52 protein-coding genes and 4 pseudogenes (2 of these 56 cut by a window edge) are annotated in these 55,116 nt (G+C 62.0%); 25 read left to right on the forward strand and 31 right to left on the reverse strand.

What is annotated here, in order from left to right:
• The 3 genes from benD to pcaD form a co-directional block, all read left to right on the forward strand.
• Positions 1-623: the 3' portion of a benzoate diol dehydrogenase BenD gene (benD, locus tag BHMPCIPO_RS25230; RefSeq protein WP_173519478.1), read on the forward strand. Its footprint begins 166 nt before the window's first position; 623 of the gene's 789 nt are visible here — the last part of the coding sequence; its start codon lies beyond the left edge, outside the window; it ends in the stop codon at positions 621-623.
• A gap of 41 nt (positions 624-664) precedes the next feature.
• Positions 665-1,996: an MFS transporter gene (locus BHMPCIPO_RS25235; protein ID WP_173519479.1), complete on the forward strand. Its 1,332-nt coding sequence runs from the start codon at positions 665-667 to the stop codon at positions 1,994-1,996.
• 164 nt (positions 1,997-2,160) lie between these two features.
• Positions 2,161-2,946 carry a 3-oxoadipate enol-lactonase gene (gene pcaD, locus BHMPCIPO_RS25240; protein ID WP_173519480.1) on the forward strand — a complete coding sequence of 262 codons (786 nt, stop codon included), beginning with the start codon at positions 2,161-2,163 and terminating at the stop codon, positions 2,944-2,946.
• Positions 2,947-2,985: 39 nt separating this feature from the next.
• Here the strand turns inward: pcaD and BHMPCIPO_RS25245 are convergent, their stop codons facing one another.
• The 4 genes and pseudogenes from BHMPCIPO_RS25245 to BHMPCIPO_RS25260 form a co-directional block, all read right to left on the reverse strand.
• Complete coding sequence (locus tag BHMPCIPO_RS25245) at positions 2,986-3,390, reverse strand: cupin domain-containing protein (protein ID WP_173519481.1); 405 nt, start codon at positions 3,388-3,390, stop codon at positions 2,986-2,988.
• A 261-nt stretch (positions 3,391-3,651) separates the two neighbouring features.
• A pseudogene (locus BHMPCIPO_RS25250) lies at positions 3,652-4,809 on the reverse strand (Do family serine endopeptidase); the annotation flags it as partial.
• Between the two features lie 192 nt (positions 4,810-5,001).
• Positions 5,002-5,448: a hypothetical protein gene (locus BHMPCIPO_RS25255; protein WP_173519483.1), complete on the reverse strand. Its 447-nt coding sequence runs from the start codon at positions 5,446-5,448 to the stop codon at positions 5,002-5,004.
• A 284-nt stretch (positions 5,449-5,732) separates the two neighbouring features.
• Positions 5,733-6,884 carry a citrate synthase gene (locus BHMPCIPO_RS25260; RefSeq protein ID WP_246304557.1) on the reverse strand — a complete coding sequence of 384 codons (1,152 nt, stop codon included), beginning with the start codon at positions 6,882-6,884 and terminating at the stop codon, positions 5,733-5,735.
• Between the two features lie 59 nt (positions 6,885-6,943).
• On the opposite strand from BHMPCIPO_RS25260, the gene BHMPCIPO_RS25265 reads away from it, so the two are divergent.
• On the forward strand, positions 6,944-8,035 hold the full coding sequence (locus tag BHMPCIPO_RS25265; RefSeq protein WP_173520184.1) for a citrate synthase/methylcitrate synthase: 1,092 nt from the start codon (positions 6,944-6,946) through the stop codon (positions 8,033-8,035).
• A 97-nt stretch (positions 8,036-8,132) separates the two neighbouring features.
• On the opposite strand, the gene minE is transcribed toward BHMPCIPO_RS25265, so the two are convergent.
• From minE to minC, 3 genes are all read right to left on the reverse strand, one after another.
• A complete protein-coding gene (minE, locus tag BHMPCIPO_RS25270; protein WP_173519484.1) occupies positions 8,133-8,393 on the reverse strand; it encodes a cell division topological specificity factor MinE in 261 nt (86 codons plus the stop codon).
• Positions 8,390-9,205, reverse strand: a complete 816-nt coding sequence (gene minD / locus BHMPCIPO_RS25275) for a septum site-determining protein MinD (protein ID WP_173519485.1) — start codon at positions 9,203-9,205, stop codon at positions 8,390-8,392. The genes minE and minD overlap by 4 nt, the downstream gene beginning before the upstream one ends.
• Positions 9,206-9,323: 118 nt before the next feature.
• Complete coding sequence (gene minC, locus BHMPCIPO_RS25280) at positions 9,324-10,073, reverse strand: septum site-determining protein MinC (RefSeq protein ID WP_173519486.1); 750 nt, start codon at positions 10,071-10,073, stop codon at positions 9,324-9,326.
• Between the two features lie 330 nt (positions 10,074-10,403).
• Here minC and BHMPCIPO_RS25285 point away from each other — a divergent pair, with 330 nt between their 5' ends.
• Positions 10,404-10,589, forward strand: coding sequence for a hypothetical protein (locus tag BHMPCIPO_RS25285; protein WP_057252114.1), 186 nt, complete (start codon positions 10,404-10,406; stop codon positions 10,587-10,589).
• A gap of 332 nt (positions 10,590-10,921) precedes the next feature.
• Here BHMPCIPO_RS25285 and BHMPCIPO_RS25290 read toward each other — a convergent pair whose 3' ends face one another.
• Complete coding sequence (locus tag BHMPCIPO_RS25290) at positions 10,922-11,137, reverse strand: hypothetical protein (RefSeq protein WP_173519487.1); 216 nt, start codon at positions 11,135-11,137, stop codon at positions 10,922-10,924.
• A 102-nt stretch (positions 11,138-11,239) separates the two neighbouring features.
• Positions 11,240-12,622 carry a lactonase family protein gene (locus BHMPCIPO_RS25295; RefSeq protein ID WP_173519488.1) on the reverse strand — a complete coding sequence of 461 codons (1,383 nt, stop codon included), beginning with the start codon at positions 12,620-12,622 and terminating at the stop codon, positions 11,240-11,242.
• Positions 12,623-12,670: 48 nt separating this feature from the next.
• Between BHMPCIPO_RS25295 and BHMPCIPO_RS25300 the strand changes: the two genes are divergently transcribed.
• Complete coding sequence (locus tag BHMPCIPO_RS25300; RefSeq protein WP_173519489.1) at positions 12,671-13,588, forward strand: LysR family transcriptional regulator; 918 nt, start codon at positions 12,671-12,673, stop codon at positions 13,586-13,588.
• An 18-nt stretch (positions 13,589-13,606) separates the two neighbouring features.
• On the opposite strand, the gene BHMPCIPO_RS25305 is transcribed toward BHMPCIPO_RS25300, so the two are convergent.
• A complete protein-coding gene (locus BHMPCIPO_RS25305) occupies positions 13,607-14,710 on the reverse strand; it encodes a LysR family transcriptional regulator (RefSeq protein ID WP_246304558.1) in 1,104 nt (367 codons plus the stop codon).
• A 43-nt stretch (positions 14,711-14,753) separates the two neighbouring features.
• On the opposite strand from BHMPCIPO_RS25305, the gene BHMPCIPO_RS25310 reads away from it, so the two are divergent.
• The 3 genes from BHMPCIPO_RS25310 to BHMPCIPO_RS25320 are packed head-to-tail and all read left to right on the forward strand — an operon-like array spanning position 14,754 to position 17,176.
• Positions 14,754-15,845, forward strand: coding sequence for an SMP-30/gluconolactonase/LRE family protein (locus tag BHMPCIPO_RS25310; RefSeq protein ID WP_173519490.1), 1,092 nt, complete (start codon positions 14,754-14,756; stop codon positions 15,843-15,845).
• 16 nt (positions 15,846-15,861) lie between these two features.
• On the forward strand, positions 15,862-16,515 hold the full coding sequence (locus BHMPCIPO_RS25315; protein ID WP_173519491.1) for a DedA family protein: 654 nt from the start codon (positions 15,862-15,864) through the stop codon (positions 16,513-16,515).
• A complete protein-coding gene (locus BHMPCIPO_RS25320) occupies positions 16,505-17,176 on the forward strand; it encodes a class I SAM-dependent methyltransferase (protein WP_173519492.1) in 672 nt (223 codons plus the stop codon). The genes BHMPCIPO_RS25315 and BHMPCIPO_RS25320 overlap by 11 nt, the downstream gene beginning before the upstream one ends.
• Before the next feature lie 60 nt (positions 17,177-17,236).
• Here BHMPCIPO_RS25320 and BHMPCIPO_RS25325 read toward each other — a convergent pair whose 3' ends face one another.
• The gene (locus tag BHMPCIPO_RS25325) at positions 17,237-18,145 is read right to left on the reverse strand and encodes a LysR substrate-binding domain-containing protein (RefSeq protein ID WP_173519493.1); all 909 of its coding nucleotides are present in this window, start codon (positions 18,143-18,145) and stop codon (positions 17,237-17,239) included.
• Between the two features lie 121 nt (positions 18,146-18,266).
• On the opposite strand from BHMPCIPO_RS25325, the gene BHMPCIPO_RS25330 reads away from it, so the two are divergent.
• Positions 18,267-19,619 carry a lactonase family protein gene (locus tag BHMPCIPO_RS25330; protein ID WP_173519494.1) on the forward strand — a complete coding sequence of 451 codons (1,353 nt, stop codon included), beginning with the start codon at positions 18,267-18,269 and terminating at the stop codon, positions 19,617-19,619.
• Between the two features lie 124 nt (positions 19,620-19,743).
• Here the strand turns inward: BHMPCIPO_RS25330 and BHMPCIPO_RS25335 are convergent, their stop codons facing one another.
• On the reverse strand, positions 19,744-20,268 hold the full coding sequence (locus BHMPCIPO_RS25335; RefSeq protein WP_173520187.1) for a nuclear transport factor 2 family protein: 525 nt from the start codon (positions 20,266-20,268) through the stop codon (positions 19,744-19,746).
• On the opposite strand from BHMPCIPO_RS25335, the pseudogene BHMPCIPO_RS25340 reads away from it, so the two are divergent.
• A pseudogene (locus BHMPCIPO_RS25340) lies at positions 20,190-20,587 on the forward strand (IS6 family transposase); the annotation flags it as partial. The gene BHMPCIPO_RS25335 and the pseudogene BHMPCIPO_RS25340 overlap by 79 nt on opposite strands.
• A 91-nt stretch (positions 20,588-20,678) precedes the next feature.
• Here BHMPCIPO_RS25340 and BHMPCIPO_RS25345 read toward each other — a convergent pair.
• Positions 20,679-21,866 (reverse strand): BCCT family transporter, encoded by a 1,188-nt coding sequence (locus BHMPCIPO_RS25345; RefSeq protein ID WP_173519495.1) that lies wholly within the window; start codon positions 21,864-21,866, stop codon positions 20,679-20,681.
• Positions 21,867-22,500: 634 nt separating this feature from the next.
• Here BHMPCIPO_RS25345 and BHMPCIPO_RS33140 point away from each other — a divergent pair.
• The gene (locus tag BHMPCIPO_RS33140; protein ID WP_376741698.1) at positions 22,501-22,791 is read left to right on the forward strand and encodes a homocysteine S-methyltransferase family protein; all 291 of its coding nucleotides are present in this window, start codon (positions 22,501-22,503) and stop codon (positions 22,789-22,791) included.
• A gap of 183 nt (positions 22,792-22,974) precedes the next feature.
• Here the strand turns inward: BHMPCIPO_RS33140 and BHMPCIPO_RS25355 are convergent, their stop codons facing one another.
• Genes BHMPCIPO_RS25355 through argH form a run of 6 tightly spaced genes read right to left on the reverse strand, consistent with a single transcriptional unit; the run spans position 22,975 to position 29,284 of the window.
• On the reverse strand, positions 22,975-23,844 hold the full coding sequence (locus BHMPCIPO_RS25355; protein WP_173519497.1) for a polysaccharide deacetylase family protein: 870 nt from the start codon (positions 23,842-23,844) through the stop codon (positions 22,975-22,977).
• 12 nt (positions 23,845-23,856) lie between these two features.
• On the reverse strand, positions 23,857-25,266 hold the full coding sequence (locus tag BHMPCIPO_RS25360) for an MmgE/PrpD family protein (protein WP_173519498.1): 1,410 nt from the start codon (positions 25,264-25,266) through the stop codon (positions 23,857-23,859).
• A gap of 60 nt (positions 25,267-25,326) precedes the next feature.
• Positions 25,327-26,154 (reverse strand): ABC transporter substrate-binding protein, encoded by an 828-nt coding sequence (locus tag BHMPCIPO_RS25365; protein WP_173519499.1) that lies wholly within the window; start codon positions 26,152-26,154, stop codon positions 25,327-25,329.
• A gap of 30 nt (positions 26,155-26,184) precedes the next feature.
• Entirely contained in the window at positions 26,185-26,955 is a 771-nt protein-coding gene (locus BHMPCIPO_RS25370) for an amino acid ABC transporter ATP-binding protein (protein ID WP_173519500.1), read from the reverse strand.
• Positions 26,956-26,966: 11 nt separating this feature from the next.
• Entirely contained in the window at positions 26,967-27,833 is an 867-nt protein-coding gene (locus tag BHMPCIPO_RS25375) for an amino acid ABC transporter permease (RefSeq protein ID WP_173519501.1), read from the reverse strand.
• The gene (gene argH / locus BHMPCIPO_RS25380) at positions 27,830-29,284 is read right to left on the reverse strand and encodes an argininosuccinate lyase (protein WP_173519502.1); all 1,455 of its coding nucleotides are present in this window, start codon (positions 29,282-29,284) and stop codon (positions 27,830-27,832) included. Before argH ends, BHMPCIPO_RS25375 begins: the two co-directional genes overlap by 4 nt.
• Positions 29,285-29,399: 115 nt before the next feature.
• Between argH and BHMPCIPO_RS25385 the strand changes: the two genes are divergently transcribed.
• Together BHMPCIPO_RS25385 and BHMPCIPO_RS25390 are read left to right on the forward strand one after the other, a co-directional pair.
• A complete protein-coding gene (locus BHMPCIPO_RS25385) occupies positions 29,400-30,296 on the forward strand; it encodes a LysR substrate-binding domain-containing protein (protein ID WP_173519503.1) in 897 nt (298 codons plus the stop codon).
• A gap of 11 nt (positions 30,297-30,307) precedes the next feature.
• Positions 30,308-30,832, forward strand: coding sequence for a GNAT family N-acetyltransferase (locus BHMPCIPO_RS25390; protein ID WP_173519504.1), 525 nt, complete (start codon positions 30,308-30,310; stop codon positions 30,830-30,832).
• A gap of 283 nt (positions 30,833-31,115) precedes the next feature.
• On the opposite strand, the gene BHMPCIPO_RS25395 is transcribed toward BHMPCIPO_RS25390, so the two are convergent.
• The 6 genes and pseudogenes from BHMPCIPO_RS25395 to BHMPCIPO_RS25420 all read right to left on the reverse strand — a co-directional run.
• Positions 31,116-31,472, reverse strand: a complete 357-nt coding sequence (locus tag BHMPCIPO_RS25395; RefSeq protein WP_173519505.1) for a hypothetical protein — start codon at positions 31,470-31,472, stop codon at positions 31,116-31,118.
• Positions 31,473-31,820: 348 nt separating this feature from the next.
• Positions 31,821-32,087 (reverse strand): hypothetical protein, encoded by a 267-nt coding sequence (locus BHMPCIPO_RS25400; RefSeq protein WP_173519506.1) that lies wholly within the window; start codon positions 32,085-32,087, stop codon positions 31,821-31,823.
• Positions 32,088-32,134: 47 nt separating this feature from the next.
• Positions 32,135-32,536 (reverse strand): hypothetical protein, encoded by a 402-nt coding sequence (locus BHMPCIPO_RS25405; RefSeq protein ID WP_173519507.1) that lies wholly within the window; start codon positions 32,534-32,536, stop codon positions 32,135-32,137.
• A gap of 334 nt (positions 32,537-32,870) precedes the next feature.
• Entirely contained in the window at positions 32,871-33,191 is a 321-nt protein-coding gene (locus BHMPCIPO_RS25410; protein ID WP_173519508.1) for a DUF1476 domain-containing protein, read from the reverse strand.
• A gap of 374 nt (positions 33,192-33,565) precedes the next feature.
• On the reverse strand, positions 33,566-35,416 hold the full coding sequence (locus BHMPCIPO_RS25415) for an ABC transporter ATP-binding protein/permease (protein ID WP_246304560.1): 1,851 nt from the start codon (positions 35,414-35,416) through the stop codon (positions 33,566-33,568).
• A gap of 673 nt (positions 35,417-36,089) precedes the next feature.
• Positions 36,090-36,655 (reverse strand): annotated as a pseudogene (locus BHMPCIPO_RS25420) (transposase); the annotation flags it as partial.
• A gap of 235 nt (positions 36,656-36,890) precedes the next feature.
• Between BHMPCIPO_RS25420 and BHMPCIPO_RS25425 the strand changes: the two are divergent.
• From BHMPCIPO_RS25425 to BHMPCIPO_RS25435, 3 genes are all read left to right on the forward strand, one after another.
• Positions 36,891-37,289, forward strand: coding sequence for a hypothetical protein (locus BHMPCIPO_RS25425; RefSeq protein ID WP_173519510.1), 399 nt, complete (start codon positions 36,891-36,893; stop codon positions 37,287-37,289).
• Between the two features lie 225 nt (positions 37,290-37,514).
• A complete protein-coding gene (locus BHMPCIPO_RS25430; RefSeq protein ID WP_173519511.1) occupies positions 37,515-37,919 on the forward strand; it encodes a DUF1236 domain-containing protein in 405 nt (134 codons plus the stop codon).
• Positions 37,920-38,183: 264 nt separating this feature from the next.
• On the forward strand, positions 38,184-40,238 hold the full coding sequence (locus BHMPCIPO_RS25435) for a calcium-binding protein (protein WP_173519512.1): 2,055 nt from the start codon (positions 38,184-38,186) through the stop codon (positions 40,236-40,238).
• 13 nt (positions 40,239-40,251) lie between these two features.
• Here the strand turns inward: BHMPCIPO_RS25435 and BHMPCIPO_RS25440 are convergent, their stop codons facing one another.
• Genes BHMPCIPO_RS25440 through BHMPCIPO_RS25450 form a run of 3 tightly spaced genes read right to left on the reverse strand, consistent with a single transcriptional unit; the run spans position 40,252 to position 43,224 of the window.
• Positions 40,252-40,974 (reverse strand): ABC transporter ATP-binding protein, encoded by a 723-nt coding sequence (locus BHMPCIPO_RS25440; RefSeq protein WP_173519513.1) that lies wholly within the window; start codon positions 40,972-40,974, stop codon positions 40,252-40,254.
• Positions 40,971-42,212 carry an ABC transporter permease gene (locus tag BHMPCIPO_RS25445; protein ID WP_173519514.1) on the reverse strand — a complete coding sequence of 414 codons (1,242 nt, stop codon included), beginning with the start codon at positions 42,210-42,212 and terminating at the stop codon, positions 40,971-40,973. Before BHMPCIPO_RS25445 ends, BHMPCIPO_RS25440 begins: the two co-directional genes overlap by 4 nt.
• 7 nt (positions 42,213-42,219) lie before the next feature.
• Positions 42,220-43,224, reverse strand: coding sequence for an efflux RND transporter periplasmic adaptor subunit (locus tag BHMPCIPO_RS25450; protein WP_173519515.1), 1,005 nt, complete (start codon positions 43,222-43,224; stop codon positions 42,220-42,222).
• A gap of 151 nt (positions 43,225-43,375) precedes the next feature.
• Here BHMPCIPO_RS25450 and BHMPCIPO_RS25455 point away from each other — a divergent pair, with 151 nt between their 5' ends.
• On the forward strand, positions 43,376-44,062 hold the full coding sequence (locus BHMPCIPO_RS25455) for a TetR/AcrR family transcriptional regulator (protein WP_173519516.1): 687 nt from the start codon (positions 43,376-43,378) through the stop codon (positions 44,060-44,062).
• A 96-nt stretch (positions 44,063-44,158) separates the two neighbouring features.
• Here BHMPCIPO_RS25455 and BHMPCIPO_RS25460 read toward each other — a convergent pair whose 3' ends face one another.
• Positions 44,159-44,983: an IclR family transcriptional regulator gene (locus tag BHMPCIPO_RS25460; protein ID WP_173519517.1), complete on the reverse strand. Its 825-nt coding sequence runs from the start codon at positions 44,981-44,983 to the stop codon at positions 44,159-44,161.
• 312 nt (positions 44,984-45,295) lie between these two features.
• On the opposite strand from BHMPCIPO_RS25460, the gene BHMPCIPO_RS25465 reads away from it, so the two are divergent.
• Genes BHMPCIPO_RS25465 through BHMPCIPO_RS25495 form a run of 7 tightly spaced genes read left to right on the forward strand, consistent with a single transcriptional unit; the run spans position 45,296 to position 51,957 of the window.
• On the forward strand, positions 45,296-46,354 hold the full coding sequence (locus BHMPCIPO_RS25465; RefSeq protein WP_173519518.1) for an ABC transporter ATP-binding protein: 1,059 nt from the start codon (positions 45,296-45,298) through the stop codon (positions 46,352-46,354).
• The gene (locus BHMPCIPO_RS25470; RefSeq protein ID WP_173519519.1) at positions 46,351-47,226 is read left to right on the forward strand and encodes an ABC transporter permease; all 876 of its coding nucleotides are present in this window, start codon (positions 46,351-46,353) and stop codon (positions 47,224-47,226) included. Before BHMPCIPO_RS25465 ends, BHMPCIPO_RS25470 begins: the two co-directional genes overlap by 4 nt.
• A 4-nt stretch (positions 47,227-47,230) precedes the next feature.
• Positions 47,231-48,025, forward strand: coding sequence for an ABC transporter permease (locus BHMPCIPO_RS25475; protein ID WP_173519520.1), 795 nt, complete (start codon positions 47,231-47,233; stop codon positions 48,023-48,025).
• Between the two features lie 6 nt (positions 48,026-48,031).
• The gene (locus BHMPCIPO_RS25480; RefSeq protein ID WP_210266648.1) at positions 48,032-48,346 is read left to right on the forward strand and encodes a (2Fe-2S)-binding protein; all 315 of its coding nucleotides are present in this window, start codon (positions 48,032-48,034) and stop codon (positions 48,344-48,346) included.
• A complete protein-coding gene (locus tag BHMPCIPO_RS25485; RefSeq protein WP_173519521.1) occupies positions 48,339-49,745 on the forward strand; it encodes an FAD/NAD(P)-dependent oxidoreductase in 1,407 nt (468 codons plus the stop codon). Before BHMPCIPO_RS25480 ends, BHMPCIPO_RS25485 begins: the two co-directional genes overlap by 8 nt.
• Complete coding sequence (locus tag BHMPCIPO_RS25490) at positions 49,742-50,884, forward strand: NAD(P)/FAD-dependent oxidoreductase (protein WP_173519522.1); 1,143 nt, start codon at positions 49,742-49,744, stop codon at positions 50,882-50,884. The genes BHMPCIPO_RS25485 and BHMPCIPO_RS25490 overlap by 4 nt, the downstream gene beginning before the upstream one ends.
• 17 nt (positions 50,885-50,901) lie before the next feature.
• Positions 50,902-51,957, forward strand: coding sequence for an ABC transporter substrate-binding protein (locus tag BHMPCIPO_RS25495; protein WP_173519523.1), 1,056 nt, complete (start codon positions 50,902-50,904; stop codon positions 51,955-51,957).
• 368 nt (positions 51,958-52,325) lie between these two features.
• Here BHMPCIPO_RS25495 and BHMPCIPO_RS25500 read toward each other — a convergent pair.
• Positions 52,326-53,774, reverse strand: a pseudogene (locus tag BHMPCIPO_RS25500) (peptidoglycan D,D-transpeptidase FtsI family protein); the annotation flags it as partial.
• Position 53,775: 1 nt separating this feature from the next.
• Positions 53,776-55,116 carry the 3' portion of a penicillin-binding protein 1A gene (locus tag BHMPCIPO_RS25505; RefSeq protein ID WP_173519524.1) on the reverse strand. 1,113 nt of this gene lie beyond the right edge of the window, so 1,341 of the gene's 2,454 nt are visible here — the last part of the coding sequence; its start codon lies beyond the right edge, outside the window; the stop codon is at positions 53,776-53,778.

A 55,116-nucleotide genomic window follows, 5' to 3' on the forward strand; every position in this document is an offset into this window, starting at 1 on the left:
ACAGTGAGCGGGCGACCGCCTTCGAAGCCGATCTCGAAACCCATGAGGGGGCGGCAGCGGCGATGCGCTTTGCTGCCGAAAGGTTCGGCGGCATCGACATCCTGATCAACAATGTCGGCGGTGCGATCCGTATGCGTCCCTTCGAGGAATTCGAGCCGGCGCAGATCGACGCGGAGATTCGCCGTTCGCTGATGCCCACGCTTTATTGCTGCCATGCCGTGCTGCCGCATCTCTTCGCTCGTGGCGGCGGCACCATTGTCAATGTGTCCTCAAACGCCACGCGCGGCATTCATCGTGTGCCCTATTCGGCGGCGAAGGGCGGCGTCAATGCCATCACCCAGTCGCTGGCGATGGAGCTTGCGGAGCGCAACATCCGGGTCGTCGCAACAGCGCCGGGTGGGACAGAGGCGCCGCCGCGCCGCATCCCGCGCAATGCGGAGGGTGACAGCGAAGCCGAGAAGTCCTGGATGGGGGACGTCTTTGCCCAGGTAAAGCAGTCGAGCTTCATGAAGCGCTACGGCAGCATCGAGGAGCAAGCGGCGCCCATTCTGTTCCTGGCCTCGGACGAGGCCTCCTACATCACCGGCAATGTGCTGCCGGTCGCCGGCGGCGATCTCGGCTGACGGTTCCTTGTTTAAACGCGCAAACACCTGGGGAGGAGACGATGCGCACGATCGATGTGAATGAGGCAATAGACGGGAGCCCTCTCGGGGGCTTCCAGTGGATGGTGGTGGCGCTCTCGGCGCTGCTCTTGATCGTCGACGGTTACGACGTCTTCGTCGCCGGCACCGTGCTGCCGACGCTGATTGCGGAATGGGACTTAAGCAAGCCACAGGCCGGCGCGCTGCAGGCCTGGGCGCTCTTCGGCATGATGTTCGGCGCCCTGATCTTCGGCCCACTTGCCGACCGGATTGGCCGCAGGAAGGGGATCGCCATCAGCTTCCTGCTGTTTACGGTCTCGACGCTTCTGACCGGCTTTGCCAATTCGCCGGAGCAATTCAAGATCTTCCGCTTTTTTGCCGGTCTCGGCTGCGGCGGGTTGATGCCCAACGCGGTGGCGCTGATGAACGAATATGCGCCGAAGCGCCTTCGCGGCACCCTGGTGGCGCTGATGTTCTCCGGCTATTCGGTCGGCGGCATGGTGGCAGCCAGCCTTGGTATCGGTCTCATCCCGTCCTATGGCTGGAAGCCGATGTTCTTCATCGCGGCGGTGCCGCTGCTGCTCTTGCCCGTCATTCTCTGGAGGCTGCCGGAATCACTCGGCTTCCTCATCCGGCAGGGCAAGCAGGAGGAGGCGAAGCGTATCTATGCCAAGATCGACCCGAACGCGCGTCTTGGTGCCGCCGACAGGCTGGTCTTCTCGGAAACGAAGGGTGCTTCGGCATCGGTTCTGGAACTCTTTCGCCACCAGCGGACACTGCGCACCCTCATGCTCTGGATCGCGTTCTTCTGCTGCCTGCTGCTCGTCTACCTGCTCTCCTCCTGGCTGCCGAAGGTGCTGCAGGAAGCCGGCTATGCCGAGAAGGCGAGCTTGCTCAGTCTGTTCTCGCTCAATTTCGGCGGCATGATAGGAGCCATTGCCGGCGGCTGGCTCGGCGACCGCTTCGGCCTGCCGAAGGTGGTGGTCGGCTTCTTCGTCGCGGCAGCGCTGTCGATCGCGCTAATCGGCTTCAACCCGCCGGTGGTGTTCCTGTTCCTGATGGTGTTCGTCGCCGGCGCCACCACGATCGGCACGCAGATCCTGCTCTATGCCAGCGTGGCGCAACTCTACAATCTCTCGATACGCTCGACGGGGCTGGGCTGGGCGTCCGGTGTCGGTCGTATCGGCGCGATCGTTGGGCCGACGCTCGGCGGCGTACTGTTGGCGCAGGAGTTTCCGCTGCAGCAGAACTTCCTGATCTTTGCCGTCCCGGCGGCGATCTCGGCGCTCGCCATGCTGGTGTTTGCGATCAGCAATGCCCGCCGCGTCGAGGTCGGCCAACTGGCGACCGCATAGCCGGCAGCAATGGTAGCCGGATCACGAAGGGTCCGGCCGCCACCCCATGAGTGCGTTATGTCGCTATCTACGTGTGCAGCGCGCATAAGGCACCCGAGCCGTGGTGTCGCCAGCAACATCGAGCCGCCATCGCTGGCGGCTTTCCCGATCGGAGTTCCTGTCTCATGGCCTATCTCGAGTTACCCAGCCATCGCCTTCATTACCGCATCGACGGTGATCAGAAGAGCAGCGCCCCATGGCTGCTCTTCTGCAACTCGCTCGGCACCGACCTTTCGATGTGGGACGCCCAGATCGAGGCGCTTTCACCGCATTTCCGTGTGCTGCGTTACGATCGCCGGGGCCATGGTCGTTCCTCGGCGCCGCCGCCACCCTATGGGCTCGCCGATCTCGGCCATGACGTGCTGGCCCTTCTGGACGCCTTGGAGATCGAAAAGGCGCATTTCTGCGGCCTGTCGATCGGCGGGATGACAGGACAATGGCTCGGCGCGCACGCGGGTAAGCGGCTGAACAAGATCGTACTCTGTGCGACGGCGGCCCGCATCGGCACGCCCGAGGGCTGGGCCGCGCGCATCGACGCCGTCAGGGCGAGCGGCCTTGAGGGCTTGACCGCCGCCACGGCCGAGCGCTGGTTCAGTCCGACATACGCAGCCAGCCATGGTGATGTCGTCGATCGCATCATCGAGAGCTTCGACGCCACCTCGACGGAAGGTTACATCGGCGGCTGCACCGCGCTGGCGGCTGCGGATTTGCAGGAAGAAATCGCAAATATCGCCAATCCCTTGCTGGCGATTTCCGGCGAGGGGGATCCGGTATGCCCCCCGGCGGACCTCGAAGATATCGCCACGCGCGTGCAGCGGGGCCGGCACCTGTCGCTGCCGGGCCGCCATATCGTCAACATCGAGTCCGCGTCCATGTTCAACGCGGCGCTGCTCGAATTCCTTCACGCCTGAAGGCGCATTCGCACGGCGCCACGCCGATCAACGCATCGTCTACTTGACGGGAACAAGAAGCGGCGCGTCCTTGGTGACGATGTAGGTCGCGAGTTCAGACGCCTTGGTGGTGCCGACGTTCTTCGCCACATGGGCAACGCCAGCTGGAATGAACAACGCCTGGCCCGCCTGAAGCGTCACCGGTGCCCGGCCCTCGAGCTGGTATTCCAGCGAACCTTCGAGCACATAGGCGATTTCTTCGCCTGGATGCGAATGCTTGATCGAGGTTGTGCCCGGCTCGATGTCGACGCGGACCTGCACGGCTTCATGTCCGGGCACGCTGATCTCGTTCTTGATCAGATCCGTGCGCTGAATGCCCTGCATCTGCTGGGCCTGTGCCAGGCGAAGCGTCGTCACGCTACAGGCGATCAGTAATGCGGCGGCGAAGATGCGGGTGGTTTTCATGAATTCCTCCATCAGAGCGTTGGTTGCGTCGGGGCGCTGGAAACATGCTTATTTCTATGGAGGCGTGTATTCGCGGTGTGTCGCGCAGATGGGACTTTTGTAAGCGCTTGTAGCGGCAAGAAGGGGGTAATCTGGCTTGTCGTCAGCCGTTCACAATCTCCAGCGATAGGCCCGGCCGCGGGTGCGGCCGAGCGAACAAGGCGACGGAGCTTGCGTTGACGTGTGCCAGAGATCTGCAGGCGGTTACTGCCGGTCTCCAGCGTTGCGGCCGACGGTGATCGAGAGATCCTTGGTCTTGCCGGCACGCCAGACGCTCATGCTCTTCGACGTGCCGGGCGTGAGGTCGGCAACCATGCGCGAGAGATCGCGCGGTGACTTGACAGGGCTGCCGCCGAAGGCGGTGATGATGTCACCGGCCCTGAGGCCCGCCTTGGCGGCAGGCGTTCCGCCGTTGACACCGGCGACCAGCGCGCCTTCTGCCCGGTGGAGGCCGATCGCATCGGCGATGTCAGTGGTCACCGGTTGAATTTCGACGCCGATGAAGCCGTGCTGGATCCAGCCGTCCTTCATCAGTTCGGCGACGACCTTCTGGGCCTGATCGGAGGGGATGGCAAAGCCGACGCCGACGCTGCCGCCGTTAGGCGAATAGATGGCGGTGTTGATGCCGACCACGCGGCCTTCGGCGTCGACCAGCGGTCCGCCGGAATTGCCGCGGTTGATCGGCGCGTCGATCTGGATGAAGTCGTCATAGGGGCCGCTGTTGAGATCGCGGCCACGCGCCGAAACGATGCCGGCCGTCACGGTCGTGCCGATACCGAACGGATTGCCGATCGCCAGCACCTGGTCGCCGACCCGTAAGGCGTCGGAATCGCCCCAGGCGACGGTGGCGAGCGGTTTCGTCGGTTTGATCTTCAACACAGCGAGATCGTTTTTTGGATCGGCGCCGACAAGCTTGGCAGGCACCTGCGTGCCGTCGTCGAGGGTCACCGTGATGCTCGACGCCTTGTCGATGACGTGGTTGTTGGTGACGATGTAGCCATCGGACGTTACGATAAAACCAGAGCCGAGCGCTTCGGCCCGTTGAGTCGGGCGCCGCTCAGGCGCCTGGTCCGGCAGCGGAATGCCCTGGTCGCGGAAGAATTGGCGAAACTGATCGTCGAAGGGCAAGTCTCCGCCGAGTTGTGACGTTTCGTCGTTGTCGGCCCTGATCACGGTCGTGATGGTGACGACCGCCGGCTTGTCCGCCGAAACGATCGGGGCGAAGGAGCCACCGGATGTCACCGGTACGGCAACCGCGGAGCCGGGCGCGGTGGCCGCAGCCACGTCACGGCCCGCGAAGGTTGCCACGGACAAGGGCGCGATGATGACGGCTGCGCCGAGGAGGGCGGCAGCACGATATCTTCTCACAATGTTTGACATGATCTTGTTCCTTTCGCTGCCAAAGCCGAGCGATCCCCACCGGGTGCCTATAATGGACCTGAACACGGCTCATTGCTTCGATCGGCTTCGTTCAAGACTTGTGTTGATTGCTGAGGGACCGGGCTCGAGGAGCGAACCCGGCGCCGTACATGCGCTCACCCGCAAGCCGGGTGAGCCGGGTCTGCCGGCCGATCAGGCCATTCGGGCAATGTCGCGGTCGAGGTGCCGAACTTCGTTCTGTAGCCGCGCATAGGATTGCGTCGGCAGCATGCCGTGATGGGCGGCGGCGGTCCTGATCGCCTGGGCGCGAACTGTACCGTCTTCGCGCTCGAGCTTCCTGTAATTTGCCGCGGTCAGCTTGCCCTGTTCGCGATCGGCATGGATCCGATGATTGTCGACCTTGAGTTCGTGCAGGACGCGGTCGAGCCGCGACGACGCCATGTGAGCGGGTACGCGGTGGGCCGGCATGGCCGGGGCCGTCATGTCGTCCTGGCCGAAAATGCCCTGATAATAATCACCGGTATAGGCGCCCTTGTCGTTGTCGCGACCGAAGTCGTGGTGATCGGCCGCAAAGGCTCCACCGGCGAAAACGACGAGGGAAAGGGTTGCAATGGCGGTAGTCTTGAGAGGCGAGCGCATATCTGCTTCTCCTTCAACTCGGGAAGCGGGAGGAGCTTCCCTGCGAGGCCGTCTCCTATTGTCGCGTCACGGCCGAAGCGGCCGCCGGCAATATTCAGCCTCGGCTCGAAGGTAATGCTGCCGTGGGGCGTCGTCACGTTAATATCGTGTAATATTACCTCGAAGTTTATCCGGGGTTGGCGTCCATTAACTTTATGTAATGAAAGTCGATCTGCGCCTGTATTACGAATTCCTTTATGCGAATGGCGTGCGACTTACTCCATGCCGGACTTGTATGCTTGCTTTCAGCGATCCTGGCCGGCGTAGTGCGCGCGCGGGCGGATCAATTCACCGCTCTCCACTTGTTCCATCGCGTGGGCGAGCCAGCCGACGGTGCGCGCAAGCGCGAAAATAACGAGGGGCGCGTCTAGCGGAAGGTCGTATGTCGCCGCCAGCGCCGCCAGCGAAAAGTCGAGATTGGCGGGCTCTCCGAGCAGTTCTTCACCGGCTTCGGCTAACGCGCTGTAGAGCGCCGGCACCTCGAAGCTCGCCATGATCGCCTTGGCGCGCGGATCGCCATCGGGATAGAGCCGATGGCCGAAGGCTCTGACCACGCCCTCCGTGGAGAGCATTCCCCGGATCGCCTCGCGGACGCCGCTCGCCGCCGCCTGTTCGGCCAGGCGCGTGACGCTGAGCCAGGCGCCGCCATGTCTCGGCCCGGTCAGCGTGGCAAGCCCCGATAGAGTGGCGGCGGAAAGCGCAGCACCCGAGGAGGCCGTGACCCGGGCCGCGAAGGCCGAAACATTGAGCTCGTGCTCCGCGGTCAGCACCAGGCATTTGCGGATCGGCTCCGCCACCTCCGGCCGCCCCCAGCCCAGTGCCAGCCGCTGGTGCAGCGGCACTGGTTCTCGTGACGGCGCCAGCCCAGCCGCGGCGGTCGCAAGCACCTCGGCGGCTTCGGCCTTCAGTATCGCCGGCCGTCTCCCGAGTGCCGGCAGGTCGCTCTCGATCCGTGCAGCCAGGCGTCCGAATGTTGCGGCCAGGCGCGATTGGCTGCCACCATGGCCACCGGCGGGAACGGTCACTGTCTCGGATGATTGCCAAAGCAGCGTGGCAATTTCCTCCAATGTAGCGTCGCCGGAGAGTTCGACCGCATCGCGGCCGCGATAGAATAACCGTCCGCCAGCGATGCTGGAGATTGTTGTCTGCAGAACCGGTTCGCCCCAGCGGATCGCTTCGGCGGCGACGACCGCCGCCTGCCGCCGCCCGGCATGGCGTTCGGCCAACCGGTGCACGTCGTCTGCCTGGTAGAGGCTGCGGCGCGGATCAGTCGGGTCGGGCTTGGCGCGAATGCGCCCGCGACTGACATTGGCATAAAGCGTCTGCCGCTTGCTGCCGAGCCGGGCGAGCGCCTCTTCGGCGGTGAACCAGAGTGTCTTCATATTGATCAATTGCATCAAGATTGACGTCAATAGGTCTAGGTCGGATCATCCTTCGCGTAAAGGAGAAACTGATGATGAAGAACGGACTTGAAGACGTCGTCGCCGCCGAGACGCAGCTTTCCCATGTCGACGGTGAGGCCGGCGAATTGATCATCCGCGGCGTATCGCTCGATCACCTGGTCGGTTACGCAAGCTATGAAGATGTCGTGGCCCTGCTGGTCGACGGCTTGGTGGGGGCTGCTCCGGATCGAACCGAGCTTGCCCGGGGCCTCGGGCAGAAGCGTCAAGAGGTGTTTGCCCATGTCGGCGCAATCGACGACGCGCTGCTGGAACTGCCGCCAGTCGACATCATGCGCGCGCTGATCGCCAGGCTTCCGGATGGTGATGATCTCGATACGGCGCTGCGCCTGCTTGCCGCTCCGGCCGTTTTCCTGACCGCTGCGCTGCGCCTGAAGAGAGGTGAAAGCCCGGTTGCGCCGCGGCCGGCGCTTTCCCATGCCGCCGATATCCTGGCGATGCTCGGCGCCAAGGTGCCGATGAGGCAGGAAGTGGCGGCGCTCGATGCCTATCTGGTGACGATTTCGGACCACGGCCTCAACGCCTCCACCTTTGCCTCGCGTGTGGTCGCGTCCACGAAAGCCGGTCTCACATCTTCGGTGCTCGCTGCAATCAGCGCTCTCAAGGGGCCGCTTCACGGCGGTGCGCCGGGTCCGGTGCTGGACATGCTTGATGCGATCGGAACACCGGAGAATGCGGAAACCTGGCTCACCCGTGCGCTCGACCGCGGCGAGCGGCTGATGGGCTTTGGCCATCGTGTCTATCGTGTCCGCGACCCCCGTGCCGACGCGCTGAAAGGCGCTTTGAGGCAACTGATCGCCGCCGACCCGGCGAACCGCGATCGTATTCAACTGGCCGAAGCGGTCGAACAGTCGGCGCTCGCGATCTTGAAGGTGCGCAAGCCCGACCGTCCGCTCGACGTCAATGTGGAGTTCTATACCGCGCTTCTGCTCGATGCGCTGAATTTCCCGCGCGAGGCTTTTACCGGCGTTTTTGCGATCGGCCGCACCGTCGGCTGGGTCGCCCATGCGCGCGAGCAGGCACTCGAAGGCCGGCTCATCCGGCCGCGCTCCGTCTATGTCGGGCCTCTGCCGCAACAGGCGGCCTGAGCGGGCGTGCTCTACGGTGAGACGGTCACGGAAATCGTCGAAATCGAGGACGGTCGCAAACGGGCGACCGTCCTCGGCGAAACGCAGCAGGCGGCCGTCAGGCCGCCTTCTTGGCGTCGAAGGGGATCTCGATATCGACTGCGAGCGTCGAGACCTGGGCGCCGCGCTCCATCGTCACGCGGACCTTTTCGTCGTCGATCTGCATGTGCTTGGAGATCGCCTGGAGGATTTCGTCACGCAGCTTGGTGACGAGATCGGAATCGCCGGCAGATGCGCGCTCGTGGGCCAGCAGCACCTGCAGCCGTTCGCGGGCGGCTGGAGCTGACTGGGAGCGGGAGAAGAAACGGAACGGGTTCATGCCGCCTTCCTTCCGAAGATTTTGCCGAGGAAGCTGCGCTTTTCACCGGGAATGGTGATCGGCAGGGCTTCGCCCTTGAGCCGGCGTGCAGCGTCGAAATAGGCCAGCGCCGGGGCTGAGCGGTTGTCTGCGAGCGTGACCGGCGAGCCGACGTTGGAGGCGCGCAGCACGTCAGCGCTTTCCGGGATGATGCCCATCAGCGGGATCGACAGGATTTCCAAGACGTCGTCGACCTTCAGCATGTCGCCGCGCTCGGCCCGAATGGGGTCGTAGCGGGTGAGCAGCAGGTGCTTTTCCATGCGCTCGCCGTTCTCGGCCTTGAGCGTCTTGGAATCGAGCAGGCCGATGATGCGATCGGAATCGCGCACCGACGAGACTTCCGGGTTGGTTACGACGATGGCGATATCCGCATGGCGCATGGCCAGCGTCGCGCCACGCTCGATGCCGGCGGGGCTGTCGCAGATAACCCAGTCGAAGGCGCTCTGAAGGGCGGCGATGACCTTCTCAACACCTTCCGGCGTCAGATTGTCCTTGTCGCGGGTCTGGGAGGCCGGCAGCAGGTAGAGCGTCTCCAGGCGCTTGTCGCGGATCAGTGCCTGCGACAGCTTGGCCTCGCCCTGGATCACGTTGACCAGATCATAGACGACGCGCCGTTCCGCGCCCATGACCAGGTCGAGATTGCGAAGACCGACGTCAAAGTCCACGACGACAACCTTCTCGCCATTCTGCGCGAGGGCGGCGCCCAATGCGGCGCTGGACGTCGTCTTGCCGACGCCGCCTTTGCCCGATGTAACCACGACTACCTTGCCCATTCGTCTCTCCAAGTATCTAGAATTCGCCTTCGCCTGCGTCCTTATGATTTGGGCCGGATCGACCGAAATCATCAGCGGGATGCGGGCGGCGGCCGCCCGCACTCGTCCTCGTCTCGCCCTAGCCGAGAGTTCCCGCCTTGAGCGCTTCGCCGTCGAGCCAGATCTGCACAGCCTTGCCGCGCAGGTTTGGCTCCATCTCGTCGGCCGTCTTGTAAAAGCCGTCGATCGCAATCAGTTCCGCTTCGAGCTTGCGGCAGAAAATCCGCGCAGATGCATTGCCCGTGGTGCCGGCCATCGCCCGGCCGCGCAGCGCGCCGTAGATGTGGATCGAGCCGCCGGCCACGACCTCTGCGCCGGAGGCGACCGAGCCGACGATCGTCACGTCGCCTTCGGGGAAGAACAGCGATTGGCCGGAGCGTACCGGCTGGGTGACGACGATCGAAGGCGTTGCCTTGGCGGCAAGCGGCTCGGCCGTGATGACGGCCTGCGTTGCCGTCTCCGGGGCCTCGGCCGCCCTTTCGGCCTGCTCCGCCATCTTCGCTTCGTAGTCGGCTGCCGGACGCCCGTCATTCATCGCCGGCGGAAGATCGGCGCCGAGCAACGACTGGCGTGCGCCTTCGATGCCCATGATCCGGACGTTGCGTTTGCCCAGTTGATCGACGAGTTCGCGCAACTGTGAACGATCGATGTCGAGTCCCTCGACATCGAGCACGACCGGCCGCCGCAGGAAAAACCCGGCGGAGCGGGATGCCAGATCGTCGAGCCGGGTGAGCCAGTCCTCGAGAGGCAACTCGGGGGTTAGCGCTAGAGCAAGGAAGGAGCGCCCCTTGAGGCGGATCGGCCGGGATTCAGTTAACACGTCGTTCATCTTGGTAAATTTTCCGTTGCTTCGGTGTACCGACGAAATGGTTAACAAATGGTTAATTCGGCAATGCGAAGGTTAATGACGCAGGTCCCGCGACGAGCCCGCCGACGTTGAAAAACAAGGGAAATCGACCTCTTGGAAGAGGCATATCTTTTGGTCGTCGGTGCCTTGGCGATGGAGGGTTGATTGTCTGCCGGCCGCTGAGGGGAGCGTGAATCGTCGACCCCCGGCGATTGCGATTCGGCCGGTTGCGTGAAGGGAGTTGACATTGGAGTGTCAAAATAAGAACATAACGTGAACAAATGGAGGTTTCCCATGAACCGGACAGAAACCATGACCCATACCGAAGAAGTGATCGAACGCGCCATGGCTGCCGTCGCAGCCGCCCGGAAGAAGCGGGAACGCGAAGCCGAGTGGCGCAAGCGCACCTTTGGGCGCATCGACATGACGCCGCCTCTGCCGCGGCTGAAGCGCGGCGGCGTGCAGCTTTCCCTGCGGCTCGACGGTTCTGCCCGGTGATCGAAGAGACGATCACTCATGGGATTGCGGCTCTGACGACGATGGATGTCGCAGAAGTCAGGCGCATAACTCGAACCAAATTCGGGATTTCCGCGACATTAGGCAGCATATTATACGTCGCCGCATGACGATACTGGAACAAAAGCACCTAGCCTTGCTCGATGAAGCACAGCGCCGTGGACAACCGGACATGGACACGGACATGGACAAGGCGGGCGCGGGTTGCCTTCGTCTGCTCCGTTGCTTGAGGAACGGCCGCTTCCGGCGCTGCTGGAAAACGCCCGAACACACACCATTCATCACGAATGGTGCGTGTTCCTTTTGCGCGCTTCTCACTTCGGCTCGTTGTCGTTGTCGGCTTTGGCATTGAAATCGCACTGATAGCTGACCTCGACCTTGGCGATGAGAGGAACCGAGACTGCGACCGAAATCTTCAACCGGCCCTTTTGGGACAGCTTGGCGACTTGCCGGCCCGTGATGGCGCGCCTGCCATTGATCCCAAGAAACAGCGCCGCCGCGCCGAAGAAGAAACCGCACGCGTCAGCCACGGATTCTTCCAGACCGAGTCAGGAAGGACGATCGCAGACGTAGCTCACGCTGCTTTCGGTCGGCACAGAGCTGACAACAAGTGGCAAAGTGATCAGTCAAGGTCATTGCGCAACTATCGTATGTACACCTGCCGGAAGCCTGAAGCGTTCCTGCGTCGCAGCGAGAGACGGCCGGGCCTCGGAGATGATCCGCCACACTTCGACCGCCCCGCCGGGCGACGCGCTGTGGTTTCTATACCGATTGACGCCAACGAAGACGTGGCGACCGCCGCGATCGAAGGCCAGGCCTTGGGGAAGAACCCCTGCGACCGGCCATTCGCCATGAAGTGTCAGCCGGCCGGTTTGGCTTTCCAGCTCGTAGAGGCTGAGTGAAGCCTGCTCGGTCCAGTCGCGCGATCCGTCCGGCTTTCCGGTTCCACGCAGATTGCACGTGACCAGGAAGCGGCCGTCAGGGCTGAAGGCGATCGTCTCGGCTCCCCATCCTCCGACAATGATGTGGGGCACAGTATGCCGTGCTTTGTCGCCGGACGCGCCGACATCGGCGAGCCGGACGGTCGTCAGAATTCCCTCTCGCACGCCGTAGAACCCCTCGGTGTCGGTGCCCCACTGCAGGTCGGAGGTGACATAGTAGCGACCATCCGGCGAGAACCGGCCGACGAAGGGAAACTTGTTCGTTTGCACGCGGTTGCCCCAGGGACGGATATCGGACACCGCTCCGGCTTGATTGCGGACGACCTCGTAGAAGGCAACCTGGTTGCGATCGACGAGGTTGACCGCGATGTACCGACCGCTCGGGTGCCACTGCACCCAGCTCGACTTCAGAGGAATGAAGCCAGTTGATGGTTCGAGGTCGAGGCCGAAGCTGGTGACCAGCCCGAAGTGGCCGTCATTGTTTGAAACGAAGGAAAGTTCCCGGTCAGCATCGACCGTGATCGCGACGATCAGGTCACCGGAAGGACTGACCTCGATAGCCTGTGGCTGTGTGCCGATTCGCACGCTGTCCACGACCGTCGGGCTATCGCCGTCAAGCCTCACCGAGCGGATCGCGTCGCCTTGCGGCAGTTCATCGAGGCGTGTCGCGCCCGCGGGCCGTTGGCCGAAGGTCTCCGCCACGAACGCAAAGCGGCCATCTGGCGAAAGATCGAGAGCGCCCGGTGGGCCGTAGGTAGAGTTCGATATTTCCAGCTGCGTCACCAGCGACGCCTCGCTCAATGGTGATCTGATGATGGACAGCGTGTCCCGGTGGCGAGAATCTGGAGGCCCAAGTTCACCGGTCTCATAGACGGTCGGGACCATGTCGGTATCGGAGAGGACGACGATCGTCTCGGCTCCAGTCTCTGATGTCTCCGCAAGTGCAAGGACCGGCACCAGTACCATCGCCAGTACGGCGATGCGTGAACATGTTCGCATGAAATACAGCTCCGTTTGTTCTTGACCTCCCTTCCTCTCATTGCCGCCGCTAATCGTCCAATCGATATTGGACATTCCGATATTTCCCAAGGTAATATCTGCTCTGCCCAGGGAAAATCTACAATGAACCTCGCCGCAGTCGATCTGAACCTGCTCGTCGCCTTCGACGCCCTGCTCGGCGAGGGTAGCGTGAGCGCCGCGGCGGCGCGCATAGGCCTCAGCCAACCCGCCATGAGCAAGCGTCTGGCGCATCTGCGGCAACTCTTTGCCGACGATCTGTTCGTCCGCAGCGCAGATGGGGTTCGTCCAACGGAAAAGGCTTTGGACCTTGCCGATCCGATCCGCGCGGCGCTGCGGCAGATAGAGGACGCGTTGGGTGGCCTTGGGCAGTTTTCACCTGACCGTTCGCAGCGCGTATTCAGGATTGCGACGACGGATCACGTTGCGGCCACCCTGGCTCCGCGCCTTATGGCTACCCTACGGCAGGTTGCGCCAAGGACGTCTATCGTTATCCGAAGTCTTCATCGCCAGGACGTGATCGACCAGCTCGAGAAGGGATCCGTTGATCTCGCGATTACGATACTGCCGGACGCTCCGACCAGCATAAAGCGGGTTTCCCTCTTTCACGTCGACTGGGTTTCGCTCGTGTCGGCTTCTCACCCCGAGATTGTCGATGAGCTGACGCTGGATCTCTATCTGAAATATCCGCACTTGTTGGTGACCCATGTCGGCGACCTCAAGGGCTATGTCGATCGCATGCTGGACGATCGAGGCCTAAAGCGCAACGTCGTGATGAGTCTGCCCTATGCACTGGCCGTGCCAGCAATCATTGCGCGCACCGACATGATCTGCACCTTGTCGGCCAATCTGGTTAATCTCGCCAGCTGGCCTGGGGTACGATCTTTCCCAGTGCCGTTCGACTATTCCGGATATGAGGAGACGATGCTCTGGCACCGGCGGAACGACAGCGACCCGGGTCATGGCTGGATGCGGCGCACGCTACTTGAAGTGAGTGAAACGCTTACGCGCCACGAACCGTGACCGGCAGTTTGTGGACGCCTAGGGCATCCTCGACATAAAGGCCTCGCGCTCGGGGTCCTGCGCCCGGGCACGAGCGAACTCCACCAAGGCTCGCAGCTTGGGCAGCAGCGAGTTTCGCTTCGGATAGTAGAGAAAGAGACCGGGTGACTCCATCGCGTGATCGTTCAGGACGCCAATCAGCCGCCCCGAGGCGAGAGGCTCGTGAACGACCGGCTCCGGCACGTAGATCAGGCCAAGTCCCTTGAGCGCGGCCGCCACCATGACCGGAGTGTCGTTCAGGATCATCGGGCCTTTCACTGTGACTTCGTAGGTCCGCTTTCCGTCCCGAAACGTCCAGTTGACGATCTTTCCGGAACTGCTGAGGCGGAACCGGATGCAGCGATGGCAGGCAAGATCCTCCGGTCGTTCAGGTTTCGGAAACTCAGCGAAATAGTCAGGCGAACCGGCGACAATGAACGGGAAGGACGGCGACAGCCGCACGGCCACCATGTCGGGCTGTAGTCGTTCTCCGAGCCGGATACCTGCGTCGAAGCCGTTGGCGACGATGTCCGACAGCCCATCTTCGGCAAAGAGCTCAACCTCGATGTCCGGAAAGACTTCACAGAATTCGCGCATCGGATCGAGAAGGAACGGAATGACGCCCCGGGATGCATTGAGCCGCAGGGTTCCTGATGGGCGACCGCTGTAGATCTTCAATGCCGTGAAGCAGGCTTCGAGGTTCTCGAGCGCCGGGCGCGCCTGCTCCAGAAACAGCATCCCCGCCTCGGTAAGTCCGACACTCCGCGTGGTCCTGGATAGCAGTGCGGTACCGAGACTGGATTCAAGCGCCTTGATCATCTGGCTGACGGCTGAGGGTGAGACGCCGAGATCGGCTGCGGCGGCGCGAAAACTCCTGCGGTCCGCCACCCTTATGAACGCCGCAACTGCATCAGTCTCCGTTCGCCTCAGCATCACCTGGCCTTCGCATTGCCTTCTCACGCTCGCCGGCTGTTGTCCGTCAACCCTTTGACGCCGTGATTGTGAAGCTCCTGTGATCAGCTTGTGCAATAATGGCTGAATTATCGAGCACAACCGAACGATATACCTTGTTTGTATCGTCGTGCAAATCGGGTCGTTCGGCATGAAACTACAGGTCATTCTTCGACGCTCTGCCATAGTAACAGCGATGGCTGCCGTTCTTCTCATCCTGGCGTTCGCCATCATGGTCCAGTCGTCGGATTTCACACCGGCAACATGGACACCGGGCGCGCAGTCGCAGAACACACGCAACACCGCATTGCGCGAAGCGCGCCCGGTCGGTGGCGAGACTCTGTGCGGACCGGAAGACGTCGCCATCGACGGACGGGGCCGCATCTTCGCCGGGACCGTCGATGGGACGATCTGGCGTGCAGACCTCAACGCCGAGAGGCCGCGCTTCGAGCGGTTTGCCGAGGTCGGCGGACGCCCGTTGGGATTGGTGGTCGGCGCCGATGACGTTCTCTACGTGGCCAATCACGGCATCGGGCTGCAGGCGGTTTCGCCCGGGGGTGAGGTCACAAGCCTGCTGACCGAGGTCGATGGCACGCCAATCCTCTTCGCCAACGACCTCGCCATCGATACGGACGGGATCATCTATTTTTCGGATGCGAGCAGCCGCTACAACGTCTCCACCATCGGCGTTCAAGGCACCTACGGCGTGCCCGACCTTCTGGAGGGGCGTCCATTCGGCAGAGTAATCCGCTTCGATACCCGCAGCGGGGCCGCTTCCGTGCTCGCGGAGGGGCTCTATTTCCCCAACGGCATCGCCATCAGCCGGGACGGACAGTCGATCATCGTGGCGGAGACCAATCGGTACCGGCTGTCGCGCATTTGGCTCGACGCCCCTCGTGCCGGCGAGCGTGAAACGTTGATCGACAATCTGCAAGGCTTGGCCGACGGCCTGACCGGGCTCGGCGACGGCAGGATGCTGCTTGCCGCCTATCACCGCACCCCCGTGCTCGATGAAAGCGTCCTGCCAAGCTGGTTCATGCGGCACGTCATGTCGCGGCTGCCGAATTCCTTCTTCACACGCAATGCTCCGAACGGATTTGTCGCCGTCATCGACGACCGGACAGGCGAGGTTCTGCAGGAACTCCACGGCGGAACGGGTGAAGCGGCCGCGCCAGCCAATGCGATCTTTTGGAACGGGGAGCTTTTCATCGGAACGCTGTTTGGCTCGGCGGTGTCGAGGATCGATCTGCCGGTAAAGCCCTCGTCTACGCAAACGTTGGCAAACTGACTGCGAGGGCACACCCATGGATATCGATCCGATCGGCGACGTCATGACCTGGGTCGCGACGTACGGGGTAGCGGGGCTATTCGGCATCGCCCTCGCTGAACGTTTCGTACCTGTGCTGCCCTCGTACGGCCTTCTTGTCGCCGTGGGCATCGCCACGGCGGAAGGCACTTGGTCGCTCCCTGTTGCTCTTACCACCTCAATCACCGGCGGCGTTGTGGGCTGTGTCGTCTGTTATCTGCTGGCGAAGGCACTTGGAGAATCGCGATCACGGGCGCTTCTCTGCCGGACTGGCGGTCTCTTCGGCGTGTCGAATGCAGGCATCGAGCGCTGGACGGCGATTCTGCACGACAACCGGACAATGTTTACGTTCGCCGCACAACTCGTCCCGACCGTCAGGCTGCTTGCTCCCGGGCTGGCCGGGCTCCTGCGTGTGAAGACAGCCGTTTTTGTGACGGGTTCCGCCTGCGGCGTTGCACTCTGGAACAGCGTGTTCATCGGATTGGGTTTTGCAACCTCCACCGTGGTTGATGCCGCCAATGCCTCTGCTCTGGCACTGAGTGTGTTGGTGCTGCTGCTGGTTTCAGAGGGTGTCGCACTCGTGATCTGGACTCGCTGGCGGCGGCGCGCCGGACGGGCAGCAATCGAGAGGATGTCAGCCGGTGACCAGTGAGGCCCAAAAGCCGGACGCCGATCCCCTGAGCGATCTTGTCAGGTTCTTCCGCGCCTGGCTATCTGATCCGCTTCGCGTCGCCGCGGTCATACCCTCAGGGATGGCCCTGGCGGACGTGATGACCAGGGAAATCTCAGCCGCGACGGGGCCGGTCATCGAGCTTGGCGCGGGGACCGGCGTATTTACCCGCGCGCTTATCGCCCGCGGTGTTCCCGAGGATCAACTTGCGCTCGTCGAGTCCAGTTTCGATTTCGCCCAACTTCTCCAACTCCGCTTTCCCCAGGCTTATACGCTCCGCATGAATGCGACTCAGCTCCGCCATATCGAGCTGTTCGGCCAGCGCGGTGCCGGCGCGGTCGTTAGCGGCTTGCCGCTCCTTTCGATGTCAGCACGCGAGGTCATCAGAATTTTGGAAGGAGCGTTCGGTCACCTTCGGCCCAACGGCGCGTTCTACCAGTTCACCTATGGCCCAAGATGCCCGGTGTCGAGTCCGCTCTTGGATCGGCTTGGGCTTAAAGCGACCCAGATTGGTGGCACGTGGGCGAACGTTCCGCCCGCGGCCGTCTATAGATTTCGCCGACGGCCGGCACACACGATGGCCACAAGCCAGGTGCTCGAACCCCATGTGTCGGCACCTCCTTCATCGGCAGAGGCCTGGTAGCGACCAAGGTGACATCGTCGGTCGCCAGTGCGCCGTTCGGCAAACGCCGATCGCCGGATATCAGGCCTCGAGCGGCTTCGCGGCCGATGCGCCCAGGACGTCCTCGAAAACATCCAGGAAGCGGCGGCCGACTGAGGGGAGCATTTTCCCGCGCCAGGCGACGGCCATCGGGAGCGAGGGAGGCGCGGGCGAGAGGGGACGGAAGACAACACCGGGCCGTGGAACCGCGGCTATTCCTTCGGTGACGAAGCCCAGGCCTTCGCCGGCCGACACGAAGGCCGTAAGCGTTGTCATTGGCGTCACCTCCTGGACCACCCTCGGGTTGATCCCCTGTTTCTGAAAATAGGCGATCAAACGATCGTAGATGCGTGGCCCGACAGACCGCGGCGGGAGGAGGAAGGGCTGCCCCGCCAGATCCTTAGCCGAGATGCGCTCGCATGAAGCGAGGGGATGCGCCTGCGGCAATGCAAGGACGAGTTGCTGATCCGGCAAGGCACACTTGCCGAGATTTCTCGCCTCCAGTGGCGGATGAAGCACGCCCAAATCGAGGCTGCCTTCCTCCAGCGCTCTCTCGAGCAGCGGTGAGACCATTTCCGTGAGCTCTACGGCCACCTGAGGGTAGCGAGCCCTGTAGGCGCGCACCGCCTCGGGCAGCACGCTGTAGAATGCAATCACTGTGAAGCCGAGCCGTAGGACTCCGACTTCACCGTCTGCCGCCCGCTTTGCCTGAAGCTTCGCGAGATTCGCGTTCGCGACGGCAGCGCGCGCCGGCTCCAGGAAGGCGGCGCCCGACGGCGTGAGGCCCACATGCCGGCGATCACGTTCGAGAAGGCGAACGGCGATCTCCGCTTCGAGCGCACGGATGCGCTGGCTGAGGGCTGGCTGCGTGATGTTAAGCCGCTCGGCGGAGCGACGGAAGCTTAGGGTCTCGGCGATGGAGACGAAGCAGGCGAGCGATCGAATGTCCATTATTGATGCAAAGTCCTTATCACAGGTGGTGATATTCCGATTGGATTCTTATGAAGATCGCAGCGATGATCGCCCCTGACAAGCACGTCGACAGCACGATGAATAGCCGAAGGGATCAGAAATGCGAATTATCCTTGGAGCCGCCTGTGTTGCGGCGTTGATAAGCAGCACCACCGGGGTATCTGCGACAACAGACCTACCGGGTTTCCTACCAGAGCTTTCCGCCGGCACGATCGCGGTGATCTCGGATGGCGAGTTCGTTGCCCAAACCTACGCGATGGGCCGGCTCGCACCTGCGGGGGCTGGTCTGCGCGACAGACTTACCATTCTGACGATCGAGGATGGTACGGTGCGCACCGCCTCGCTCAACGTGTCGAATTCCGTCACTGCGGCGCCGGAAGTCATCGCGCTCACGCCGGACGGCGCGACCGCTTTCGTGGTGGAGCGGCTCGGTGAACGGCCGGCCGGTGGAGAGACGGTGCGGGACCTCTCGCCGGGGAACCGGCTCTTCGCGGTCGACCTCAGCGACAAGGCAAATCCGGTGATCGCGGATACGATTGAGATCGCCCCGTTCCCTGAGGCGCTCTCCGTCGGCCCACAAGGTGACAGGGTGGCGGTCGTCTCGAATACCCCGGACGCGAGCTATCTTCAGATCGCTGCCGTCGCCGACGGCAGGTTCGGGGAAGTCGCGCGGTTCAGCCTGGGCGATCTCGGCGTGGAGGGCTCGTCTTCCGGACCGCGCGGCGGCATTACGGCGACGAATGTCCAATGGCATCCGAGCGGTCGCTTTCTAGCCGTCAACATAAACACGCAGAACCGGGTCGCGTTCTTTGCGGTGACGGAGCAAAACGGAGCTCTCAGCGTGCGATCTTGGGGCAACATCGTCGAGGTCGGGCGGGATCCATTCGTCGGTCGCTTCACCCCGGATGGCCGCTACTATCTGACGTCCGACTGGGGTCGGGACTTCACCGCTTCCGACCTTGAGGGGCGGCTTCCGCAGACGCCTTCATCGATCAGCGTCATTCGCATCGCCGATCCGCAAGCCCAGAACGGTGATGCGCGGCACGAAAGGATCAGCGGTGCCGAGACCGATGTTTCTGCGGAGGGCATTGCGATCAGCCCCGATGGACGCCTGGTTGCCACGGTCAACATGCGTGGCACGCCCTTCCTTCAGGAATCGCCGCGTTTCCAACGCGAGGCAAGTGTTACCCTGCTCACCTTCGAGCCGGAGACGGGCTCCATCGCCAAGGTCGCCGACTATCCGGTCAACGGCGTTCTGCCGGAGGGCGGCAGCTTCGACCTGACCGGCGACCATTTCCTCGCTACTGTTTTCGAGGGCCATGCTGGCGCGGATGCTGACAGCGGTGCGGGTCTCGAAGTTTTTCGCGTGGTACGCGGCGAACGCCCCGCGCTCGAAAGGCTCGGCCGCGTTCCTGTTCCCCATGGCGCCCATCACGTCGTCGTCGGACAGTGACATTTCGATCTGGGGTCGGTCTTGCTGGCCACCCCCAAAACCCGCTCGTCTGGACCGACATACGGGGAAATGCGGAGATACGGACAGCCGGACCGCACCCGTTCAGCGCCTTGCAGGGCCTCGTTCATTCGAGGCGGCTGGCTCGGGTCACGGCTTTCTCGACTAGCCCCCTGTCGCCGCTCTCGTGGGTCCAGGTCATCACCAGCCGTGTGATCCGCCAGCTGCCGTCGCGCTTTACCAGATCGTAGTGATAGCGCCCCATCAGGATCCACATTTCCCCGCCCAGCCGGTGAGCGGCTTGGAAGTCCGCTTCGGCGACAGCCGCATCGGCTGCGGTGGTCGATATGGCGTGATTGGTAACGAGGTGCTGCGTGGTGTCGAAACCGGGGAGAAGGCCCGACCACTGTTCGACGACATCCTCGGCAGATAACGTGGACGGCGCGCCGCCCCACAGGCTGGTGTAGTCCAGCGTGACCGTATCGGCGAACGCGGCGCGCACGCGGTCCCATTGATGCCGATCGGCGCCAGCCGCTATGTCAGTGATGACATCAATGATCGCGGCGCGGTCCGTGGCGAGCGGTTGATCAGGACGGTTACGTTCTTGACGAGATCGTCCAGACCCGCCGCAACACCAAGGTCGCCAAGCGATTGCTGACCCGGCTGCTGAAGAAACAGGGTATGATGCCGAAGCGTATGATCACTGACAAGTTGCGCTCCTATGGGGCCGCGAGACGCCAGGAATGCCGGAGGTCGAGCACCGCTCCCATAAAGGCCTGAATGGCCGGGCCGAAAATTCGCACTTGCCGTTTCGGAAGCGGGAGCGAACACGGCAAGGCTTCCGGTCGATCGCATCGCCGCAGCGGTTCGTTTCGATCTATTCGCCTGTCCGCAATCTTTTCCTTCCCTCCCTTTCCAGCCGTCCCGCACATTACATTCGAGCCCACCGTCTTCAGGCCATCGCAGAATAAACGGCCGTAGCGATACGAACCGCCTGAAAAACGGCAAATGGCTTCGTGCGTCAACGCTTCAAACGTGACAGCACCTATCCGTTAAATGTCGTTATACGTTTGGCGTTGCTTGGATCGGCCGGGAAGTACGCGAGCTTCCGATCGCGTCGCGAACATGATGGCTGCGCATGCCCATCGCGGCATAGATCAAGGCGTAGAGGCCGATGACCACCACCCCGACCCATTCAATACGGAAAGGCGTGAACTGGTATGCTAAAACCAAAACAACCTGAATGAAGAAATGCAGCAGGTAATAGCGTTGGCGACCCAATCGCTCGACACCCCAGTTCAGATTGCGGCTGTACAACCGGATCAGCGAATCCAGTGAATTGACGACAAAGATGACGCCGACCATGACCATGAACCAGTTCAGCCAATCTGGAATCGCGATGCGCCGGTCGAAGTAGATGTAAAGTACGCAGAACCAGATGCCGAGTGGTATTGCCGGCAGGATGACCATCGCTCCGGCAAGCTTCCAGGCCCGCAACCCTCCGACGAACCCCGATACGAACTGGCCGATCATGATGCTCCAGGAGAACCACCAGAAAAGGTAGAACTCGTGGTACGAGCTAATCGGGCTAACGAAACGATGCAGATTGGTGAAATACTCGGACAGTTGTAGCAGATTTGCCCCAAAGGCGGAGAGCCCCGTTTCGCTGTGGAAGTAGGCAACAGCAACCAGTGCTACGAACATCAGAATCCCAAACATCCAGGTTGACAGGATTGCCAGCCATTTCATGAAGTTAACGTCCGAACTCGAATGAACCGAAATCATGATCACGGCAATGGCCAGCAGCCAGCGGGCCCATACCGGCAGCGCAGGGATGTAGCTCGGAAGCGCTGTGAGAAAGAGATAGCAGGTGAAAGCGCATGTCGCGATGATTGTAAGGTTGTACACCCACTTCACCGAAGGGGTTTCAAAGATCTTTAGCTTCGGCTCCAGTATAACGAAATAGAAGGTCGAGAGAAAATACATCATCCAGACAAGAGGCCCCCACATCCCGAACTCGATGGAAAGCGGATTGGCAAAACCGTATGCCTCTTCACCGGCATACATTGGAAACTCTGTCAACGGTAACATCACCAGACCCATGTCCAGGCCTGCGGTAAATAGAAGTGAAACAAGTGTAAATGTATTGACCGGTGTTGGCCCTAGGCAGTTGACGTTTCCCCAGCGAAAAATCACGAAAACGGCACTAAGTAAAACAACAAGATAGGCAGCACTAATAATCAGGCTCATTTATTTTGTTCCCCTTCATGAGTGAGTTGTGGACACAATATGCATGCACGTTCACGCGTCGGCGCTCCTCACTTGAGGGCGTCGTTACTGCCATGGGGTTTCCTCGGTATTTTCGCGCGGCACCTTGAGAGAGCCGTCAATTTTTTCATTTGTCGCGACAGTTCGCGTCGGCAGTGTCTAGGCGCTGCCCGCTTAATGGAAAAACTCATACGCAAAAGTTCATGCCTACATATAGTGGAGGCTGCAAAAGCGGCGCCCGCTTCGCGCCTCTGCATGTATCAAATGCGACGTGGTCTTGGCGCTCTGGCATTTGATTTTGACAAGGCGAGAATACTCGGATCCCCAAAAACTGGACCGTTTTTGATTGGAGTTTTCCGACCACGGACTGTCTGCGATCCTGGGTTCACTTCATAGCTTCGAGGGGCGGTGACCTGCCACTGGACATCTGTGGAAACCCCCGCAAGTGCGAGGGGATTTTTCCAGGCACCGTAATTGCGCGTAGTCGGGTGCTGACCTCTGTCCGGCCTCTGTTGCGACTATCTGGATGCCTCAACAAAGGCGAAAGCCGTCATACCCTTGCCCGCGCGGTCTTTCTCCACCAGCTGGGCGAGTTGCGAATCGCGCCGCTGAAACCATGGCCTACCGGCCTCGGGCCTCAACCTCGTCGTCAACGCGATCATCCTGTGGAACAGGGGTTCATGCGAACGCTTTCGCTTCCGAGGAGGAGGGGGCGGCGAACGAAACATTGCATTGGACCCGGCACGACCTCTCTGCCGACAATTATTCTCGCTTCGCCTGCGGTTGGATGGAGAGCGGAGCCACGATCATTGGCGGCTGCCGTGGCATTGGCGCGTCGCACATACGGTGTGTTCCTTCACGGCTAATCGCGGCGAAAAAGAGTCGTCCTCACAGGGTAACTGAATAGCCATTGCCGCCAGGCGGCCGTCACGGATGCATTCGACGATTTCGACGGACTCGAGGAAGAGAAACTGAGCGGTAGAAGATGATCTCCGCTTCGAAAGCGCCCAGGAACGATCGCGATATTGTAAACGTCGCTTTTGCCGTGGGTTGAAGTCCACTCGCGCGGGTTCGGCGGGCGAGCGACATTCTATGTTGCTTCGGTTTCGGTCTCGTAGTGCGTGAGGATTTCCGCGCCGGTGGCGATCCAAACGTCGTCACGCGCGGCGATCTCGCTGAGGAAGTCGCGCAGAATTCGCCACCGCATCGGCCGGCCGGAAACCTGCGGATGCAGGACAAGCGTGCTCACCCCGCCCCACTCGTGGGTTCCGGCAAACTCCTCGCGCCAGATGGGTAGGATAGCGTCCCGCCCGAAGAGCGGGCGCGCATCCAGCCGACCCGTCATGCCGAAATTCCAGTCGTCAAACGCATAATTAACGGGGATTTCAACCAGACCGGGCCGGCCATCGGCGAGGTGATGGCGGTAGGGGCGAATATCGTCGCGAAAAGAGCTCGAATAGCGCAGACCGCGTTCGGCGAGATAGGCGAGCAGTTCCGGGAAATTCTCGCCGGATGGCGCACGGTAGCCGATGGGCGTCACTCCGAGCCGGGACTTCAGCGCTTCGATGCCGCGGTCGATCTCCTCTTTTGCATCGTCGAGCTTGTTGCGATCCGGACATTTGTGCAGGTAGCCGTGATGGGCGATCTCGTGCCCGGCAGTGACAATCGGTTCACACGCGGCGGTATGGGCCTCGGCAGTCCAGCCGGGAATGAAGAAGGTTGCCTTGAGGTTCAGCATGTCCAGCAGTTCGAGGATCTTTGCTATCCCGACCCGGGCGTCGTAGCCGCCCAGCGAGGTCGTCACCATCCGGTCGACATTGGCGTGATTGTTGCCGATCCAGGCAGTCTCGGCGTCGACGTCGAAGCCGATGAACAGAGCGCTTTTCTTGCCGTGCGGCCAGTCAAAGATGGGGGCTGGCGGCGCCGGATTGAGCGGGCGGGGGCTGAGATCATAGGTCATGAAATTTCCTTCTCAGATAAAGAACGGCGCTTCGGGTTCGTCCGAGACCAACAGTTCGGGTAGGCCCCGGCAGTCCGCCCATCCTTCCAGCGCGCCGACGAAATCGGCGAGAACAGCGACGCGCGCTGCCGGCAGGGCCATCGACGCGAGGCTGTCGAACTTGGCGCGGATGGCGACGTCGCTCATTGGCCGCTCGCTGGAGCCGGTGGCGCGCGGCACCATCGCCGTCCTGGTTTCGCCATCAGTGAAAGTGACGGTCACCTCCGGCTCGGCCATTTGCGGTATATGCGGATCGGGATGGAAGCGGATGCGGTCGAGAGCAACGGCGAGGCGCGAATCTCTGCGGGCAGCGGCGGAATACTGTTCGAGGTCGACGCGACCGAAGACGACGAGCGCCGCTAGCGCATAGCCGAGGCTCATTTGCGCGCCCGCAAGCGTTTCCAGTCGCACCCGGCCGCACATGTCCATCAGGAAGGAGCTGAGGCGAAGATCGATCCTCGCGATGTCGGCGGCAGTGCGGCCGGTCTCGGAGAGGATGTCTCCGACCGCGTCGATGGCGGAATGCGCGCCGCGGCAGGCGGCGTAAGGTTTGAGCGAGGCCCGTTCGACCTTCCAGTTCGTTCCAAGCCCGGCGGAGAGTTCGGTCGGCTGGCCGGCATCCCGGACATAGGTGCGGAAGAAGCCGCCCCAGACGTCCTCGAAGACCTGCGAGGGCCCGGAAAAGCCGGCGGCGGCGAGATCGGTGGCGAGCAGTCCGCCTTCGGCGGCCCGGCCGGCATGGACTTTCTTCGCCTGGCTACCGTCGTGATTGAAGGCCCAGAGGCCGGAGGAAAAGCTGGTGGCCAACGTCAGGGCGTGGCGAAATAGGGCGCTGTCATAGCCGCGCAACCGAGCGACCGCCGCCGCGGCGGCGAGCGTGCCGCAGGTACCAGTCGAATGCCAGCCTGCGCCGTTGTGCACGCCGTAGCCGCCCGAGGCGTCCAGCACACGGCGGCCGACCTCGTAGCCCGCCGTCAGCGCGCAGAGCAGGTCGCCGCCCGAGACCGGCTCATGGCAAGAGGACAGAGCCGCTATCAGCGCGGGCAGGATGACGGCGCCCGTATGGTCGCAGCCTCCGGAATCGTCGAGTTCGAAGACATGGGCGGCAACGCCGTTGGCGAGCGCCGCATCGCGCGGACCGGTCCGCTGCGGCGAGGCCAGAAGCGGTACCGTTCCTCCCGGTGCGGCAAGCGCACGTACCTTGCGGAATTCGACGGAGCGGGTGCCGGCGAGCGCGGCGCCGACCGTATCCAGAAGGTGGGATTTGGTGCGGGTGGCGACCCTGTCCGGCAGATCGGCAGGGACAAGGCGGGCGCAAAAATCGGCAAGCGCTTCGACATGCGGCAGCGCTTGCAGGCCGCTCTGGACTGCATCAGGTGTCATGATGTCCTCGTTTGAGAGGCGAGGGGAGGGCCCGACAGACCCGCCGGGCCGTCCCCGCGATTATTCTGCGGCTTCGCCGTTGATCATCACGCCGTCGAGTGTGCTGGCGGCGAGACCATATTTTTCGAAGATCGTCTTATATTCGCCGGAAGCCATGACGGCCTTCAGGGCGCCGGCAATCGCGTCGCGCAGCTCGGGCGTCTGCTTGGAGAAGCCGATGCCTTGATAAACTTCGGTAAAGGGCTCGCCGACGATGGCGTAGGTGTCCTTTTCAAGCTGCAGCAGGTAGGGCAGGGTTTCCGACCCCTGGACCGCGCCGTCGAGGCGACCCTGCTTCAACTGGGCGCGGGCATCGGCCGAGCCTTCCGTACCGACGATAACAAGCGCCGGCTTGCCGTTGGCTTCGCAATTGGCGGTGCTCCACTTCTTGGCCTCATCCGGGAAGGAGGTGCGACGGCTCATGCCAACGGTCTTGCCACAGAAGTCGGTGAGTTCCTTGAATTCATCCTTGCGTTTGGCCGAGGTATAAAACTGCGCGCCGGAACTCATATAGTCGACAAAGTCCATGGTCTCGCGCCGTTTGGGCAGGTCGCTCATGCCGCTCAAGACAAGGTCGGCGCGGCCGGTGTTCAGCGAAGACACCATTTGTTCGAAGCCGATCTCGGACCATTCGATCTCGGTGCCGAGCTGCTTGGCCAGCGCCTTGCCAAGCTCGATGTCGACGCCCATCAGTTCGTTCGTCGCCGGGTCGCGATATTCCATCGGCGGATAATTCGGCGTGTTCGCCACCACAAGCTTGCCCGCGGATTTGTATTTCTCCGGCAGATCCTGTGCGTGAGCGGTAAAGGCGAACAGGCACGTCGAGGCGGCCAGAATTGCTTTTTTCATCTTAGTTCCCATCCTGTCGGTTTTTTGCGGTTATCGTTGCACTGCCTTGAGGAAATCGGCGGTGCGGGGGTTGTCGGGTTGGGTCAGGACCCGCGCCGAAGGGCCGTGCTCAATCAGCCGTCCGCCGTCCATGAAGGCGACGGTATTGCTGACGTTGCGGGCAAAGCCCATTTCATGGGTGACGACGATCATCGTCATGCCGGAGGCGGCGAGATCGTTCATCACATCGAGCACTTCGGCCACCAGTTCGGGGTCGAGTGCGGAGGTCGGCTCGTCGAACAGGATGAGCGAGGGGCGCATGCCCATCGCGCGGGCGATGGCGACCCGCTGCTGCTGGCCGCCGGAAAGCTCCGCGGGATAGTTGCCGGCCTTGTCGGCGAGGCCGACGCGTTTCAGGAGTTCCATCGCGTGTTCACGCGCTGCCTTAGCGCTTTCGCCCAGAACCTGGACCGGCCCTTCGATCACGTTTTCCAGCGCCGTCTTGTGCGGGAACAGGTTGAAGCGCTGGAAGACCATGCCGATGCTGCGGCGCTGGCGGGCGATTTCCACGTCGCTCAGCTCATAGAGCTTGTTGCCGTCCCGGCGGTAGCCAATGAGCTCGCCATTGGCCCAGATCGCACCAGAGTCGATGCGTTCCAGAAGGTTGATGCAGCGCAGCAATGTGCTCTTGCCGGAGCCCGAAGGGCCGATGATGCAGCTCACCTCGCCCTTGCGCACTTCCAGACCCACCTCATGGAGTGCCTTGAATGTGCCGAACCTCTTGCAGACGTCAACCGCCTTGACCAGGATTTCGCTTGTCATGTGCGCCCCCTTCAGATCGTCGTGCGACCGCGGGTGCCGCGGGCGTAGTAGCGTTCGATCCGGGATTGGATCAGGGATAGGACGGTGACGATCGCGAGATACCAGAAGCTTGCGACCATCAGCAGCTCCAGCACGCGAGTGTTGGCGTAGTAGATCACCTGCGCATTGTGCAGGATCTCCGAATACTGGATCACCGAGGCGAGCGAGGTGAGCTTGACCATGCTGATCACCTCGTTGCCAACAGGCGGAACCATCACGCGCATGGCTTGCGGCAGCACGATGCGGCGCAGCGTCTGCATTCCCGTCATGCCGATCGTCCGAGCGGCTTCGTACTGGCCGGCGTCCACGGACAAGAGGCCGCTTCGCACGACTTCCGAGGTATAAGCGCCCTGCTGAATGCCGAGGCCGAGCATGGCGGCAATGAAGGGCGTCATGACCTCGACGGTGTTGAATTCGAAGAGGCCCGGAATGCCCATCGTCGGGAAGATCAGCGCGAGGTTGAACCAGAGCAACAGCTGCAGGAGCGCCGGCGCGCCACGAAAGATCCAGACATAGACGAGCGCGATGTATTCGAGCACCGGGTTGCCGGAAATGCGCATGATCGCGATGAGGACGCCGAGCGCGATGCCGAGCGACATCGCCGCGACCGTCATCAGCAGCGTATTCCAGATGCCCTGGATGATCACCGGGGCGAACAGGAACTGGCCGACGACCGGCCATTCGATCTGGCCGACGACGAAGGCGCGGATCAGGAGCGCCACCAGGAAGAGCACGATGGCGGCGAAGACCTTGCGTCCCACATGCTTGCGCGGGACGAGTTGGAGATGGGCGATATCATGGGCATCGCGGCTGGAATGGGGAAGGGGCGTGTCGGTCATGATTCCGCTCCCGTTAAGGGGAGAAGGGCAATACCCGAGAGGTTTTGTTCGGCCCAGGCACGCTGCTTTTTGCAGGTCTCGGCGAAGGCCGCAATCTGCTCGCGCACGCGGGCGGGAGCGGTTCCCCCCTGGCCGAAACGTTCGGCGAGCGCCCGGGCTGGGTCGATCACCTTAAGCACAGCCGGGGTCAACGCCTCGTCGATGTTCGGCAGGTCGGTCTCTGTCAGCCCGTCAAGGTCCATGCCGCGCTCTTCGCAATAGCGCACAGTCGCGCCGGAGATCTCGTGGGCATGCGAGAAGGGAATACCCTGCCGCACCAGCCAGTCCGCCACTTCGGTCGCTAGCGTGAAGCCGCGTGGCGCATCGGCCGTCATGCGCTCGGTGTCGAAGGTCAACGTCGCGACCATGCCGGCGAAAGCGGGCAGGATCAGGTCGAGAAGATCTATCGTCTCGAAAAGGGCGCGCTTGTCCTCGGCTAGGTCGCGGTTGTAAGCGAGCGGCATCGCCTTGAGTGTGGCGAGCATGCCGGCAAGATTGCCGATCATCGTGCCGGACATGCCACGCGTTAGCTCGGCGATATCGGGATTCTTCTTCTGCGGCATGATTGACGAGCCGGTCGAGTACGAATCGTGCAGCCTCACCCAGGCGAACTGGCGCGAGGCCCAGATGCAAATCTCCTCTGATAGGCGCGAAAGGTTCACACCCAACATCGCCGTGACGAACAGGAACTCCGAGACCACGTCGCGGCTCGCGACGGCATCAATGGAATTCTCGCAGGGACGGGCGTAGCCGAGATCGCGCGAAGAGCTTTCGGTGTCGCGGGCGAAAGCCGAACCGGCGAGCGCAGCGGCGCCGAGCGGCGAACGGTCGAAGCGACGGTCCCAGTCGATGAAGCGCTCGATGTCGCGGCTGAGTGACTGCGCGTGGGCCATCAGGTGATGGCCGAGCGATATCGGCTGAGCCGGCTGAAGATGGGTGAAGCCCGGCATGACCGTTTCGATATGCGCTTTCGACTGCGTGGCGAGTGCGTCCTGCACCGTAAGGACCAGCTTCACCAGTCGACGCGCCGTGCGGCGAAGGTAAAGGCGCGTATTGTTAGCGGTCTGGTCGTTGCGCGAGCGGCCGGCGCGCAGCTTGCCGCCGAGGGCTCCGAGCCGTTCGATCAGCAAGCGCTCATGGAAGGTGTGTAGGTCCTCATCCGAGGCTTTTGGCTTCTCGCGGCCGGCTGCGACATCGGCCGCGATCGTATCGAGCGTTTGCAGCATCCGCGGCAGTTCGTCCTCGCTCAGCACGCCAGCGCGTGCGAGTTCACGCGCATGGGCGCGAGACCCGGCGATGTCTTCAGGGGACAGGCGGAAGAAACTTGGATTGCTTCGCGAAAGCGCGGCGAGTTCCGGAGATGGACCGCTGGAAAAGCGGCCTCCCCAAAGCGACGTCGCTTGTTCTGTCATGCTGGTCTCCTCGGTAAGTAAGTTCCCGAGCAAAGGTTGCCTTTTAGAGACCGCTTGCACAAACGCGAAAAAGCGATAGCGTTATGACGAAACCGACTAGCCCCCTTGCCGGAGAATGTTCTTGGTTCATACCTCAGTGCCGCTGCCTTCGATGACCGCCCTTCGCGTAGTGCTGGCGATTGCGGAGCGAGGCTCTACGACAGCGGCTGCCGACAGCATCAACCTTTCGCAAAGCGCCGTCAGTAAGCAGCTGCTGACCCTGGAAAACCTTCTCGGTGCGCAGATGTTCATGCGAAAGCCGTCGGGCATGGTGCCGACGGACCTCGGGCGGATTTATCTTGAACAGGCACAGGTGGCGATCAAGGCGATGGAGGAGGCCGCTTTCAGGGCGGCGAGCCTGCAGCCGGATTCCCATACGCTCAGGCTAAAGGTGCTGCCCATCCTTGGCGATCGCTGGCTTTTGCCACGCTTTTCAGATTTCAATCAGAAGCACCCGGATATCGACGTCCAGTATACCACTTTCGCGACCGACAATCCCGCGGTTCAGCCGGACGCAGTGTTCCGCTTCGGCCGTGGACCGTTCGCGAACGAACACTCGATCTACCTTTTCGGCGAAGATGTCCGGCTCGTGTGCGCACCCGCTTACCTCGCGCGCTTCGGCTCCTGTGAAACTATCGAGGATGCCGCGCGCGGTATCATCATCGAACATCCGGGTACCCCGTTGCGCTGGATCGACCTTGTTGCGGAGCATGGGACACCGGAGCTTGAGCCACAGGGCGTCATGCGATTTGACTATTATACGCTGGTGCTGCGTGCCGCTATCTCTGGGCAGGGTATGGCCCTCGTTCCGCCGCAGCTCGTCGAGGAGGAACTGAGGGCCGGAAGCCTCGTCAATCCTGGCGGAATTGGATATGTATCCAAGGTCGCCTACTGGTTCACCACTCCAACGGACCGCAAGCCTTCTTCTGCGTTGAAGGCGTTCCAGCGTTGGCTGATGACGCAGGTGGAATAGGGAAGCGCACGATGGAAAAGGTGACAATACGGCATGCGATCCAGGCCGATGCGGACGCAATCGCGCATTTCCACGTGCGGGTCTGGCGACAAACCTACCGCGAGCTTGCTCCAGCCGAGATTTACGCCGCGCTTGATGAAAACCGTCGTCGCAACACCTGGCGCGAAACGCTCTCAGCGAATAATCCCGACCAGATCGTGCTTCTCGCCGAATTGGAGGGAATGCTGGTCGCGATCGGCGCTGCCGGCGCACCCTCAGCTGAAATCTTTGGTGACTTGGGCGAGATCAAGAACCTCTACGTCGATCCGGACCTCAAACGCCAAGGCATCGGCCGCCTCTTGCTCTCAAAGCTTGCTTCGCATTTACGGGAGAGAGGGTTCCCCGGAGTCGGCCTGGGCGTGGTCGATGGCAACGTGCCTGCCATGGCTTTCTACGAAGCACTTGGTGGCAAGCGGATCGGCGAATATACGGATCACGGTCCGATCTGGCGCTCCCCAAATATCGTCTTCGCGTGGCCCGAGAATGTGGGGCTTTGACGCTCGCTGCATCAGCGTGAACCGAAACTCATCCGCAAACCATCGCACTGTGAACCGCTGCCCTCGTTGTGTGCGTTGGCAGTTGGATAATGTATGACTGGAATGTTTTCGGTTGCAGTCGGCGGCGGTGAGCAAAAGCTCGCGAGCTTCTCGGTTCACCGATCACGTCCCGGCGCGGGTGCAAGGCCTGCGCGGTGACGCTCGACGACTTCATCGATTGCACGCTTGCTTGGCACGACCGTGTGTCCTTCCACGGCGGACAAGAGGTCCCAAAGGTGTCTGGTCATCCAGTGTTGCAGGGTACCGCCCGCCAATTTGAGTGACGAGCGTTGATCAAAGTCGAATTGCCGTCCACCACGAGCCAGAGTCCGTTCCCCAAGGCACGAACGGTGAGCGGTTTCCGTTTCCCCTGATTGCATTTCGACGCTGTCTGCATATGCCGGTTTGCATTGACGATGCCTCTTTCACGCATACGCGCGTTAACGAGCTGGTCGAGCGGAATGAACAGGTGAGCTTCGCCGAGATCAAAGTAAAGCGAGGGGTCATCCGGAAGCGTAGCGAGCGCCGCGGCGATTTCCTGGCTCAGCTCAGTCTCCCAGACCGCGCCGTCCGACCGAAGAGTTAGATATCTTGCTGACATTTTCGTCATCTTTCGCGCATTGGTCTTAAGGGAATTAGCGTCTCCTGAAATAAGTCCATACTTTCTGGCTCTTTTGACTGGTTCGGACCATCGCGCCATCAACGGACATATGATGGCCGACGGCGCAGATGTCGCAAGCTAGCAGCGATCATCACAGCTACGAAATCCGAAATTTCGCTCGGCCTCGTCAGGCGCTTATTGCTTTTTGGCATCCCTGCCTTCCTCGCATAGCGAGGATCCAGAAGTTGTAAGGCACCGCGCCAGAAAGCCGCTGATGTCGGATTCGCTACGTTAGATTTCGGGGTATAGGCCCAGATTGGTGATCCGAGCGAGTTTTGCGCTCCGTAGTTATTGGGTGGAACGTGGGCAGCCGACGCGCACCAGAACGCGGTCAGATCCTGCGATGTCCTCCGCGACGCGCCGGATGAACTCGTCGCCGCCGGGGGCGTTGACCATTCCTTCAATAACGACGCCGTTTCCAAGCACCCTGAAGCAAAGGTTAGTCGTGTCAAAGGGTGCTTCCGCCGCCAACGCGTCCTTAATGGAGGCGATCAGACCCGAGGCATCCGAACCCTCGCCACCTCGGCAGTCAAGTTCTGGTGGGATCAGAATCATCGCTGGAACTCCTATGGAATTCCAACTCGTTTTATGCGGAGTTGTTCCTATTGGAGGATGCTCGTTCGCCTAAGAAAACGGCCCCGAAAGGCGACAACGGGGCCAAGTGCGTTATCCGGGCTCCAGTGGGGGAAGGGGAGATCAGAGCCCGCCGATGACCCCGCATCATGATCACCGACATCTAATAAACCGGCATTGGCACGCAATGTTCCTTCAGAACTCCCGACGTCGATATCAGGGCGTTTCCCTGGGAGGTTGGCCGCCACGTCCACCAGCATGAGCGGTTCGGCCCTGTAGGTGGCGTAGCAGGCCACCTGAGAGACGTCGAGTTCAAGCCCGGTCTTCGCCGCGAGTTTTACGGCAGGTGTTCGTCCGCAGCCTTGTAATGGAAGCGATGGGCTCGTGGCGATCGCGCCGAATGGCGTGCGACTGCCGCGGCTCTCGATCATCCTGCCGCTCAGCGCGATCGAGGGATCGCGGTACGGGTAGCCGTCTCGCGGTACCAAGCTGCAGCGCTAACGGGATGATTGGAACCCGGGCGAGGCTTTGTCAGATTCTTGAGGAGGGCTATTTCGTAAATGTCGTTCTCATCGGGTTTCCTGCACCGCCAGAACCGCCGATTACTCTATGGCTCGATACTCAGCGAGACATGCCCGCAGACATCTCCGACTGCCGCACTGTCACCTGATGCTTGTCACGGTTGAAGCAAGGCAAACCGCATCGTCGGTAAATCGCGGTTCACGTGTTTCCTCAGGGTTGGCATTCTGTCGTAGCCAATAGTATTCACGCGTTCCTGATCTGGTCGACGGCGGTCGCCAATAGTTCGTCCATAACGCCGCGAATTTGATGATCGGACTTGTCGACGCCAGCTGCGTCGAAATCGGCGCGTACTTTTCGGAATACGTCGTTGTCTCCGGCTTCCTCGAAGTCCGCGCGCACCACGTCATTCGCATAGGCGTCGGCGTCCGCGCCGGCTTTGCCGAGCTGTTCAGCGGCCCATAGACCGAAGAGTTTGTTGCGGCGTGCCATGGCCCGGAACTTCGATTCCTCGTCCATCGCGAACTTCTTTTCGAAGCCTTCTTGGCGGTCTCTCATGCTATTCATGGTTTGGCCCCCGGTTCAGGTGCGAGTTCTGACTTTCGTCCGAAATTCGCCAGATAACCAACTAGCAAATACTTTGTAATTAGCCAGACGAAACTCAGAGTGGCGCGAACTGGCACGATTGGCAACACCGGACCCCTTGTTTGCGAGATCGATCAGCTCCCAGTCCCATTTTGGGGTGCCTATTCGACATCAATGTTCGACAAGTGCTAGGGCGATCATATCAAAATGCTCTGCGAGATCGGATCGCCGGGCTGCACCTGCCTGCAGCGAATATCATGCAGTCGATTCCCGCCCGTTTTAGCATCGGCTCCCTCTGCGCTATCGTCGAAACGGGAGGCTCAACCAAAACGCCTTGGCTATCTGGGGCAGTGAGGTTAGTCGACTGGGGGCGTTTCGGAAGATTGTTTCGCCCGCTCGGCACTAACAAGCGGGCCCGTAAACGTTGCGACGGGGGTTTTCGTGACCAATCGATCTTTGATCGACAAGACACTGTCGAAGAATTCGCCGCCGGTTGACGATTTAGGCGGCGCGACTGTGTGCATCACGCTGATTACGGTCGCGTCGGCACATTGGGTGCGGATTGCGCCGTAAAGGGCTATTCGAGATGGAATGTCCAGGGAACTGGTTGGCTCGTCTAAAAGTAATATTTGGGGACGCAGCAAAAGAATTCTCGCCAAGATGAGCTTCTGCTTTTGTCCGCCGGAAAGAGCTTGATCCCACGTTTGATCGTCGCGGCCCTCCTTTGCAAGATCACAGATGAGATCATCAAGCCCGGCCCTAGACAGCGCCGTTGCAACTTCGGCGTCGGAGTAAGATTCTGGAGGATCCGGGAGGCAGATCAATTCCTTCAGCGGCGTTGGTTGGAGTTTGACCTCCTGTGCAGCATAGAGAAGCCGCACATTCCGAGGCAGACCAATTGTCCCACTTCCATGCGGCCAAAGTCCGTTGATTGCTTTCAGTAGCGAAGACTTGCCGCATCCGGACTCTCCTACAAGCAAGGTCCATTCACCTGGTCCGATACGAAGACGTCCCGTTGAAAGAAAGGGCTCGTCGTCACCCGGATGCATCAGTTCGATATTGTTCAGGACCACGCCCAAGCGCCGATCGTGTCGCACGTACCGCAACTCGGAGCGCCCGGTGCGTGCGTGGAATGCACGAGGATCCTGCGCGTCCTCGATCGCATGCGCGAGTTCAGTTATACGCGCAGCGTTTGCTCGCAGCCTTGCTATGTCGGGCATGACGTGAATGAACCACGAACAGTCTCTGATGACCGCGTTGGCGAGCTCCGCTCCGGTAATGTACGACTGCAGAGTGATTTTGCTTTGCGCGTAGGGCAAGAGACCAGGTGCGTAGGCGACGATGCGTGAAGCGAAGAAATCGTAAACCAGTTCGAAACCCATATAGGCAGAGCTAAGAATATTCAGGCTCGCCCATGTCCGATCGATGTTGCGATATCGCCGTCTGTGGACCCGGTTTTGGGATTCCTCGCCATCAGCGGCTGCGATATGGAAGCCGCGGTTGATGAAGGTAGCGAGCGCATGACGGTAGCTACCCTCGGCCCACTGCATTCTCACGTCCAATTTCTGTTGGATCGCGCCAAGCTTTATGGCCAGGAAAGTGTTAAGAGGCACGTACGCAGAGACTACGGCGATTGTTAAGAGTGCACTGGCGTAACTGCCCAGAAACTCTAGTCCACTGATTTCGGTGGAAGTGGCAATAATTTTGCCGCCCACGAAATAGAGCGACAGAACGACCCCGGCCACCCCCATGGCAAGTCCGATGGCGCCGCCGGTCATACCCTTGATTGACTCTTGAATACGCTGATCGACATTGTCCGGCACCGATGCGGCCGATGGTATAGCTTCTGTGGCTCCCTGTTGGAGATGAAAGTGCGTGTGATTGCGGTCGAGCAACGCTTCGTTGAAACGCTCATCGAGCCAGGCACGCCATCTTCGGTGAAGGCTGGTTGAGGAGAAATGGCGGACTGCGATGAAGCCAACTTCCTTCAGGACGACAATCCCGACCAGCGCACCGGCGCTCGCCAGGAGCGATTGAAGCGTGGACGGGTTTTTGGGATGGTGAAGGAAAGAAATCGCGCTAAATAACTCTCCCGATGCCTCGGCGAACCAGACACTGGCCATCGCTGACAACGCCGTCAGCAGCACGATCATGGCCGCCAGTCCCCAAGCTTCTTGCCACTTCTCGGAAAACCAATAAGCAGCCATCAACCCCCAAAAACTGCGCATTGACGATACTGGCGTCAACTGCGGCCGTTTATCCGGCCTGCGCGTCCGCAAGTGCAAATTCCCCCTCAGCGCATTCTCGATTTCTTCTCCGATTCCACACTCGCACTTTTGAGCCCCAGTTCCTACCCCGAAATTCCGGAAAGCGGCATTTGTCGCCTTCGTATGGGTCACCACGCCGGAGCCCGTGTTCGTGGGTCAGAGGATAGTGTGGACAGGTCCTATCTGCACGATCGCTTCAAACGGGTGTTACCCAAGCAACGAACAATGGAGGGGGACGGACGGAGCCGTTTATCGTGTCGCGTCTATTCATAATAGTCGTGCCGCAAGGTGACTGCGCCTCTAAAAGATTGGCCAACCGGTCCTCAACAGACCCCGTAGAGCAGACGGCCCCCTCCTTGCAAGAAACTCTTATGGTGGTTTTGATCGGATCGCTTGCGTTCATATGTCCGGCCTGTTGCTGCGCTCGCACATGAAGGCTGGCCAAGATGGGTTCCGCGACATGGATTCCAAACAGAAGCTCGACTTCAAAAGCCACTGTCCGCAACGAGTGTCCCACGTCTCGGATCGATCGAGCACACCATCTGCTCGTTTCTGCAAGTTCACGCATCAGATCAACGCGGTAGCTTCCAGCTTGCCGTAGTTGCCTGATTTCTTAAGCCGCACTTGCCAACTTTGGCGGCTCAGCGTTTTGGCGATAGGTTGCGCCGGTCACCATCATCTCCCAGGAAATCCGGGCGATCTTGTTGGCCAGTGCGATAGCCATGAGCTTGGGGGACTTGCGCTTGAGCAATTCGACAAGCCACGGTGTAGCGTTCCTTCCGCGTCCCGCACGCAGGTGCTGCAAAACCGCGGTCGCGCCCACAACCAGTGTCTTACGCAATGCCTCATCGCCGGCCCTTGTAATGACACCAAGCCTGACCTTATCCGCAGTCGAACGGTCCCGGGCGTCAGCCCCATCCAGGCGGCAAATTGCCTTCCCGACGCAAACCACTCCGGCGCCGGCGCTTTCATCACCAAGATTACCGCGCCGATCGGCCCGACACCCGGGATTTTTGCAAGACGACGGCAGCATTCGTTATTTCGATACCAGGCCATCAGTTTTGCCTCCAATTCCTTCCGGCGCTCATCTAACTGCGCAAATTCGCCAGCGATAGATGCAAATGGATCGCGTTCCAGTGCTGGAATGGTTTCGTCAATCAGGATCCGTTCAAGCGGCGGCTGTTCATTGACAGATCAGGAGCGGGTAGCTTTCGACCCCATTGCCGTCGTTCAGACAGTTCTGCGTCACCCTTGAAACCGGACGCTTGCACAGGCTGCTCTCTGCGGCCATGCCAGCGCGTTGGCCGGGATGCCGGCGGCCGTAGCCGTCCATAAATCGCGACCGCCCGCGCAATAGGGATCGGACGAAGCTTCGAAAGGACTGATTAGGAGGCATCGTCGAAGTATCGATCTGATGCCGCGCGAAAATGCTGCCGATTACGGCTCGACACTGGAACTGCTGCCGGAATGGTATGTGCTCGTGGCAAAATGCGGAAAGTGCCGGCATCAGGGGCAGGTTGATCGTCGGCTGGTTGCCAGCACATGCGGATGGGGCATTCGCCTCAGACCATTGGTCAAACGCTCAAATGCTCGCGCTGCGGAAACAGGGAAAGAAGCAAACTGCTTCTTGGCAAGTTGCCCCGCGACCAAGGCGCGTCGGGATCGTTCAGGTTCGCTCCTTTTGCCCTACGTCCCTGATATTGCGTTAATTGCGAACCGCTGCGCACTCTTGCGCGACACGCTTGGCGCAACAACGCGCATCCCGAGCGGCGGAAACCCGCTTCTCGCGGCCCAACGGCGGCCGGCGCTTTGAAGTGGATCCACGCGCGATGGTCGAGGATTCAGAGTAAGGTCATTGCTTGTAAGAAGTATCTGTCTCAAATTGCTGGTACACGAAAGGCATATGTCACATCTGTTCCGAGAATTCCTGCAATTATTAACGAAAGTTATCAAGCGTGATGCGAAAGCAGGAACGGCAAATATGGAACAATTTATTAGCCGCTTCGTTGAGTTGGTGATCGAACGAAAGGATGAGATCATGAAGAAGCTTGTAATCACGGCGGCTGTTGCTGCTCTAATGGCAGGCTCCGCCTTTGCTCACGACACTAATAGGGAAGCCGGTACGGCCGCAGGCATGGCCGGGGGTGCGGCAGCGGGTGCTGTCGTCGGTGGCCCGATCGGTGCCGGTGTCGGCGCCGTGGTGGGTGGCGCGCTTGGTGGAGCGCTGACGCCTCCGCCGCCGGAAGTGGTCACCTATGTCGCGCAGCAGCCGGCTCCGCCGTCTGTCGTCGTGCGGGAGCGGATCGTGGTCGGTAAACCGATCCCGCCGGCCGTCGTCCTGACGCCGGTTCCTAAAAACCCGCGCTACGCCTATGCGGTCGTCAACCACCAGCGGGTGATCGTGGAACCGCAGTCGAGAACAGTGGTGCAGATCGTCAACTGACCCGCGCCGCAACAACCTCTCTCCTGGGGGGGCAGCGTTCACGCGCTGCCCTTTTGCGGTTCCATCCGACGGTCGCGGCCAAATCAGGATCGAAGTATTGTTTCTGCGGCAGCTAATATACATTTCAAATTAAATTATCCGGTATGCGGAAAATTTATTTAATGTTGCTTTGAATTGTTATTCGAATACATTCTGTTCCGGTTAAATTTGTTCATGATAGCGCGGGTATTGATATAATATAAATCGGTCCAAGAGGATGGCGATATGGCAAAGATCGCAGGCTCGTACTCAGACGATGTTTTGAAAGGTTCGGAGGAAACCGACTACATTTGGGGTCTTCCCGGTATCGATACGATCGATGGCGGCGGCGGCGACGATTTTGTCGATGGTGGAACTGAAAGCGACATCCTGACGAGCTCGAGCGGTTACGATCGGATCCACGGCGGCGCCGGTGATGACCAGATCACTCTCGCCGGGACCGGCGGCGCGGTTACGGGAGGCACGGGCTATGACGCTCTCGTCGTCGACTTCCCGCAAAGCGCCGACCGGATGGTCTTCAACGGCGCGGGCGGCCATGGCTATGTCGGCGACCCGAACGCCGCCAACCGGCACATCTTCTTTCACGATATCGAGTGGCTGCGGCTCTTCGCCGGCAGCGGTGACGACAGGATCATTGGGACTGACGGAGGCGATCGGATCTCGACCGGTGCCGGCAACGACGTCGTCAATGCGGGCGCGGGACACGACATCATCACCAATACGGGTGGTCACGATCGTCTCGACGGCGGCGATGGAACTGACCGCTTCGTGCTTGTCGGGACGGGCAGCACCGTCTTCGGGGGGACCGGAGACGATACGTTGGTCGTCGATCTTTCGGGATCGGCTGCTCCGGTCGTGTTCAACCTGGAGAATGGTCACGGCATCATTGGAGACGGGACGCCGGCGGAGCTGCACCTCTTCGTCCAGCATCAGGATGTCGAGCGGGTTGAGCTGATGACCGGGCGCGGAAGCGACCGTGTTATGGGGAGCGCGCTTGGCGACGTCATCAAGACAGCCGGTGGCAACGATGTCGTCGATGCCGGCGCCGGCGACGACATGATCACCGACGGGTCCGGTGCCAACCGTCTTTTTGGCGGCGACGGCAGCGATGGGATCATCTCCACACTCTACTCCGCCGAGATCGATGGCGGTGCCGGCGAGGACTGGCTCGCTATCAGCGAGATGGAGCGCACGAGCGACCTCACCGTCGATTTCGCTGCCGGCAAGGTTTCGACCGGCACCGTGCTGCGCGGCTTTGAGCAGGTGAGCCTTGCGCTCGGCAGCGGCAATGACCGAGTCATCGCGGGTGATCTCGGCTCTCTCTGGGTTGATGCCGGCGCCGGAAACGATCATCTCGAAGGAGGCGCCGGACGCGACCAGTTCGATGGCGCGGAGGGAAACGACACCATCGATGCCGGCGCCGGCGACGACATGATCGAGACGGGCGCCGGCGATGACGTGGCTTTTGGCGGTGATGGCCGGGATAGGCTCGCCAATGACGGCGGCAGCGACGTGCTCGATGGCGGCTCCGGTGACGACTGGCTGCAGGACAGCGTTCCCGGCAGCGGCAGCCTTGGCGTCGCGTCGATCCTGCGCGGCGGCGCGGGCAACGACACCATCAATGCCCGTTACCTCGGTGACGCCGACGGCGGTGAAGGGCGGGATCTGTTGTCCCTCAATTATGGCGGCTTGCGTGAAGCGACGGATTTCGATGCGGCGCGCGGTGTGACCCATACCGGACTGACCTTCGCCAATGTCGAATATTTCAACATCACGACCGGGCGTTATGCCGACGTGTTGCGCGGCGCCGACGACAACGACACTTTCAATTCGCTGGGCGGCAACGATATCCTCGACGGGCGCGGCGGAAACGACGCGCTATACGGCGCAACGGAAAACGACCAGCTATTCGGCGGTGACGGTGCGGATATCCTCGACGGCGGTGCGCACAATGACCTTCTGAGCGGCGGCAACGGCGCCGATTGGCTGACAGGAGGCAGCGGCGCCGACACGTTTTTCTGGTCGTCGGAAACCTCCGGCCAGGCAGGCCTCGATCGCGTCGTCGACTTCGCCCGCTGGCAGGGCGACCGGATCGCCTTTTCCGAGGAAGCCCAGGATGCCACGGGCATTCACAGCTATGCCGATTTTCTCGCCGCCGCACATGATACGGCAGACGGCGTGTTCGTCGCCTTCAACGGTTCCGATGCCGAGGGCATTCTGATCGAGGACGTTTCGCTTTCGGTTCTGACGGAAAGCGACGTCGTCTTCGGCCTCGGCTGAGATTTCGCTGGCGTCAGGTTTCCGGGGCCTCGCTGTCGCCCCTGGTCGTTGCCTTCTCCGTCTCCGTGGTCAGGCGTCCATCGATGAGATCAACGCGCCGATCCATGCGCGAAGCCATGTCGAGATCGTGGGTGACTGCCACCACGGTCTTTCCCTGCTCGCGCACCAGCCTTTCCAGGATCTGGAACACCTGTTCAGAGCTCTTGCTGTCGAGGCTGCCGGTTGGTTCGTCGGCGAGGATCAGTGGCGGATTGTTGGCCAGCGCGCGGGCCACGGCCACGCGCTGTCGCTGGCCGCCGGAGAGCTGGTCTGGCCGTTTGTCGAGATGATCGGCAAGGCCGAGTGCCGCAAGCAGTTCGCTTGCCCTCTCGCGCATCTCGTCCCGGCCAAGACGGCCGAGCCTGCGCATGGGGATCTCGACATTCTCTCGGGCGGTGAATTCCGGCAGCAGGAAGTGGAACTGAAAGACGAAGCCGATATTGGCAAGGCGTGTAGCGGCTCGTTCGTGCTCATCCATCAGGTCCGTGTCCCGGTCGCGAATGGTGAGCGTGCCGCGGGTCGGCCGGTCAAGCAGGCCGAGCAGGTAAAGCAGCGACGATTTGCCGGAGCCGGAAGGTCCAGTGACGGCGACGAACTCGCGCTCGCCGATAACGAGCGATACATCCTTGACCAAGGTGACCGGGACCGTCTCCTCGAGGATGCGTGTGAGGCCCTTTGCTTCGACGAGCGTGCTCATGTCGCGCCCCTGATGATGTCGACGGGGTTGGCGCGGGCGGCTCGCCTTGCCGGCAGATAACCGGCGACGGCGGCCGAGCCGAGCGCGAAGGCGGAGGCGATGGCATAATGAAGCGTGCTCCAGGCGATCGGCAGCCGTGTCATTTCCTGGCCGGTCGCCGATAACTCGAAGCGGACGAGCGACAGCGCATAGACCATCGCAAGGCCGAGCGCCCAGCCGATGAGCGTGCCGGCCGTGGCGATTGCCACGCCTTCAAGCACGAACAGGATGCGCATGTCCGTCTCGGTGAAGCCGAGCGATTTCATGATGGCGATGTCACGTGCCTTTTCATGCGTGATCGTCGAGATGATGTTGAAGATACCGAAGCCCGCCACCAGCATGATCGCCGCAACGACCGTGTACATGATGACATTGCGCACGACGAGCGCCTCCAGGATCGACTCGTTCGCCTCCTGCCAGGCGACTGCCTTGTAGCCGAGCTCGGCCTCGATGCGGCGCGCTACCGGGGGTGCTGCGTTCGGATCGTTCAGCTTGATGTTGATCTCGTTGATCGCGTTCGGCCGGGCCGAGAGGATCTGCGCGTTCTTCTGCAGCACATAGGCCTCGCCTTCGTCGCGTGCAGTGGTTCCCGTGTGGAAGAGGCCGACGATCTTGAAGCGGCGGGTCAGCCCCTCCGAGGAGACCGCAGTGATCGTATCTCCAAGCCCGGCGCCGAGGCGGCGGGCCATGGTATCGCCGATCACCACATTGTTGCCGCCTGCGGCAAGGGCGGCGAAGCTGCCGGCCTTGAAGTCCCCAATGATCGGCGAGACGCGAGGCTCTGCCTGCGGATCGATGCCGATGACGGCGGCGCCGACCTCCTGACCGGAATAGCGAACGACGCCCTGCGCCTTGAGGGTCGCGGCAAAACGGCCCGGGATCCAGCCGTCAAGCCAGGAAAGCGCCGCGGTGGGATTGATGATGCCGCGGCGGTCGTCGCGTGGTCTCAGTCCGGAAATGGCGGCGGCATCGAAAAAGTCCTCCGCTGGTTGCCGCCGCGCGGTGCGCTGCTCGTCGGTCACCTGGACATGCGGCATGGTGTCGACGAGCTGGCGGACGAAATCGTCCTGGCCGCCCTGCATCAGGGCCGCCATCGCGATGGAAAAGCCGACGCCGACCGCAACGCCCAGCATCGCAACGATCGTCTGCCGGCCCCGGCCGGAGATGTGGGTCAGTGCGATGTCGAAGATGAGGCGCATGGCGAACTCAGTTCCCTGGGGCAGGCGTGGCCCTGACGCGCGTGTTATCGGCAAGGCCGGTCGGGAAGGGCGAGACGACGCGCGCGCCGTCCTCCAGTCCCGAGAGGATCTCGACGCCGCCCGCGCCGCGTATGCCGGTTTTCAAGTCGCGGATCCTGGCACGATTGCCGTCGATCACCACGGCCTTCGTCCCTTCCAGCGCTACGGTCGGGATGATCAAGGCGTCATGCGCTACCCGCACGATAATGTTGACGTCGGTCGACATGCCGATCCGAAGCGGTGTGTCATCAGGGAGGCGGAAGCGGACGCGATAGGTCTTCGTCACCGGGTCGCCCTTGGGAGTGATGCTGTCGACGGTCGCCTCCAGCCTTCGGTCGGGGAAGGCATCCGATCGCAACAGCGCGCGCTGACCGACTTCGACGCGCGGAATGTCCTCTTCGTTGACGTCGGCCGTCACGATCAGCGGCTTCGGTTCCCCGACCCAGAAGAGCACCGTGCCGAGATCTGCGACCTCGCCGATCTCGCCGTCCTGCCTGAGTACCTGACCGGCGCTCGGCGCTCTCAGCACATAGGTCGCGAGCCGCGCCTGACGGCCGGCGACGAGGGCTTCGAGCTGGCCGAGTTCGCTGCGTGCCCGGTCGACTTCCTGTTCGCTGATCGTACTCCGCTCGGAGAGTGCCAGCTTCCGCCGATACTCCTCCTGCGCCAGCGTCAACCGTGCCTGGAGTTCGCCGAGTGCTGCCCGCGCCTCGGTGTCGTCGAGGCGGGCGAGCACATCGCCCTTGGCGACGCGTTCGCCTTCGCAATTGCATTGTTCGACGATCCGTTCGGAGACCGTTGGAGTGACCTTCGCCCAGGTGCGCGGCTCTACGACGCCATCCGCATAGATGATCTCCGCCGCGTCGCCACGCTTCGGGGCGATTGTGGAAACAGGTGTGGGACGAAACAGATACCAGGAGCCGGCCGCGCCGATGGCGACGATAACCGCCGCTCCGATTGCATAACGAGCCATCCGCACGAGACTCTCCTTGAATGCGTCCAGTCGGTTCGGTATAAATAGACCGACGGTCGGTTTGTTTCAAGGATGCGTATCACCCTTGCCGTCGGGAGCGTCGTGAACCGTGCCGTGAGCCCCGTGCCAAGCCGCCGTTCTGGGAGAGCTTATGGTCAGAACGAAGAAATCGCCGGAAGTCCGATCGAACGAGCTGATCGATTGCGCCGAGCGGCTGTTCTTCCAGCATGGCTACGAGAACACGACGGTCAACGACGTCATCCGCGAAGCCAATGTCTCCAAGGGTGCCTTCTACCACTATTTCGTCTCGAAGGAGGCGCTGCTGGAGGCGGTCGCGACCCGGATGGCGCGGCGGAACCTGCAGGAATTGCAGCCGCTTGCCGAGGACCCGTCGCTCGATGCGGTCGGGCAGTTGAACGTGCTTTTCGCCGGCTCGCGGCGGATGAAGGTTGAAATGGCGCCGCAGCTGAAGAACACTTTCAACGCCTTGTTCAAGCCTGAAAACGTCGTTCTCTACCATCGTATCGACGAGGCACTGCAGGATGTCAGCCTGCCGCTCGTAACGCAGATGTTGCGGCGCGGGCATGAAGCCGGAACGCTGGATGCGCCCGATCCGGAAGCCGCGGCGCTGATGTTACTGGAGCTGCGGCTGAGTGTCGCCAAGGTGATGCACAGGGCGTTGCAGCGCTACGAGGCCGGCGACCTCGACGGCGCGGCGACGATGCTCGACGGCTGGATGCGGACCTATGGCACCGCAATCGAGCGTTTCCTCAAGCTCCCGGACGGATCGATCGAGGTGACCGAGCCGGGCTTCGCCCGCGCCTTTCTGGAGGCGTGAGCGGAAGCTCGACCGCGGTTAGCTGCTTTCGCGACGAAAGTAAGCAATTCCGAACGGAATATCGATTCAGGCTTATCCGGAAGTGCGCCGGAGACATCAGCCCTTTGGTGCCCCGCGCAGTGCCGAAGCCGGGTAGCGCAGTGTCGGGTCGAAGGGGTTGAGCTTGCTGCTGATCGCCTGCGCTTCGGCTTTCAAGAGATCGGTGATGGTGCCGCTTCGCGTTTCCGTCAGGCGCGACGCCAGCGTGCCGATGCTTAACGAGGCGACCGCGATGCCGTTGCGGTCGAGCACGGGGACGCCGAGACCCGCCATGCCCTCGATCATCTCGAAATTCATCTGCGCAGCACCGATGCGTCGCACCTCCTCGATCTTGATGCGCAGGTCCACCTCGTCGATCGCGGCCCGGTCCATGATGCGCGGCATGTTGAACTTGATGATCGCCTCGCGCTCCTCCTCCGGCAGATGGGCAAGGATGGCGATGCTGCCTTGGCCGATGCCGAGCGGCACCTTGCCGCCGATGTCGCCGGTAAAGGAACGGATCGGGAAGGGGCCTTCGACCCGGTCGAGGCATATCGCATCGAAGTTGCTGCGCACCAGCAGGAAGACGGTGTCGTTGAACGTGGCGGATAGCCTCAACAGCGACGGCCTGGCGATGTCGAGGATGCCTTCTCGTCTGCGTGCCTGCGATGCGATCGAGAAGAACTCCAGCGACAGGCGATAGGATTTTCCTTCCGGCATCTGCTCGACAAGGCCTTCGGCAATCAGGCTCTTCAACAATCGATGCGCCGACGGCTGGGTGAGATTCAGCCTGCGCGCGAGATCGATCACCCGCACACCTTCGCTCGCGTTCTCCGCGAGGTCTTTCAGGATGTGGATCGCCTTGGAGAGGCTGGAGCTTCCGGCATTCTCTAATTCCGACATTTGCGTGCTTCTTTCGAAATTGACATAAAAGGATTCCATATATTGGACTTTTTTAACAAAAGATTCCGAAATAGAAAATTGCATTTGTGTTTTTCGTCAATTTCCTGGAGTTAATTCACAAGCCTTACTCAGGGGTGAGCGTGGACAACGTGGATAGCCGATCCGGCTATCGCGAACGCTAAGCCGTGTCTTCGCCGGACCGCGTCGCCTGAAGCGAGGTTTGATGGTTGACGACGTATCGTCGCCGCCGGGATCGCCGACAAGAAAAACGGGGCAGGCGATCCCTGGGGCAGCGACCCTGGGAGAGTGAGCATGAGTTTCCTGAACCTCGAAAAGGTCTCCAAGTTCTATGGATCGGTTGCGGCCGTTCACGATTTCGACCTGGCAGTCGAAAAGGGCGAGTTCATCTCGCTGCTCGGGCCTTCCGGCTGCGGCAAGACGACGACCCTGCAGATGATCACCGGGCTCGTTCGTCCCTCGGCCGGCGCAATCACCATGGGCGGCCGCGACATCACCCATCTGCCGCCGCCGCAACGCGAGCTCGGTGTTGTCTTCCAGAGCTACGCGCTTTTCCCACACATGACGGTCGCCCAGAACGTCTCGTTCGGCCTGGAAATGCGCAAGGTCGCGAAGGCGGAGCGCGACAAGCGCATCAAGGAGATCCTGGCGCTCGTCCATCTGTCGGCGCTGGCGGATCGTTATCCGCGCGAGATGTCGGGCGGCCAGCGCCAGCGCGTTGCGATCGCCCGTGCCCTCGTCATCAATCCGCCGGTGCTGCTGCTCGACGAGCCGTTGTCGAACCTCGACGCGCAGCTTCGCGAGGAGATGCAGTTCGAACTGCGCCGCATCCAGCAGACCGTCGGCATCACCACGATCATGGTGACCCATGACCAGGCGGAAGCGCTGTCGATCAGCGACCGCGTCGTCGTCATGGAACAGGGACGCATCACCCAGGTCGACACGCCCTACGAACTCTACGAACATCCGCGCAACGACTTCATCTCGTCCTTCGTCGGCAAGTCGAACTTCCTGCGCGCGACGTCAGCCTTCAACGGCAAGGGTGCGTCGATCAGCATCGACAACACGCCGATCCGCTTCAACACCGATCGCCGTGAGCCGGAAGGCAAGGTCTCGGTCTTCATCCGCCCGGAAAAGCTGCGGCTGACCGTGCCCGGCGAGGGCCAGATCCAGGGCAAGGTGACGACCCGCTATTTCATGGGCAGCCAATGGCTGGTGAGCGCCGAGACTCCGGCGGGCGTTCTCGCTGTCGCGGTTCCCAATATCGGCGCGCCGCCGCCGATGGAAGGTGAAAGCGTCGGGCTCGCCTGGCAGAACGGCGATTGTCGTGTTCTGGCGGGAGCCGCCAGATGATGGGCGCTCAGACCTCCGCCATCAAGCCGCGTCTGCTGGCACCCTTTGCCCTTTCCGGACCGGCGACCCTGTTCTTCATCGGCCTCGTGCTGTTGCCGCTGCTGTTGACGATCATTCTTTCCTTCAACAGTTACGATTATACGGCCGGCATCCAGGGCGACTTTACCTTCGCCAACTACCTGACGGTGCTGCAGGACGAATATTATCTCTCGACCTTCTGGCGGACGCTGCGCCTGGCGCTGCTGACAACGGTCATCACCGTGCTGATCGGCGTGCCGGAGGCCTATGTTCTCTCGAACATGCGCAAGCCGTGGCGGTCGATCTTCCTCTTGGTGGTCATCGGTCCGCTGCTCGTCTCCGTCGTGGTGCGCACCTTCGGCTGGAGCATGCTGCTCGGCAAGAACGGCTTCGTGAACGGCGCGCTCGCGATCGTCGGCCTCGATCCGGTCCAGCTGCTCTATACGGAGACGGCGATCGTCATCGGCCTCGTGCATATCATGCTGCCATTCATGGTAATCCCCGTCTGGACGGTGCTGCAGAAGCTCGACCCGACCGTCGAGGCGGCAGCACTCACCCTTGGCGCCTCGCGTTTCACGGCCCTGCGCCGCATCGTCTTCCCGCAGGCAGCACTCGGCATCCTCTCGGGCAGCCTGATCGTCTTTGCGCTATCGGCAAGCTCCTTCGCCATTCCCGGTCTGCTTGGTGGCCGGCGGCTGAAGATGGCGGCGACGCTCGTCTACGACGAATTCCTGATCGAGCTGAACTGGCCGCTCGGGGCGACCATCGCGATCATCGTGCTCGTCGCCAATCTCGTGATCATGCTTGCCTATAACCGCCTCATCGAGCGGCAGGCAAAGCGCAAGCTGGGTTGAAGCCATGCAGAGAAACGGACCCATCGCTCTCGCTTTCCATAGCCTCGTCGTCGTCTTCATGCTGGCGCCGATGGTTGTGGTCTGCCTCGTGGCCTTCACGCCGGAAAACACGCTGGCGATGCCCTGGAATGGGCTCTCGCTGCGCTGGTTCGGGGCGGTTTTCCATCACGGCGACTTCATGTCGTCCTTCGGCAACAGCGTCCGGCTCGCCCTGCTTGCGGCGACGATCTCGACGCTCTTTGCCGTGCCGGCGGCACTGGCGATCACCCGCTACGAGTTCCGCGGCCGTGAAGCGCTCAATGCCCTGTTCCTGTCGCCGCTGATCATCCCGCACCTGGTTCTCGGCGTCGCCTTCCTGCGTCTCTTCTCGCTGATGGGCATGGGCGGTTCCTTCGGCTGGCTGGTCGCCACCCACGCGATCGTCGTGACGCCCTATACGCTGCGCCTGATCCTCGCGTCGCTGACCAGCATGGACCGCAACGCCGAGAATGCGGCGCGCACGCTCGGAGCTGCGGAGTGGACGGTATTTCGCCGGATCACCATGCCGCTGATGCTGCCGGGGATCAGTGGCGGCTGGCTGCTCGCCTTCATCAACAGCTTCGACGAGCTGACCATGTCGATCTTCGTCACCTCGCCGTCGACCGTCACCTTGCCGGTGCGCATGTATATGTACGCCAGCGAATCCATCGATCCGATGATGGCGGCCGTCTCGACGCTGATGATCGCGCTTGCCACCGTCACGATGATCGTTCTCGATCGGCTGTTCGGCCTCGACCGGCTTCTGGTGGGCAAGGGCTGAAATCTGATGTCGATGCATCCGTTGCTTCGGCGGCGCTACCGCCTGGACGAGACACCCGTGCCCTTCGTGCTCAACGGAGCGCCCGAAACCGGCCGCCGCGGCGACACGGTGCTGACCGCAATCCTCTCGGTCAGCGGCCGCCTGAGAACGAGCGAATTCACCGGCGAGGACCGGGCGGGCTTCTGCCTGATCGGCGCCTGCCAGGATTGTTACGTCATGTTGGCGGATGGCAGCCGCGTCAGGGCCTGCAGCACGGCCCTGCGGCCGGGCATGGCCTTCATCACCGATCCCGGCGAGATGGCGGAGGCGGCCCATGAGTGAGCTGCTGCAACCGGTCATCGTTGGCGCCGGACCGGCGGGCATTCGTGCCGCTGGGCGCCTCGTCCGCGCTGGCCTCAGGCCGATCGTGCTCGACGAAGGCCAGCGCGCCGGCGGCCAGATCTATCGCCGCCCGCTGATCGAGGATGGGCGTTCCTATCGCAGCCGTTATGGTTCGGAAGCCGGCAAAGCAAGAAAGCTCCACGAGAGCTTCGAGGCGCTGCTGCCCGAAATTGACTACCGGCCCGAAACGCTCGTCTGGAATGTTTCCCCGCCTGAGCGTGGCAATCAGCTCGATGTTCTCTCGGCCGGCGGTCATCGCCAGATCGGCTTCTCGCAACTGCTCCTCTGCACGGGGGCGACCGATCGCGTGCTGCCGTTCCCGGGCTGGACGACATCAGGCGTCTATACGCTCGGCGCCTCGCAGACGGCATTGAAGGCGCAGGGCTGCACGATTGGCGATCGCGTCGTCTTCATGGGCTCCGGGCCGCTGCTCTATCTCGTCGCCTGGCAATACATGAAAGCCGGCGCACGCGTCGAAGCGGTCCTCGATACCGCGCCCTTCACATCGAAGCGGCACCTGCTGCCGCTCGCCGTTCGGGCATCCCGGATCGTCGGGCTCGGTCTCTTCTACGGGCTGCAACTCCAGCTTGCCGGTGTGAGGATCCATTACGGCGTGAGGCCCGAGATGGTTCTCGGCAAGGGCCAAGTCGAGGGACTGCGTTTCCGCCGGCGGACGCTCATGGGCGTGGCGAGCGAGACGATCTCCTGCGACGCGCTCGCCTATGGTTTTGCGCTCCGTCCGGAAACCCAACTTGCCGATCTTGCCGGTTGCCGTTTCCGCTTCGACGAGCGTGACCGCACCTGGCTGCCGGAACGCGACGCTCTGGGCCGCACCAGCCGGCCGGATGTCTATGTCGCCGGTGACGGCAGCGGCATTGCCGGCGCCGATGCGGCAGAGATTTCGGGCGAACTCGCGGCGATGGCCCTTCTCGAGGATAGGGGGCAAGCATCGGCGGCGGATGCGCCGCGCCTGGTAACGGCGCGCGACGCGATCCTGCGTCAGCGCGATATCCTCGAAAGCGCCTTTCCCTTCCCGGACGATTGGTTTGAAACCGTACCGGACGAAACGACGCTCTGCCGGTGTGAGGAGATCACCATTGCCGAAGGACGCCACGCCATTGCGAGCGGGGCCGTCACCGAGATCAATCGCCTGAAGGCGCTGAGCCGTGTCGGCATGGGCCGCTGCCAAGGGCGGATGTGCTCTGCTGCTGCGGCCGAACTCTTGAGCGGCACCTGCGGTACCGCCGCAGATAAGGTCGGCCGTCTACGCGCGCAGGCGCCGGTCAAGCCGATCCCGCTCGGCTTCAGCGCTGGCCTTGAAACGGAGGGGTGCTCATGAGCCGGCGTATCTCCATAGACGTCGCGATCATCGGCGGCGGGCTGGTCGGCAGCTCCGCAGCGCTCGCGATACGCAAGGCCGGGCTTTCCGTCGCGCTCATCGACAAGGGCTATTGCGGCGCCCAGGCCAGCGGCGTGAACTATGGCGGCGTACGGCGGCAGGGTCGCCCTCCCGAGCAATTGCCGCTTTCGCAGCGAGCGCACCGCATCTGGCCGCAACTGAAGGCGATGATCGGCATCGATGCCGAATATATGCGCTGCGGCCATCTGAAGCTTGCCCGCACCGAGAAGGATTTCGCCAAGCTCGAAGCCTATGCCGAGACGGTCAGGGACTATGGCCTTGGCCTCGAACTCATCGCTGGTTCGGCGTTGGAGCGCCGATTTCCCTGGCTTTCGGCGAAGGCGGTTGGCGCGTCGCTCTGCCCCGAGGACGGCCATGCCAATCCGCGTCTCGTTGCGCCCGCCTTCGCCCGGGCCGCTGAGCGCGCTGGCGTGGCAGTGCTGGAATTAACGCCGGTGCGTGACGTCGTGGCGACCGGCAACGGCTTCGGGATCCTCGCCGGCGACGGCGTCGAGATCCGCTGCCGGCAACTGGTCAACAGCGCCGGTGCCTGGTCCGATCGTTTCGCGGCGCAGTTCGGCGAAGCGGTGCCGCTCATACGCATCTACCCGTCGATGGTGGTGACCGAGCCGCTGCCGCTGCGCCTGCCTGTCAGCATGGGCGAGCAAGGCGGCAGCTTCTACGGCCGGCAGGTGGCACGCGGCAACTATGTCATGGGCGGCGGCCGCGGCCTGCCGCTGGCCGACCCCGATTATTCACGCCCGTCGGTGACCGCGGCCTCCTCGGTCATGCAGCGCGCCATCGCGCTCTTTCCGCATCTCGCCCATGCCCAGGTCATCCGCTTCTGGTCCGGCACCGAGGCCGAGATGCCCGACGGCAACCCGGTGATCGGCCCGAGCGAAACGACATCAGGCCTCTTCCACGCCTTCGGCTTCTGCGGCGCCGGATTCCAGACCGCGCCGGCCGTCGGCGCGGTGCTTTCGGAGCTCGTCACCGAGGGGCGGAGTACCACGCCCATTGAAGCCTTTTCCATTGGCCGCTTCCGCAAGGTGACGGCCGAGACTGCAGCCTCGTTGTAAACAGAAAGGGGAATACCATGATCGACCAACGGCTTACCAAAACCACCGCGCTCGCGGCTCTGGCCTTCGTCCTGCAGCAGAACGCCGCGTCGGCAGAAACCAAGACGCTCTACATCGGCATGAACGGCGGCAACTTCGAGCGCGCCTATACCGAACACGTGCTGCCGCCGTTCGAGAAGGCGAACGACGTCAAGGTCGTCGTCGTGCCCGGCACCTCGGCCGATATTCTCGCCAAGGCAACCGCCGCCAAGGACAATCCGCAGATGCATGTCATGTTGCTCGACGATGGCGTGATGGTACGCGCGATCGGCGGAGGCCTCTGCCAGAAGATCGATGCCGATCCGGTGCTCGACCAGATTCAGCCGGCCGCTCGCCTGAAGGACGACATGGCCGTGGGCGTCGACATGGGCATGACCGGGCTCGCCTACAACAAGAAGCTCTTCGACGAGAAGGGTTGGCCGGCGCCGACCTCGTGGATGGACATGGCCGATCCGAAGTTCGAAAATGCCGTCGTCTTTCAGTCGGCTTCCGCATCGAGCTTCGGGCTGCACGCTTTCCTGATGTTCAACCGCATCCAGGGCGGTGACGAGACCAACGTCGAACCCGGTTTCGAAAAGTTCTCCGACACGATCGGCAAGAACGTCATCGAGTTCATCCCGAGCTCGGCCAAGATCTCGGAGATGGTGCAAACCGGCGAGGCCGCAATCTTCCCGTTGACCCCGACGGCCGTCAACAACCTGAAGGACAAGGGCATCCCGGTCGAATACGCGCAGCCCAAGGAAGGTTCCGTGGTGCTCGCCGTCACCGAATGCGTGATCGCCAAAAACAGCGAACCGGAACTCAGCCAGAAGCTCGCTCACTACCTGCTTTCGCCCGAGGCGCAGAGCCTGGCGCTCGACCACGGCAACATCATCCCGTCGAACATCAATGCCAAGGCCGGCACGGATGCGGCGAACGAGAAGCTTGCAACCTTCAAGGCCAACATGCAGACCGCCAAGGTTCTCGATTGGGACGCGATCAACCAGAATCGGCAGGAATGGAACAAGCGCTGGAATCGCATGATCGAAAGGTAAGCATCAGCTAACCTTTGTATGCATTTGCGCACGCCCTCGCTGAAAATGCGGGGGCGTTGCGGCATTCCGGGATGGCGCATCAAAGCGCGCCGTCGATCGAAGAACTGTCGCGCCCGCCCTCGCCAGCCGATGACGGAAAGAGCTGGGAACCGAAGACCCCTTGGCTGCTGATCCCGGGAAAGCCGACATCGGCGATCTCGAAATCGGGCATCAACGGCAAGCATCGGCAGGATGCGCTCGAAGACGGCGCCGCCAAGCGGTACCGCATTCCATCCTGACGTGCGGAAACCGTGGGTCTCTGGCAAACCCTTGGGTTCATCCAGCAGGGTCAGGAGCAGATAGCGCGGCTTGTCCACTGGAACGATGCCCATGAAGGATGTGATGTTGAGCTCCTTCGAGTAGCGGCCGCCGATCACCTTCTCCGCCGTGCCGGTCTTGCCGCCCATGAAATAGCCTTTGACCTCCGCCTTCTTCGCCGATCCGGTCTTGGCGTTGAGCCGCAGCAGGTAGCGTAGCGCCTCGCCGGTTTCCGGCTTGATCAAGTCGCGGGTAAGCACGCGATCTTCGAGCGGTGCACCCTTGATCAGCGTCGGTCTTATGAGACGACCGCCATTGACGAGCGCCGCAACCGCGATGCTCGCCTGCAGCGGCGTGACGGCGATGCCGTGGCCGTAGGAGGCGGTCGCCGTATCGATCTCTCCCCAGCGCCGCGGCAGTTGCGGATGGGCGCTTTCCGGTAGTTCCGTCGTCAGCCGCGACATCTGGCCGAAGCGCCTCAGGAACCTGCGCAGATTTTCGGGACCGATCGCGATCGCCATCTTCGCCATCGAGATGTTTGACGAGTAGATAAAGGCTTCCGGCAGCGTCAGCGGCCGGTACTGGCCGCGGTAGTCGTTGATGCGGAAGCGGCCGAAGGCCAGCGGCTTGCTGGCGTCGACGACGGAGCGGAGGGTGAACTTGCCGGAATCGAGCGCCATTGCCGTCGTCAGTGCCTTGAAGGTCGAGCCCATCTCGAAGGTAGCGGCGGCGATGCGGTTGATGCGGTCGGGTTTCAGCGCGTCGACCGGCAGGTTCGGGTCGAAGTCCGGGTAGGAAACGAGCGCCAGGATCTCGCCATTGCTGACATCGAGCACCAGGCCGGCTCCCGCCTTGGCGCTGAACTTGACGATCGCCTTGCGAAGCTCGGTCTCGAGCGCATGCTGGATGCGGATGTCGAGTGTGAGGCTCACCGGCTCGAGGTTGCGGTGGGAGAGATCCATGCCGCTCTGGCGCAAGACCTCCAGCCCCTGTCCCTCGATCCAGCGCTCGATGCCGGCGATGCCGATATTGTCGATATCGACGGTGCCGAGCACGTGGGCGGCGAGCGAGCCGTTGGGATAGAAGCGCTGCTTCTCGCGCTGGAAGCCGATGGCCGGAATGCCGGCGTTCCAGACCGCCTGTTCCTCCGCAGGCGTTACCTGACGCTTGATCCAGGCGAAGGCCGCGCCGCTCTTCAGCCGTCGATAGAGGTCACGCCCGTCGATGTCGGGGAAGATCGCGGTCAGCTTCTCGACGGCCTCGTCGACATCGACGATCAGCCGCGGTTCGGCATAGAGCCCGGAACTCGGCACGTCGATCGCCAGAAGATTGCCGTTTCGATCGAGGATAGATGGACGCCCGAGGCTGGGTGGCGGCGGAATGTAGCCGGTTCGCTCGTAGTCTGCGACGCCAAGCTGGACCAGGCGCGCCAGCATGAGCCCGAAGACGAGCGCGAAAGCGCCGATGACGAAGAGCAATCGGCCGCGACGATCCGGGCGGAGCTGAACCTGGCGTGTCATGTCAGTAGAGCCCGTTGCCGTTGGTGAGAAGCTTTTCACGCAGTTCCGGCGAGAGATCGGCGCCGGCGGTTGCCGACGTGCTCGCCGTCTGGAAACCGTCGATGACGGGGCAACCGCCGGCGCAGGGTGCAGTTCCTGGCTTAAACGCTTCGAGAATGGCCCCGGGCGTGCCCTCAGGCACCGGTTGGCCGCTCTTCCTGTCGATTGCCTCGACCGTCATGCCTGCTGGCGCATGGAAATCTGCCGCCGGACGTCCCTGCAGCGCCACCTTCATGAAATCGATGAAGATAGGTGCGGCGAGGCCGCCGCCGGTTTCGCCGTAGCCCATGGGCTTCGGCGTGTCGTAGCCGAGGAATACACCCGTCACGATGTTCGGGGTGAAGCCGACGAACCAGACATCCTTTTCGTCGTTGGTGGTGCCGGTCTTGCCGGCAATCGGTACGCCGAGGGTGCCGACATTCCTGGCCGTCCCCCGCTCGACGACGCCGCGCAGCATCGAGGTCACCTGGTAGGCCGTCATTGGATCGAGCACGTAGTCGCGATCATCGACCGGGGCGGGCTCTTCCTGACCGCTCCAGTCGGAGGCGTTGCAGTCGTCGCAGCGACGCTGGTCGTGGCGAAAGATCGTGCGGCCGTAGCGGTCCTGGATGCGGTCGACCATCGAGGGAGTGACGGCCTTGCCGCCATTGGCGATGACGGCATAGGCGGAGACCAGCCGCAAGAGCGTCGTCTCGCCGGCGCCGAGTGCCATCGGCAGGTATGGTTTCAGATCGTCATAGATGCCGAAGCGCTTGCCATAGTCCGCCACGAGATCCATGCCGAGATGGCGGGCGAGGCGTACCGTCATCAGGTTGCGGCTGTTTTCCAGCCCCACGCGCATGGTCGAAGGACCGCTGAAGCGACCGTCATAGTTCTTCGGCTTCCATGTCCTGCCGGCGCCGTCGGCAAGCGCGATCGGCGCGTCCATCACCAGCGCCGTCGGCGCATGGCCGTTGTCCAGTGCCGCGGCATAGACGAAGGGCTTGAACGACGATCCCGGCTGGCGATAGGCCTGGATCGCGCGGTTGAACTCCGACTGGGCATAGGAAAAGCCGCCGGCGACCGCGAGCACGCGGCCGGTGTTCGGATCCATGGACACGAGCGCACCCTGAACGAGCGGCGGCTGCCGCAGGATATAGCCGTCCTCCTGGTTCTCGACATAGACGACGTCACCGGGCGAAAGGACGCCGTCAATCCCTGCAGCACAGTTCCGTTTTGTCTTGATCGAGCGGCAGAGCGCCCAGGCGACGCCCTGGTGGTCGAGACGGACCGTTTCTGCCGCGGTGGTCCCGTTTGACGGTGC

Source organism: Ensifer sesbaniae, assembly GCF_013283665.1.
Lineage (GTDB): Bacteria > Pseudomonadota > Alphaproteobacteria > Rhizobiales > Rhizobiaceae > Ensifer > Ensifer sesbaniae.

What these genes read in the sequence shown, in the direction of transcription:
- BHMPCIPO_RS25325 (WP_173519493.1), bottom strand. Translation starts at nt 18,145, where the DNA reads ATGGACATTCGATCGCTCGCCTGCTTCGTCTCCATCGCCGAGACCCTA.
- BHMPCIPO_RS25455 (WP_173519516.1), top strand. Translation starts at nt 43,376, where the DNA reads ATGGTCAGAACGAAGAAATCGCCGGAAGTCCGATCGAACGAGCTGATC.
- BHMPCIPO_RS25485 (WP_173519521.1), top strand. Translation starts at nt 48,339, where the DNA reads ATGAGTGAGCTGCTGCAACCGGTCATCGTTGGCGCCGGACCGGCGGGC.
- BHMPCIPO_RS25235 (WP_173519479.1), top strand. Translation starts at nt 665, where the DNA reads ATGCGCACGATCGATGTGAATGAGGCAATAGACGGGAGCCCTCTCGGG.
- BHMPCIPO_RS25305 (WP_246304558.1), bottom strand. Translation starts at nt 14,710, where the DNA reads ATGCCGAACGACCCGATTTGCACGACGATACAAACAAGGTATATCGTT.
- BHMPCIPO_RS25390 (WP_173519504.1), top strand. Translation starts at nt 30,308, where the DNA reads ATGGAAAAGGTGACAATACGGCATGCGATCCAGGCCGATGCGGACGCA.
- BHMPCIPO_RS25255 (WP_173519483.1), bottom strand. Translation starts at nt 5,448, where the DNA reads ATGCGCTCGCCTCTCAAGACTACCGCCATTGCAACCCTTTCCCTCGTC.
- BHMPCIPO_RS25480 (WP_210266648.1), top strand. Translation starts at nt 48,032, where the DNA reads ATGTCGATGCATCCGTTGCTTCGGCGGCGCTACCGCCTGGACGAGACA.
- BHMPCIPO_RS25245 (WP_173519481.1), bottom strand. Translation starts at nt 3,390, where the DNA reads ATGAAAACCACCCGCATCTTCGCCGCCGCATTACTGATCGCCTGTAGC.
- BHMPCIPO_RS25495 (WP_173519523.1), top strand. Translation starts at nt 50,902, where the DNA reads ATGATCGACCAACGGCTTACCAAAACCACCGCGCTCGCGGCTCTGGCC.
- BHMPCIPO_RS25265 (WP_173520184.1), top strand. Translation starts at nt 6,944, where the DNA reads ATGAAGAACGGACTTGAAGACGTCGTCGCCGCCGAGACGCAGCTTTCC.
- BHMPCIPO_RS25365 (WP_173519499.1), bottom strand. Translation starts at nt 26,154, where the DNA reads ATGAAAAAAGCAATTCTGGCCGCCTCGACGTGCCTGTTCGCCTTTACC.
- BHMPCIPO_RS25260 (WP_246304557.1), bottom strand. Translation starts at nt 6,884, where the DNA reads ATGCAATTGATCAATATGAAGACACTCTGGTTCACCGCCGAAGAGGCG.
- minC (WP_173519486.1), bottom strand. Translation starts at nt 10,073, where the DNA reads ATGAACGACGTGTTAACTGAATCCCGGCCGATCCGCCTCAAGGGGCGC.
- BHMPCIPO_RS25370 (WP_173519500.1), bottom strand. Translation starts at nt 26,955, where the DNA reads ATGACAAGCGAAATCCTGGTCAAGGCGGTTGACGTCTGCAAGAGGTTC.
- BHMPCIPO_RS25315 (WP_173519491.1), top strand. Translation starts at nt 15,862, where the DNA reads ATGGATATCGATCCGATCGGCGACGTCATGACCTGGGTCGCGACGTAC.
- BHMPCIPO_RS25435 (WP_173519512.1), top strand. Translation starts at nt 38,184, where the DNA reads ATGGCAAAGATCGCAGGCTCGTACTCAGACGATGTTTTGAAAGGTTCG.
- BHMPCIPO_RS25440 (WP_173519513.1), bottom strand. Translation starts at nt 40,974, where the DNA reads ATGAGCACGCTCGTCGAAGCAAAGGGCCTCACACGCATCCTCGAGGAG.
- BHMPCIPO_RS25375 (WP_173519501.1), bottom strand. Translation starts at nt 27,833, where the DNA reads ATGACCGACACGCCCCTTCCCCATTCCAGCCGCGATGCCCATGATATC.
- minD (WP_173519485.1), bottom strand. Translation starts at nt 9,205, where the DNA reads ATGGGCAAGGTAGTCGTGGTTACATCGGGCAAAGGCGGCGTCGGCAAG.
- BHMPCIPO_RS25430 (WP_173519511.1), top strand. Translation starts at nt 37,515, where the DNA reads ATGAAGAAGCTTGTAATCACGGCGGCTGTTGCTGCTCTAATGGCAGGC.
- BHMPCIPO_RS25490 (WP_173519522.1), top strand. Translation starts at nt 49,742, where the DNA reads ATGAGCCGGCGTATCTCCATAGACGTCGCGATCATCGGCGGCGGGCTG.
- BHMPCIPO_RS25410 (WP_173519508.1), bottom strand. Translation starts at nt 33,191, where the DNA reads ATGAATAGCATGAGAGACCGCCAAGAAGGCTTCGAAAAGAAGTTCGCG.
- BHMPCIPO_RS25300 (WP_173519489.1), top strand. Translation starts at nt 12,671, where the DNA reads ATGAACCTCGCCGCAGTCGATCTGAACCTGCTCGTCGCCTTCGACGCC.
- BHMPCIPO_RS25465 (WP_173519518.1), top strand. Translation starts at nt 45,296, where the DNA reads ATGAGTTTCCTGAACCTCGAAAAGGTCTCCAAGTTCTATGGATCGGTT.
- BHMPCIPO_RS25470 (WP_173519519.1), top strand. Translation starts at nt 46,351, where the DNA reads ATGATGGGCGCTCAGACCTCCGCCATCAAGCCGCGTCTGCTGGCACCC.
- BHMPCIPO_RS25425 (WP_173519510.1), top strand. Translation starts at nt 36,891, where the DNA reads ATGCCGCGCGAAAATGCTGCCGATTACGGCTCGACACTGGAACTGCTG.
- BHMPCIPO_RS25355 (WP_173519497.1), bottom strand. Translation starts at nt 23,844, where the DNA reads ATGACCTATGATCTCAGCCCCCGCCCGCTCAATCCGGCGCCGCCAGCC.
- BHMPCIPO_RS25450 (WP_173519515.1), bottom strand. Translation starts at nt 43,224, where the DNA reads ATGGCTCGTTATGCAATCGGAGCGGCGGTTATCGTCGCCATCGGCGCG.
- BHMPCIPO_RS25415 (WP_246304560.1), bottom strand. Translation starts at nt 35,416, where the DNA reads ATGGCTGCTTATTGGTTTTCCGAGAAGTGGCAAGAAGCTTGGGGACTG.
- BHMPCIPO_RS25395 (WP_173519505.1), bottom strand. Translation starts at nt 31,472, where the DNA reads ATGTCAGCAAGATATCTAACTCTTCGGTCGGACGGCGCGGTCTGGGAG.
- BHMPCIPO_RS25310 (WP_173519490.1), top strand. Translation starts at nt 14,754, where the DNA reads ATGGCTGCCGTTCTTCTCATCCTGGCGTTCGCCATCATGGTCCAGTCG.
- BHMPCIPO_RS25400 (WP_173519506.1), bottom strand. Translation starts at nt 32,087, where the DNA reads ATGATTCTGATCCCACCAGAACTTGACTGCCGAGGTGGCGAGGGTTCG.
- BHMPCIPO_RS25475 (WP_173519520.1), top strand. Translation starts at nt 47,231, where the DNA reads ATGCAGAGAAACGGACCCATCGCTCTCGCTTTCCATAGCCTCGTCGTC.
- minE (WP_173519484.1), bottom strand. Translation starts at nt 8,393, where the DNA reads ATGAACCCGTTCCGTTTCTTCTCCCGCTCCCAGTCAGCTCCAGCCGCC.
- pcaD (WP_173519480.1), top strand. Translation starts at nt 2,161, where the DNA reads ATGGCCTATCTCGAGTTACCCAGCCATCGCCTTCATTACCGCATCGAC.
- BHMPCIPO_RS25295 (WP_173519488.1), bottom strand. Translation starts at nt 12,622, where the DNA reads ATGTCCAATATCGATTGGACGATTAGCGGCGGCAATGAGAGGAAGGGA.
- BHMPCIPO_RS33140 (WP_376741698.1), top strand. Translation starts at nt 22,501, where the DNA reads ATGGCCTACCGGCCTCGGGCCTCAACCTCGTCGTCAACGCGATCATCC.
- BHMPCIPO_RS25330 (WP_173519494.1), top strand. Translation starts at nt 18,267, where the DNA reads ATGCGAATTATCCTTGGAGCCGCCTGTGTTGCGGCGTTGATAAGCAGC.
- BHMPCIPO_RS25460 (WP_173519517.1), bottom strand. Translation starts at nt 44,983, where the DNA reads ATGTCGGAATTAGAGAATGCCGGAAGCTCCAGCCTCTCCAAGGCGATC.
- BHMPCIPO_RS25445 (WP_173519514.1), bottom strand. Translation starts at nt 42,212, where the DNA reads ATGCGCCTCATCTTCGACATCGCACTGACCCACATCTCCGGCCGGGGC.
- BHMPCIPO_RS25345 (WP_173519495.1), bottom strand. Translation starts at nt 21,866, where the DNA reads ATGAGCCTGATTATTAGTGCTGCCTATCTTGTTGTTTTACTTAGTGCC.
- BHMPCIPO_RS25360 (WP_173519498.1), bottom strand. Translation starts at nt 25,266, where the DNA reads ATGACACCTGATGCAGTCCAGAGCGGCCTGCAAGCGCTGCCGCATGTC.
- BHMPCIPO_RS25405 (WP_173519507.1), bottom strand. Translation starts at nt 32,536, where the DNA reads ATGATCGAGAGCCGCGGCAGTCGCACGCCATTCGGCGCGATCGCCACG.
- BHMPCIPO_RS25385 (WP_173519503.1), top strand. Translation starts at nt 29,400, where the DNA reads ATGTTCTTGGTTCATACCTCAGTGCCGCTGCCTTCGATGACCGCCCTT.
- BHMPCIPO_RS25285 (WP_057252114.1), top strand. Translation starts at nt 10,404, where the DNA reads ATGACCCATACCGAAGAAGTGATCGAACGCGCCATGGCTGCCGTCGCA.
- argH (WP_173519502.1), bottom strand. Translation starts at nt 29,284, where the DNA reads ATGACAGAACAAGCGACGTCGCTTTGGGGAGGCCGCTTTTCCAGCGGT.